This window comes from Arthrobacter sp. CAN_A6 (assembly GCF_015751715.1).
Taxonomy (GTDB): Bacteria; Actinomycetota; Actinomycetes; order Actinomycetales; family Micrococcaceae; genus Arthrobacter_D.
The window spans coordinates 1-53,766 of sequence record NZ_JADOUV010000008.1 but is presented as its reverse complement, the minus strand read 5'-3'; the positions used below and the strand labels follow the sequence as shown (position 1 = coordinate 53,766).

At 62.8% G+C, this 53,766-nt stretch carries 61 protein-coding genes and 1 pseudogene (1 of these 62 only partly in view); 27 read left to right on the top strand and 35 right to left on the bottom strand.

Going from position 1 to position 53,766, the window contains the following annotated elements:
* Together IWX75_RS13465 and IWX75_RS13460 are read right to left on the bottom strand one after the other, a co-directional pair.
* Positions 1-198 carry the 5' portion of an RNA polymerase-binding protein RbpA gene (locus IWX75_RS13465; protein ID WP_026533428.1) on the bottom strand. It extends 150 nt beyond the left edge of the window, so 198 of the gene's 348 nt are visible here — the first part of the coding sequence; it begins with the start codon at positions 196-198; its stop codon lies beyond the left edge, outside the window.
* Positions 199-425: 227 nt separating this feature from the next.
* Positions 426-1,262: a putative RNA methyltransferase gene (locus IWX75_RS13460; RefSeq protein ID WP_196822761.1), complete on the bottom strand. Its 837-nt coding sequence runs from the start codon at positions 1,260-1,262 to the stop codon at positions 426-428.
* Positions 1,263-1,363: 101 nt separating this feature from the next.
* Here IWX75_RS13460 and IWX75_RS13455 point away from each other — a divergent pair, with 101 nt between their 5' ends.
* Positions 1,364-3,544, top strand: coding sequence for a S9 family peptidase (locus IWX75_RS13455; protein WP_196822760.1), 2,181 nt, complete (start codon positions 1,364-1,366; stop codon positions 3,542-3,544).
* A 23-nt stretch (positions 3,545-3,567) separates the two neighbouring features.
* On the opposite strand, the gene IWX75_RS13450 is transcribed toward IWX75_RS13455, so the two are convergent.
* Entirely contained in the window at positions 3,568-4,218 is a 651-nt protein-coding gene (locus IWX75_RS13450; RefSeq protein WP_442858984.1) for a peptide deformylase, read from the bottom strand.
* Between the two features lie 395 nt (positions 4,219-4,613).
* On the opposite strand from IWX75_RS13450, the gene IWX75_RS13445 reads away from it, so the two are divergent.
* Together IWX75_RS13445 and IWX75_RS13440 are read left to right on the top strand one after the other, a co-directional pair.
* Positions 4,614-4,919 (top strand): hypothetical protein, encoded by a 306-nt coding sequence (locus tag IWX75_RS13445; protein WP_196822759.1) that lies wholly within the window; start codon positions 4,614-4,616, stop codon positions 4,917-4,919.
* 343 nt (positions 4,920-5,262) lie between these two features.
* On the top strand, positions 5,263-5,856 hold the full coding sequence (locus IWX75_RS13440; protein WP_196822758.1) for a hypothetical protein: 594 nt from the start codon (positions 5,263-5,265) through the stop codon (positions 5,854-5,856).
* Between the two features lie 187 nt (positions 5,857-6,043).
* On the opposite strand, the gene IWX75_RS13435 is transcribed toward IWX75_RS13440, so the two are convergent.
* Entirely contained in the window at positions 6,044-6,523 is a 480-nt protein-coding gene (locus IWX75_RS13435) for a class I SAM-dependent methyltransferase (RefSeq protein ID WP_334684347.1), read from the bottom strand.
* Positions 6,524-6,898: 375 nt separating this feature from the next.
* Between IWX75_RS13435 and IWX75_RS13430 the strand changes: the two genes are divergently transcribed.
* The gene (locus IWX75_RS13430) at positions 6,899-7,423 is read left to right on the top strand and encodes a tetratricopeptide repeat protein (RefSeq protein WP_334684346.1); all 525 of its coding nucleotides are present in this window, start codon (positions 6,899-6,901) and stop codon (positions 7,421-7,423) included.
* Positions 7,424-7,890: 467 nt separating this feature from the next.
* Here IWX75_RS13430 and IWX75_RS13425 read toward each other — a convergent pair whose 3' ends face one another.
* The 4 genes from IWX75_RS13425 to IWX75_RS13410 are packed head-to-tail and all read right to left on the bottom strand — an operon-like array spanning position 7,891 to position 12,108.
* The gene (locus IWX75_RS13425) at positions 7,891-8,994 is read right to left on the bottom strand and encodes a zinc-binding dehydrogenase (RefSeq protein ID WP_196822757.1); all 1,104 of its coding nucleotides are present in this window, start codon (positions 8,992-8,994) and stop codon (positions 7,891-7,893) included.
* Positions 8,991-10,010, bottom strand: coding sequence for a Gfo/Idh/MocA family protein (locus IWX75_RS13420; RefSeq protein WP_196822756.1), 1,020 nt, complete (start codon positions 10,008-10,010; stop codon positions 8,991-8,993). The genes IWX75_RS13425 and IWX75_RS13420 overlap by 4 nt, the downstream gene beginning before the upstream one ends.
* Entirely contained in the window at positions 10,007-11,134 is a 1,128-nt protein-coding gene (locus IWX75_RS13415) for a glycosyltransferase (protein ID WP_334684345.1), read from the bottom strand. Before IWX75_RS13415 ends, IWX75_RS13420 begins: the two co-directional genes overlap by 4 nt.
* A 2-nt stretch (positions 11,135-11,136) precedes the next feature.
* Positions 11,137-12,108, bottom strand: coding sequence for a glucosyl-3-phosphoglycerate synthase (locus IWX75_RS13410; protein ID WP_196822755.1), 972 nt, complete (start codon positions 12,106-12,108; stop codon positions 11,137-11,139).
* 202 nt (positions 12,109-12,310) lie between these two features.
* Here IWX75_RS13410 and IWX75_RS13405 point away from each other — a divergent pair, with 202 nt between their 5' ends.
* Complete coding sequence (locus IWX75_RS13405; RefSeq protein WP_196822754.1) at positions 12,311-12,994, top strand: histidine phosphatase family protein; 684 nt, start codon at positions 12,311-12,313, stop codon at positions 12,992-12,994.
* Between the two features lie 225 nt (positions 12,995-13,219).
* Here the strand turns inward: IWX75_RS13405 and IWX75_RS13400 are convergent, their stop codons facing one another.
* A complete protein-coding gene (locus IWX75_RS13400; protein ID WP_196822753.1) occupies positions 13,220-13,522 on the bottom strand; it encodes a helix-turn-helix domain-containing protein in 303 nt (100 codons plus the stop codon).
* Between the two features lie 65 nt (positions 13,523-13,587).
* On the opposite strand from IWX75_RS13400, the gene map reads away from it, so the two are divergent.
* Positions 13,588-14,370, top strand: coding sequence for a type I methionyl aminopeptidase (gene map / locus IWX75_RS13395; RefSeq protein WP_196822752.1), 783 nt, complete (start codon positions 13,588-13,590; stop codon positions 14,368-14,370).
* Positions 14,371-14,482: 112 nt separating this feature from the next.
* Here map and IWX75_RS13390 read toward each other — a convergent pair whose 3' ends face one another.
* On the bottom strand, positions 14,483-15,379 hold the full coding sequence (locus tag IWX75_RS13390; RefSeq protein WP_196822751.1) for a LysR family transcriptional regulator ArgP: 897 nt from the start codon (positions 15,377-15,379) through the stop codon (positions 14,483-14,485).
* 68 nt (positions 15,380-15,447) lie between these two features.
* On the opposite strand from IWX75_RS13390, the gene IWX75_RS13385 reads away from it, so the two are divergent.
* The 6 genes and pseudogenes from IWX75_RS13385 to IWX75_RS13360 all read left to right on the top strand — a co-directional run bounded on the left by IWX75_RS13385 (position 15,448) and on the right by IWX75_RS13360 (position 21,199).
* The gene (locus tag IWX75_RS13385; protein WP_196822750.1) at positions 15,448-16,077 is read left to right on the top strand and encodes a LysE/ArgO family amino acid transporter; all 630 of its coding nucleotides are present in this window, start codon (positions 15,448-15,450) and stop codon (positions 16,075-16,077) included.
* A 228-nt stretch (positions 16,078-16,305) separates the two neighbouring features.
* The gene (locus tag IWX75_RS13380; RefSeq protein WP_196822749.1) at positions 16,306-17,262 is read left to right on the top strand and encodes a manganese catalase family protein; all 957 of its coding nucleotides are present in this window, start codon (positions 16,306-16,308) and stop codon (positions 17,260-17,262) included.
* A gap of 274 nt (positions 17,263-17,536) precedes the next feature.
* Positions 17,537-17,811: pseudogene (locus IWX75_RS13375) on the top strand (L-serine ammonia-lyase, iron-sulfur-dependent, subunit beta); the annotation flags it as partial.
* 72 nt (positions 17,812-17,883) lie between these two features.
* The gene (locus IWX75_RS13370; RefSeq protein ID WP_196822748.1) at positions 17,884-19,083 is read left to right on the top strand and encodes a pyridoxal phosphate-dependent aminotransferase; all 1,200 of its coding nucleotides are present in this window, start codon (positions 17,884-17,886) and stop codon (positions 19,081-19,083) included.
* Positions 19,080-20,045, top strand: a complete 966-nt coding sequence (locus tag IWX75_RS13365; RefSeq protein WP_196822747.1) for a 2-hydroxyacid dehydrogenase — start codon at positions 19,080-19,082, stop codon at positions 20,043-20,045. Before IWX75_RS13370 ends, IWX75_RS13365 begins: the two co-directional genes overlap by 4 nt.
* Before the next feature lie 524 nt (positions 20,046-20,569).
* On the top strand, positions 20,570-21,199 hold the full coding sequence (locus tag IWX75_RS13360; RefSeq protein WP_196822746.1) for a polysaccharide deacetylase family protein: 630 nt from the start codon (positions 20,570-20,572) through the stop codon (positions 21,197-21,199).
* Between the two features lie 59 nt (positions 21,200-21,258).
* Here the strand turns inward: IWX75_RS13360 and IWX75_RS13355 are convergent, their stop codons facing one another.
* From IWX75_RS13355 to IWX75_RS13345, 3 genes are read right to left on the bottom strand one after another with little or no spacing between them, the layout of a single operon-like run.
* Positions 21,259-21,681: a hypothetical protein gene (locus tag IWX75_RS13355; RefSeq protein ID WP_196822745.1), complete on the bottom strand. Its 423-nt coding sequence runs from the start codon at positions 21,679-21,681 to the stop codon at positions 21,259-21,261.
* A complete protein-coding gene (locus tag IWX75_RS13350) occupies positions 21,674-22,282 on the bottom strand; it encodes an Asp23/Gls24 family envelope stress response protein (RefSeq protein ID WP_196822744.1) in 609 nt (202 codons plus the stop codon). The genes IWX75_RS13355 and IWX75_RS13350 overlap by 8 nt, the downstream gene beginning before the upstream one ends.
* A complete protein-coding gene (locus IWX75_RS13345; protein WP_334684344.1) occupies positions 22,273-22,887 on the bottom strand; it encodes an RNA polymerase sigma factor in 615 nt (204 codons plus the stop codon). The genes IWX75_RS13350 and IWX75_RS13345 overlap by 10 nt, the downstream gene beginning before the upstream one ends.
* A 693-nt stretch (positions 22,888-23,580) precedes the next feature.
* Here IWX75_RS13345 and IWX75_RS13340 point away from each other — a divergent pair.
* The 7 genes from IWX75_RS13340 to IWX75_RS13310 all read left to right on the top strand — a co-directional run bounded on the left by IWX75_RS13340 (position 23,581) and on the right by IWX75_RS13310 (position 27,166).
* Complete coding sequence (locus IWX75_RS13340; protein WP_196822742.1) at positions 23,581-24,102, top strand: Asp23/Gls24 family envelope stress response protein; 522 nt, start codon at positions 23,581-23,583, stop codon at positions 24,100-24,102.
* 238 nt (positions 24,103-24,340) lie between these two features.
* A complete protein-coding gene (locus tag IWX75_RS13335) occupies positions 24,341-24,523 on the top strand; it encodes a hypothetical protein (protein ID WP_196822741.1) in 183 nt (60 codons plus the stop codon).
* Positions 24,520-24,915, top strand: a complete 396-nt coding sequence (locus tag IWX75_RS13330; protein WP_196822740.1) for an Asp23/Gls24 family envelope stress response protein — start codon at positions 24,520-24,522, stop codon at positions 24,913-24,915. The genes IWX75_RS13335 and IWX75_RS13330 overlap by 4 nt, the downstream gene beginning before the upstream one ends.
* Positions 24,912-25,478, top strand: coding sequence for a DUF6286 domain-containing protein (locus tag IWX75_RS13325; protein WP_196822739.1), 567 nt, complete (start codon positions 24,912-24,914; stop codon positions 25,476-25,478). The genes IWX75_RS13330 and IWX75_RS13325 overlap by 4 nt, the downstream gene beginning before the upstream one ends.
* 127 nt (positions 25,479-25,605) lie before the next feature.
* Positions 25,606-26,226 (top strand): hypothetical protein, encoded by a 621-nt coding sequence (locus IWX75_RS13320; protein WP_196822738.1) that lies wholly within the window; start codon positions 25,606-25,608, stop codon positions 26,224-26,226.
* Positions 26,227-26,341: 115 nt separating this feature from the next.
* Complete coding sequence (locus IWX75_RS13315) at positions 26,342-26,515, top strand: CsbD family protein (RefSeq protein WP_196822737.1); 174 nt, start codon at positions 26,342-26,344, stop codon at positions 26,513-26,515.
* Positions 26,516-26,962: 447 nt separating this feature from the next.
* Complete coding sequence (locus IWX75_RS13310) at positions 26,963-27,166, top strand: hypothetical protein (protein WP_196822736.1); 204 nt, start codon at positions 26,963-26,965, stop codon at positions 27,164-27,166.
* 357 nt (positions 27,167-27,523) lie between these two features.
* Here the strand turns inward: IWX75_RS13310 and IWX75_RS13305 are convergent, their stop codons facing one another.
* The 5 genes from IWX75_RS13305 to IWX75_RS13285 form a co-directional block, all read right to left on the bottom strand.
* The gene (locus tag IWX75_RS13305; RefSeq protein ID WP_334684359.1) at positions 27,524-27,871 is read right to left on the bottom strand and encodes an organic hydroperoxide resistance protein; all 348 of its coding nucleotides are present in this window, start codon (positions 27,869-27,871) and stop codon (positions 27,524-27,526) included.
* A 62-nt stretch (positions 27,872-27,933) separates the two neighbouring features.
* Positions 27,934-28,248 carry a thioredoxin family protein gene (locus IWX75_RS13300; RefSeq protein WP_196822734.1) on the bottom strand — a complete coding sequence of 105 codons (315 nt, stop codon included), beginning with the start codon at positions 28,246-28,248 and terminating at the stop codon, positions 27,934-27,936.
* 115 nt (positions 28,249-28,363) lie between these two features.
* On the bottom strand, positions 28,364-28,906 hold the full coding sequence (locus IWX75_RS13295; RefSeq protein ID WP_196822733.1) for a carboxymuconolactone decarboxylase family protein: 543 nt from the start codon (positions 28,904-28,906) through the stop codon (positions 28,364-28,366).
* 115 nt (positions 28,907-29,021) lie between these two features.
* Positions 29,022-29,822 (bottom strand): Crp/Fnr family transcriptional regulator, encoded by an 801-nt coding sequence (locus IWX75_RS13290; RefSeq protein ID WP_196822732.1) that lies wholly within the window; start codon positions 29,820-29,822, stop codon positions 29,022-29,024.
* Entirely contained in the window at positions 29,819-30,289 is a 471-nt protein-coding gene (locus IWX75_RS13285; protein ID WP_334684343.1) for a hypothetical protein, read from the bottom strand. Before IWX75_RS13285 ends, IWX75_RS13290 begins: the two co-directional genes overlap by 4 nt.
* A gap of 121 nt (positions 30,290-30,410) precedes the next feature.
* Between IWX75_RS13285 and IWX75_RS13280 the strand changes: the two genes are divergently transcribed.
* Positions 30,411-30,905: a hypothetical protein gene (locus IWX75_RS13280; RefSeq protein ID WP_196822731.1), complete on the top strand. Its 495-nt coding sequence runs from the start codon at positions 30,411-30,413 to the stop codon at positions 30,903-30,905.
* Between the two features lie 3 nt (positions 30,906-30,908).
* Here IWX75_RS13280 and IWX75_RS13275 read toward each other — a convergent pair whose 3' ends face one another.
* Genes IWX75_RS13275 through IWX75_RS13260 form a run of 4 tightly spaced genes read right to left on the bottom strand, consistent with a single transcriptional unit; the run spans position 30,909 to position 34,880 of the window.
* The gene (locus IWX75_RS13275) at positions 30,909-31,952 is read right to left on the bottom strand and encodes an ABC transporter ATP-binding protein (protein WP_196822730.1); all 1,044 of its coding nucleotides are present in this window, start codon (positions 31,950-31,952) and stop codon (positions 30,909-30,911) included.
* Positions 31,949-32,776 (bottom strand): ABC transporter permease, encoded by an 828-nt coding sequence (locus tag IWX75_RS13270; protein ID WP_196822729.1) that lies wholly within the window; start codon positions 32,774-32,776, stop codon positions 31,949-31,951. Before IWX75_RS13270 ends, IWX75_RS13275 begins: the two co-directional genes overlap by 4 nt.
* Positions 32,773-33,630 carry an ABC transporter permease gene (locus tag IWX75_RS13265; protein ID WP_196822728.1) on the bottom strand — a complete coding sequence of 286 codons (858 nt, stop codon included), beginning with the start codon at positions 33,628-33,630 and terminating at the stop codon, positions 32,773-32,775. The genes IWX75_RS13270 and IWX75_RS13265 overlap by 4 nt, the downstream gene beginning before the upstream one ends.
* Positions 33,627-34,880 (bottom strand): ABC transporter substrate-binding protein, encoded by a 1,254-nt coding sequence (locus tag IWX75_RS13260; RefSeq protein WP_196822727.1) that lies wholly within the window; start codon positions 34,878-34,880, stop codon positions 33,627-33,629. The genes IWX75_RS13265 and IWX75_RS13260 overlap by 4 nt, the downstream gene beginning before the upstream one ends.
* Before the next feature lie 96 nt (positions 34,881-34,976).
* Between IWX75_RS13260 and IWX75_RS13255 the strand changes: the two genes are divergently transcribed.
* Entirely contained in the window at positions 34,977-35,657 is a 681-nt protein-coding gene (locus IWX75_RS13255) for a TVP38/TMEM64 family protein (RefSeq protein WP_196822726.1), read from the top strand.
* A complete protein-coding gene (locus IWX75_RS13250) occupies positions 35,650-36,279 on the top strand; it encodes a CDP-alcohol phosphatidyltransferase family protein (RefSeq protein WP_196822725.1) in 630 nt (209 codons plus the stop codon). Before IWX75_RS13255 ends, IWX75_RS13250 begins: the two co-directional genes overlap by 8 nt.
* A gap of 46 nt (positions 36,280-36,325) precedes the next feature.
* Here the strand turns inward: IWX75_RS13250 and IWX75_RS13245 are convergent, their stop codons facing one another.
* On the bottom strand, positions 36,326-37,759 hold the full coding sequence (locus IWX75_RS13245) for a dihydrolipoyl dehydrogenase family protein (RefSeq protein ID WP_196822724.1): 1,434 nt from the start codon (positions 37,757-37,759) through the stop codon (positions 36,326-36,328).
* Here IWX75_RS13245 and IWX75_RS13240 point away from each other — a divergent pair.
* Positions 37,749-38,507, top strand: a complete 759-nt coding sequence (locus tag IWX75_RS13240) for a class I SAM-dependent methyltransferase (RefSeq protein WP_196822723.1) — start codon at positions 37,749-37,751, stop codon at positions 38,505-38,507. The two genes, IWX75_RS13245 and IWX75_RS13240, sit on opposite strands and share 11 nt — an antisense overlap.
* 309 nt (positions 38,508-38,816) lie before the next feature.
* Here IWX75_RS13240 and tatA read toward each other — a convergent pair whose 3' ends face one another.
* The 3 genes from tatA to IWX75_RS13225 form a co-directional block, all read right to left on the bottom strand.
* Positions 38,817-39,131: a Sec-independent protein translocase subunit TatA gene (gene tatA / locus IWX75_RS13235; protein ID WP_196822722.1), complete on the bottom strand. Its 315-nt coding sequence runs from the start codon at positions 39,129-39,131 to the stop codon at positions 38,817-38,819.
* Positions 39,128-39,463 carry a twin-arginine translocase TatA/TatE family subunit gene (locus IWX75_RS13230; RefSeq protein ID WP_334684358.1) on the bottom strand — a complete coding sequence of 112 codons (336 nt, stop codon included), beginning with the start codon at positions 39,461-39,463 and terminating at the stop codon, positions 39,128-39,130. Before IWX75_RS13230 ends, tatA begins: the two co-directional genes overlap by 4 nt.
* A 276-nt stretch (positions 39,464-39,739) precedes the next feature.
* The gene (locus tag IWX75_RS13225) at positions 39,740-40,597 is read right to left on the bottom strand and encodes a phosphatidylinositol-specific phospholipase C/glycerophosphodiester phosphodiesterase family protein (protein WP_334684342.1); all 858 of its coding nucleotides are present in this window, start codon (positions 40,595-40,597) and stop codon (positions 39,740-39,742) included.
* Positions 40,598-40,852: 255 nt separating this feature from the next.
* On the opposite strand from IWX75_RS13225, the gene IWX75_RS13220 reads away from it, so the two are divergent.
* A complete protein-coding gene (locus IWX75_RS13220) occupies positions 40,853-42,271 on the top strand; it encodes an alkaline phosphatase PhoX (RefSeq protein WP_196822720.1) in 1,419 nt (472 codons plus the stop codon).
* A gap of 228 nt (positions 42,272-42,499) precedes the next feature.
* Here IWX75_RS13220 and IWX75_RS13215 read toward each other — a convergent pair whose 3' ends face one another.
* Positions 42,500-43,897, bottom strand: coding sequence for a putative Ig domain-containing protein (locus tag IWX75_RS13215; protein ID WP_196822719.1), 1,398 nt, complete (start codon positions 43,895-43,897; stop codon positions 42,500-42,502).
* Between the two features lie 459 nt (positions 43,898-44,356).
* Entirely contained in the window at positions 44,357-44,506 is a 150-nt protein-coding gene (locus IWX75_RS13210; RefSeq protein ID WP_196822718.1) for a hypothetical protein, read from the bottom strand.
* Positions 44,507-44,793: 287 nt separating this feature from the next.
* On the opposite strand from IWX75_RS13210, the gene IWX75_RS13205 reads away from it, so the two are divergent.
* Complete coding sequence (locus tag IWX75_RS13205; RefSeq protein ID WP_196822717.1) at positions 44,794-46,245, top strand: PQQ-dependent sugar dehydrogenase; 1,452 nt, start codon at positions 44,794-44,796, stop codon at positions 46,243-46,245.
* Positions 46,246-47,084: 839 nt separating this feature from the next.
* On the opposite strand, the gene IWX75_RS13200 is transcribed toward IWX75_RS13205, so the two are convergent.
* The 3 genes from IWX75_RS13200 to IWX75_RS13190 form a co-directional block, all read right to left on the bottom strand.
* A complete protein-coding gene (locus tag IWX75_RS13200) occupies positions 47,085-47,840 on the bottom strand; it encodes a class F sortase (RefSeq protein WP_196822716.1) in 756 nt (251 codons plus the stop codon).
* 96 nt (positions 47,841-47,936) lie between these two features.
* Positions 47,937-48,875: a hypothetical protein gene (locus IWX75_RS13195; RefSeq protein ID WP_196822715.1), complete on the bottom strand. Its 939-nt coding sequence runs from the start codon at positions 48,873-48,875 to the stop codon at positions 47,937-47,939.
* Between the two features lie 388 nt (positions 48,876-49,263).
* Entirely contained in the window at positions 49,264-49,713 is a 450-nt protein-coding gene (locus IWX75_RS13190) for a hypothetical protein (protein WP_196822714.1), read from the bottom strand.
* Positions 49,714-50,066: 353 nt separating this feature from the next.
* Here IWX75_RS13190 and IWX75_RS13185 point away from each other — a divergent pair, with 353 nt between their 5' ends.
* Positions 50,067-50,282, top strand: a complete 216-nt coding sequence (locus IWX75_RS13185) for a hypothetical protein (RefSeq protein WP_196822713.1) — start codon at positions 50,067-50,069, stop codon at positions 50,280-50,282.
* 199 nt (positions 50,283-50,481) lie between these two features.
* Entirely contained in the window at positions 50,482-50,940 is a 459-nt protein-coding gene (locus IWX75_RS13180) for a DUF4383 domain-containing protein (RefSeq protein WP_196822712.1), read from the top strand.
* A gap of 247 nt (positions 50,941-51,187) precedes the next feature.
* On the opposite strand, the gene IWX75_RS13175 is transcribed toward IWX75_RS13180, so the two are convergent.
* From IWX75_RS13175 to IWX75_RS13160, 4 genes are all read right to left on the bottom strand, one after another.
* The gene (locus tag IWX75_RS13175; protein ID WP_334684341.1) at positions 51,188-51,676 is read right to left on the bottom strand and encodes a hypothetical protein; all 489 of its coding nucleotides are present in this window, start codon (positions 51,674-51,676) and stop codon (positions 51,188-51,190) included.
* Positions 51,673-52,122, bottom strand: a complete 450-nt coding sequence (locus IWX75_RS13170) for a cupredoxin domain-containing protein (RefSeq protein WP_196822711.1) — start codon at positions 52,120-52,122, stop codon at positions 51,673-51,675. The genes IWX75_RS13175 and IWX75_RS13170 overlap by 4 nt, the downstream gene beginning before the upstream one ends.
* Before the next feature lie 69 nt (positions 52,123-52,191).
* Positions 52,192-52,833 (bottom strand): cupredoxin domain-containing protein, encoded by a 642-nt coding sequence (locus IWX75_RS13165; protein ID WP_196822710.1) that lies wholly within the window; start codon positions 52,831-52,833, stop codon positions 52,192-52,194.
* 361 nt (positions 52,834-53,194) lie between these two features.
* The gene (locus IWX75_RS13160) at positions 53,195-53,476 is read right to left on the bottom strand and encodes a hypothetical protein (RefSeq protein WP_196822709.1); all 282 of its coding nucleotides are present in this window, start codon (positions 53,474-53,476) and stop codon (positions 53,195-53,197) included.
* Between the last annotated feature and the right edge of the window lie 290 nt (positions 53,477-53,766).

Here is a 53,766-nt window from a genome sequence, read left to right as displayed (position 1 = left end):
GTCGACGAGGAGAGCTTCCTTGCCCGTCTTCGATACCCACACCGGCGGAATTTCCGCTTCGGAGGAGAACGTGACGAAGACACGTTCGCCGTCCTCGCAGCGGTACTCGACGCGCTGCCGGGGAGCCGGCTCGACACCGGATTCTGTTTCCATGCTCTGCGCACCAAGGCGCATACCGCGAAGGCTGCGATCGCTCATATTTTCTCCTACTCAGTGAGTGGCGTACGGCCGGGCCGGCACCGCCGTGCTGACCCCTGCGGAAAGACCCGCCTCGCGGCGATGCACTCCGGCTGAAGCTGCACTCTTTACAACACCGCCGTCAGCGGCAATGTTCCCACCGGGTAGTTCGATCCCGGCAAACACACAACTATACCCGATCGGCGCCACCATGTTCGGTGTGCGCCCTGTCCGGGACTTGAACCTGTTCAAGCATGGACGAATGCCTGCACCGTGAAGGCTGCGCTCACGCGCTGGTGACCCTCAAGGCGTTCCACGGCGGCGTCAAGCTGCCCTTGTTCGTAGTGCCGCGCGGCCGGGCCCATCAGAATTGCGGACTTAACGGCAGCGGGGGAGAGGTCCATATCGAACTCGAGGCTGTTCCGTTCGATCTCCTTCAGGGAACCGGCCAATGAATCCACCACGTCACCGGCCTTCCCGTCGGGAACCTGCAGCAGCAACGCCTGTTCCCTCAGCTCGGCGAGATGGCCGGGTTGGGGGGTGACCACCAGCAGAACCCCGTTCGGGCTCAGCACCCGGGAGAATTCAGCAGGATTCCTCGGAGCGAAGACATTGAGCAGCAGGTCCGCCGACCCGCTCTGCAGGGGCAACTGCTTCCAGACATCCCAGACCAGGCTCACGCCGTCGGGAAGCCGCCGTGCCGCTCGCCTCAGCGCGAATTTCGAGATGTCGAGGGCGACGGGAATGGCGCCCGGGAACCGGTCGGCGACAGCGCGGAGGTAATAACCGGTTCCGGCCCCGGCATCGACGACGGTGCTGGCGTGGGGCGCGAGCCTCGCCGCTGCCCCTGCGAGTGTATTCCGCAGGGGTTCGTAGTGCCCGCCGGACAGAAAGTTCTCCCGGGCCTCGACCATTCCCGCGCTGTCCGCTTCGAACCGGGTGCCACGTCCGGTAAGGAGATTGAAGTAGCCCTGCCGAGCGGCATCGAAACGGTGACCGCTGGAACATGCGAGCAAGTCGGGGTGTGCGTCCACGGCGGCTCCGCACACAGGGCACAGGAGGATCTCCCGGGTGGAAAGGGGCATGCTTCCATCCTATTCGTGCTCCGTGGCGTTCCCGTCTGCGGGGAACCGCCGGAGCTTCCTGGAGCGTTGCCGCAGGCGGAGCCGCAGTCTAGTCTCGAAGGGTGAATCCCGATCAGTTGAATCTCCTGTCTTCCGTAAGTACCCCGACCCTCCACCCCGAAGGATTGACAGCCGTTGTCGCGGTGACCCGGCCGGATTTCGACGCCGACAGTTATGTCGGCCAGCTGTGGGAGATCCGGCTTGCCGATTCGCGGCGCCGCAGGATCACGCGCGGTTTCCGGGATACAGCGCCCCAGTACTCGCCCGACGGCACCATGATCGCGTTTCTCCGCGCGCTGCCCGGCGGCAAGCCACAGCTCCAGGTCATGGCGAGCGCCGGCGGAGAGCCCATCGCCCTTACCGACCAACCGCTCGGTGTCGGTAGTTTCGCTTTCTCCCCGGATTCCCGACGGGTGGTGTTCGAAGCCCGCGTCCCTGAGGAGGGGCGTTACGGAACCGTCGACGGCGTGTCCGGCGGCCTCGAGGATCCCCGGCTCGTGACGATCAACAAATACCGGATGAACGGGCTCGGGTACACCGCAGACAAGCGGCTACAGCTCTTCCTCGTCGAGGTACCGGATCTCGACTATGAGCCTTTCGTTGAGCCGGTGGGTCGCGCCAAGGCCGCACTGGACCAGGCGAAGTCGGATGCAGGGCGCGCCGCGGGACCTGGCAATGCCGTCGCCCACCCTGCCGGCCCCGGCACCGACAGCTCCGACCCTGCCGGTTCCAACATCGGCGGCACGGGCTCCGGTGGACCGAACACCGCGGTGCCCGCCTCACGCCAGCTGACATCTGCTGATGCCGACCACTCGATGCCCCGGTTCACAGCGGACGGCGGACGGGTGCTCTTCACAGCGGCCCTTGCCGATGACGCCGACACCACCCTCGTCACCGATGTGTACTCGATCGCATTGGACGGCACGGACCGGCAGAAACTCTCGAATCTCGGCGAATCCCGGCTCAGCTGCGGAGCGGCTGGGGAAAGCCTGGACGGTGCCTGGCTCTACTACCTCGGGACCGACGTATCGTCCTCGGGACTCGACTTCGTGGCACGCAACACGGCACTTTACGTCGCGCCGACAGTAGACCCGGCCGACGTCCGGCGCCTCACCGATCCGGAGGGCTCCGATCTGTCGGCAACGGAGTCCGGCGTCGTGCCGCATTCCGACTCCTCCGTCCTGGTCCTCAATCAGACTCGTGGCACCGTTGAACTCCTGGAGGTGTTCCCGGACGGCCGCCACGAACTCCTGGCCGACGGTCCGCTCGTCGTCACCGGTGTCGCCTCCGCCGCAGGCACCGCCGTCGCCTCATATACCGATGCGGTGACCATGGGCGACGTCGGGCTCGTGCACCACCAGGCGCTCGTCACACTGACTGACTTCTCGGCACCGCTCCGGGATTCGGTTCCGGTGTTCGCTCCGCTGGAGGAGAGTTTCCCTGCGCCGGACGGCACCGCCGTCCACGGCTGGGTTGTGCTTCCGGAAGGAGAAGGACCCCATCCGGTCCTCCTGACCATCCACGGGGGACCGTTCGCGCAGTACGGCTGGGGCTACTTCGATGAAGCGCAGGTCTATGCGAGGGCCGGCTACGCCGTGCTCCTCTGCAATCCGCGCGGATCCGCCGGCTACGGACAGGCCCACGGCCGCGCGGTCAAGGAGGCCATGGGGACGGTGGACCTCCAGGATGTGCAGGCCTTCCTGGACGGCGCGCTCGAAAAGTACTCCTCGATGGACAAGGAGCGCCTCGGCATTCAGGGCGGTTCCTACGGCGGCTACCTGACGGCGTGGGCGATCGCCCACGACCACCGGTTCACCGCGGCCATCGTCGAACGCGGGTACCTGGATCCGCCGTCGTTCGTGGGCTCCTCCGACATCGGCTGGTTCTTCTCCGAGGAATACACGGGCAGTGATTCCGAGCGCGTCGCGGCGCAGAACCCCTTCGCCCATCTAGCCGCAGTACAGACGCCCACCCTGGTGATCCACTCGGAGGAGGACCTCCGGTGTCCCATCGAGCAGGCACAGCGCTACTACACGGCGCTGAAGAAGCAGGGAGTACCGACCGAGCTGTTGATCTTTCCCGGAGAAACCCATGAACTGTCACGCTCAGGTTCGCCCTGGCACCGACGGCAGCGTTTCGAACACATCCTGCGGTGGTGGGCTGCCTGGCTCCCCAGCAGGGTCAACAAGCCGTCCCCGCATTCCGACGCCGCCTCCGAAGGTGCGGCGCCGGAACGACGGTAGCGTCCGCCAGCAGGAACTACGCCCTAGAACTGCAGTTCCGCCCGGGCGCCGTCGATGCCCGGTTGGGACCATCGCCGTGCATGTTCGCCATTGTCGGTGAGGGACCTCAGCAGTGCCTTGTCGAGGTAGAGCGTGCCGTCGAGATGGTCGGTTTCGTGCTGGGCGATGCGTGCGGGCCAGCCCGAGAACCGCTCAGTCACCGGGCGGCCGTCCGGCCGGGTGTAGGTGAGGTCGACGTCGCGGTGCCGCTCGACCACGGCCTGGTAGCCGGGCACGGATAGGCAACCCTCGTAGAACGCCGCGGTGTCGGCCCCGGCGGCGGCATAGCTCGGGTTGATGATGGCGAGGAACGGCAGGGGAGTGCGCAGGCGGAGTGCTGCGACGTCGTCGTCCTCGACGCCCTTGTCCTCCAGCACCGCGATGCGGAGCGGAATGCCGATCTGGGGCGCTGCAAGGCCGACGCCCGGGGCGGCATGCATGACGCGGCGCATGGTGTCGAGGAGCAGTTGAAGGACGGCGTCGTCGAACTGTCCGTCGAACGGCAGGGCCGGTGTTCGAAGGAGCGGATGTCCCGCGTGGACGATCGGTGGCAGCTCGGAGGACAGAACGCTGTCGACGATGTGCCGGAGGTCGACCTGATGAACTGGCGAAGAGAAGGATTGAGAAATATCCACATAGTAAGCAGAAGGATCACTACTGCTGGTACTAGTTATGTCAGGTAGGTTCGCGGGGCGGGCCCCGATAGTGGCCGCCGATGATCCAAGCTACTCCGTCCCAACTCGATCCGCGTGCTGCCGTCGACGGCACGGGAACGTCCTTTGCCGATGTCGACAATGCTCGGGGTCGGCCGGCCCGGCAGGTCAACCGATGGTTCGGTGCAGGGAGCGAATCCGGTGCCGTGGGCACGAGGTAAGTGAGCAGGAACGGCTGTTTTGCCGGGACCACTTCCCGGCCTTCCGGTTTCGCCGATAATCCACATTATGTCAACTTGAAGTGATCCAATTGCAGAATCTGCAGATCAGGACATAGTGATACGTCCCCATACTGCGGAAATGGGCAGGCCACCGGCATGATACCGACCGAGGATCTAGTCGATCTCCTGGAAGAACTAGGTATTTCCACCGGGGTGAATCTGGATCTGCTGATCGAGGCGGTCGTTCTCGCTGAAAATATCGTAGGGCGTCGTCTCGACGGTCACCTTTCCAAAGCGGGTGCGCGTCCCCGAGGAAAAAAGCTCTATCCGATGGATCTGCCCTTCATCGAGACCCTCGAGCAGGCCCAACACTTCCGTCTCGGCAAAGATGTGTACCAAGGTGCCCTGTCACCGTGGGCGAAACCTATCCACTCTCCGGCCCGCGATGCCTTGGAGAATTGAGTAAAGCCAAGTAGGGACGCGGTGCACAGGCACTATCGGTGGGAGCGGCGCTCAGTGGCGTGAACAATTTGGAGAGCGGAATCCGAACGCGAGAGGCGATCTACCAGAAAGACTTGCTCGGTCAGGGCGTTCAACCGGTTCGAAGAGGCGCGCTTCATCGCGTGGACAGAGGCGGCCGGCAGCGTCGCCAACCTTTCCATATCTGCCGTTCCCGGCCCCCAATGCCGGCATCAAGGCACTGATCGTCCGGTGTGCGAAGCTCGTCCGCGTACTCCGCAGTGCGCACTTCAAGTGCCGATACCCTGAGGGATAGCGATACGACCACCTGACGGAGAGAACAACCATGGAAGCATTGCAACGCATCGAGCGCTTCGCCGTAGCGCAGAAGATCACGATGATGGTGAACCGCTATGAGATTCGGGCGGTCGATTCGCAGGGTCGACCCGGCGGCCTGCTCGCAGTCGCACAGCAGAAGCGGATGACCTTCAAGGAAGAGGTTACGTTCTACTCCGACGAGTCCAGGCACACCCCGGTCTTTTCCTTCAAGGCACGCCAGAGGCTGGATGTGGGCGCGACCTACGACGTGCTGGACGCGCAGGGAAATGTCCTCGCCGGTTTCCGCAAGGACTTCGGCAGGTCGTTAATGCGCTCCACCTGGCACCTGGACGCGCCGGGGGTGCACGCCGTCGGAAGGGAGCGCAGTGCCGGGGTGGCCGTCGCCCGCCGGGTCTGGGATCTCGTGCCATTCGCGGAAAGTTTCCCCGCACCGTTTCTTGTCCACTTCAACTTCGTCGACGAGTCAGGGCAGGTGGTCATGACGTCCCGGCGCGGCCGCTCACTACGGGACCGGTACGACGTTACGGTGCCGGGCTCCAGCCTGGACGGCCGGGTTGCTGCCGCCATGGCGGTCGCCCTAGACGCACTTCAGGCGCGGTGAGGTGCCGGACCTCAGCTATGAGTCCGAGCGTCATCAGTTCCATCACTGCACCTTCACTCCCTGTCGATGCAGACAGACCAGCCCGGTCTTCATTGACGACGAGATCCAAAGTACCGCAGCACGCGCCCGGATAACCGGGCTTTGCGCGCGCCGGTGGCCGCAAAAGCATCCATCGTACGAATTCGGTTCAGCCGATGCGGCGGGCAACTATCGCCGCGTGCGGCCGGTGGGCCCCGTCGACCCTTCGGTGACTTTCCAGCACTTCGAACCCAGCCGCAGCGATCACGAGGGACAGCTCATCGACGGGCCAGAGGTACGCGGGAGCAACGACATGGGGAAACATCTCGATGGCTGGACCGTCGAAGAATCCCAGCAGGAGTCCTCCGCCCGGCCTGACGCAGCGAGCGAACTCCTTGAAGGCCGAGGCCGTCTCCGCTGGGGCCAGATGAATAATCGAATACCACGCGAGGATCCCACTGATCGACTCATCCGCGGCTCCGAGGGCATCGAGGGACCCAACCCGGAACGCCACGTCAGGAAACCGCTCCTTGGCTTGATGGACAAACTCCTGTACGAGATCGATGCCCTCGACTGAAGCGCCGCAGTCCTTAAGGAAATTCGTCCACTGTCCCGGACCACACCCTGCGTCAATGATCAGACCGTCCATACCTTCCGCCCAGGACGCAATGAGCGACCTGTCCGCCTGATGCGTAGATTCGATATTCCCCAGGAGCTCCGTGTACTCCGCTGCACGATTACGATAAGCCGCGCGAATGTCGGCGTGGATCACGGGGTCAGCTTTTGCATCCACTATTTAGTGCCACCCATCTGCATGTTCGAGCCGCAACGCTGCGCGTTCGATGGCCGGCTCCAACCGTGGCCGGACCACCGCCGGGCTGATATACCTGTCCCCCGACTCCGAAGGCAACGGCAGACGGGCACTTGGAGCTCGGGGCCTTCCGGTCGGTGTCCTCTAGTCCCGTTATCATCTTCCGGGTGAAGTTATCATGGCACCGAAGCGACGAACGGGTTGGGGGTCTACATGCGTGAAGCGAATGCGGAAGAAGAGATGGCAGGCATGACGTGGCACCAGAGAATTGACCGCTTCTATGAGCAGGACTTCGACGACGACGATCCGCACGGCTCGATCACGAGGATGCGGGATCTCCTCTCCGATCGGCCAGAGGGCGACGCGGAGGCTCTGTTCGAGTTGGCTGGGGTGCACGATGCTTTGGGGCTCGAAGACGAAGCAATCCCGCTGTACAGGCGGGCCATCGGAGCGGGACTTGAGGGTACGAGCGGGTCACGTGCGTCCATTCAACTCGCGAGTAACTTACGCAACGTTGGTGAGTCGGCCGAGGCAGTGTCGCTTCTTGAATCGATGCGTGATGCCGGTATCGACGAAGGGGCACGCCAAGCCTTCCGTGCCTCGGCGCTGCATGACGAAGGCAGACACGGGGACGCGCTGAGGACAGCACTACTGGCACTCATCCCCACGCTCGAGGGCTACCAGCGGTCCCTCTCCGCCTACGCAGCAGAACTGCCGAGTACCGTCACGAAGCCCTGAACCGTCTCGTGCGGCGGACGGAGACGGATCCGCCGACGGGATGGCCCCCGACGACGTCGCTTCGACCTCAATGTGGTTGAACCCGAATGTTCGGTTCGGTGTTCGTCCGGAATGACGTACTCCCCCGAGACCTGGAACGACATTCCGAGACAACGAGCTCGAAGCGAATGGAACGGCCGCGCACTTGAGGCAATACTCCTCTGCGAGGTGATCCGCCGAGATGAAGGCTGGCCACCCCGACCCCCGTCGCGTCTTCAATTGATCCGAATTTCCCTGCCGGACACTCAGCAACTCTTCGGTACTCGATCCAGTGAAGTTCATCGACACATCTGATATTCAGCGGTACGGACCCGCGATCAACGGCAGCGTTGCCTCCATCCGCTCCCTTGAAGGAAGCTAAGCACCTACGGCGGATGATTTCCGCTGAGGGATCCCCTCGCAAAATCATTCGGGCTGGCAATACGTGCTTACAGGTATGCGGGGGCTACAGCGAAAACGGCGGTCAGAACATGCCTTTGGCGCTGGGAGACTTCATGAATCAGCAACGGTGCGTCGTCGTAGGGTACGACATCCGTAATCAGGTGCTTGCGAATCATATCGCCGTGGGAGCGGAGTAACTTGATGGTTTCGGAGGAGAGCCGGGCACGGTCCCAGTGCCCCGCCAGGCCGCGGGGAACCCTGCCGATCTGTGCGCAGCGCAGGCTCAATCCGTTGTGATGAAACTCTTCGCCGAGGCGCACGGCGTCCGCTCCGCTGGTGTAGAAGGCCAGATCGATGATGCTTCCTTGAGGGCGGGAGGCGCGGAGGGCGGCATGGAGCGCTTCGGGGCGTCCACGGCATTGGAAGACGACATCGGCCCCCCGGTCTGCTGGGCCATGGCGCCACCGTGCCTTCAGTAGCCTGCCGGGGTCATCCTCCAGGTCCAGGGCAAGGAAGCCCAGTTCTTCCGCTGTTCGGCGGCGGCGCGGGTCCGAGTCTGCGACGGCAACCTCGCGTGCGCCGAGGGACCGGGCGAACAGGGCGGTGAGAAGTCCGATGGGACCGGCACCAGTGACCAGCACCTGACGTCCGTCCACGCCGTCGGCAAGACCGCGAACCGTGCCTCCTGTTGCCTCCGCTGCCGCATGCAGCAGTCCGTTGGCGCAGATCGGCCCGAGATGCGCCACGAAGACGCCCAGTAGCGGATCAAGGTCCTCGCTCAGCAGCACCAGATGCTCGTTGAGCGGGTCCGCCACATGCACGGTGGCGTGCCCGTACGCACAGGCAAGGACATCTCCCTCAGAAAATGCGGCAGTTCGTGATTCCGCTACCCGGGCGACTTCCATATAGCCGAGCCGGCGGATTGGGTAGGCAGTGCCGGCGGAATGCGGCAGAAATAGGCCCAGATCGGCATCCAGGCTCGACCGCAGCCCCGGATGGTCCCCTTTCACGAAGGCAAGCTCGGTGCCCGCGGACAGGCCGGTGACAAGGGTTTCGAGCAGCAGTCCGCCCTCGGGAACTTCGGGCAACTGCTCCTCGATAATCTCCAGGGCTCCAGCTGCCGGGATGATGAGGTTGCGGCGGCGGTTCATGCTCTTGCTCCGTGGACTGCGGACCGCTCCTGGGGCAGCTTCACGGGCAGTCCGGTGCGGGCCGATTCGGCGATGGCGCAGCCGAGACGGTGACTGCGCAGGGCCTCGGCATAGGGGGTGCGTGTGGCTTCCCGCTCTCCGCGTACGGCTTGGATGAATTCCCGGTCCACCGTTACCCGTGGATCTTCCGCGCTTTCCAAATCCGTTCGGGAAGTGCCGTCGAAGCTGCTGAGGCCGGCCTCGGACAACTCCAGGTACAGGCCACGGCTCACGGTGTGCAAAGCAGCCCGGTGCTTGGCGGCCAGCACGGACGTCGCAGCCAGCGTGGCCACCGCTCCGGAGGCGAAGCGCATCGTGGCCGCCGTCGCGTCGTCGACGTCATCCGGCTCCTGGCCGGCCCTGCCGGCTGCCTCCGTCTTGGCTTCTGGAGTGCTCCGGACACCTGCGGCGTAAACCTCGACGACATCGCCGAGGAGGAAACGGGCAGCGTCCAGAACGTGGGTCAGCTGTTCCACCACCTGGCCCCCGGAGCGGTCCACCCGGCCCCACCACGGGACCGGCGGACGCTTGTCCAGCCAGTAACCGTTGGCCAACAGGGCAGGTGACTCTGCCAGCAGGTCCCGTGCGTGCTCCATGGCATCCATGCAGCGCCAGTGGTAACCGGTGCCGGTGACTACACCGGCAGCCTCGACGAGCACGCCAATTTCTTCCGCCGTTTCCCGGCCCAAGCCGACCGGCTTCTCCACGAACAGGGGCAGACCCCGGGAAAGTGCGGCGCGCTCCCCCGAACCGTGCGCGAAAGGAGGAACGCAGATATAGGCAGCATCCGCGTCCGTGAGGTCCAGCGCTGTATCGGGGTCTGTAAAGGCCTGTGCGTCCAGTTCGCGGGCCAGCTTTTCCGCCGCCGCCGGATGGGCATCGGTGACACTGGTGATCCGGACGCCCAGCTGCTGCAGGGTACGCACATGGCGTTGCCCAACGGAACCGGCTCCAATAAGAGCTACTTTCACGGTCACTGAGTCTCCTGGAGGATCTGGTCATATAAACGCAGGTAGCTGGCGGCCATTGCCTCTGGCGTCCAAACGGACGCCGCCTCAATGCAGTCCTCGGCACGGATACTGTCCAGTTTCTGCAAGAACCCTGCCAGTTCCGGTTCACCGGCGGCAAGAAACCCGGTACGGCCGTGCTGCACCAACGAGGGCAACACCCCCAACGGTGTGCCAACGACGGGAACGCCCCGTGAGAGGGCTTCCAGCACTCCGGTCGCCCCGGGCTCGGCCCATCGGTTGGGCGCCAGTAGTACCCGGGCGGAACGCAAAACGCGTTCCTTCGCTTCACCACCGACACCCCCGATCCACCGGTGCCGGTGTCCGTCAAGCAGCGGACGAACCTCGTCCTGGAAATAGATGACATCGGGGTGGGACGTCAGGTGGGCGTCACCGGCCGCAAGGCGGCGGTCCAGCTCAGCAGGATCATCAATGCCGGCGACCGGTCCGGCGAGCACCAGCGGCACCCCCGCCTGCCGGCAGATCCGCACGGCCGCATCCTGCCCCTTGTCCCTGGTGATGCGGGCCAGCACCAGGGCATGGTCTGCTTTATCCACCCGAACCTCTAGTGCCGGCGGGGCCGCAAGCGGGACGACACCAACGATCTGGCGGCGCAGTGCCTCCGGTGCACGGTCCAGCTGCGACTGCGAGACCGCGGCGAACCGGATACGACCACGACCGTCGAACGCCTCATAGAACGCGCCATGCTTAGCCAGGTCCCAATGCAGTGTCTGCAGCACCGGCGGGGCTGCCGTACCCATGGCGGCAAAGACTGCAGGCCCCACGACTTCGAGGTGATCATGGACAAGATCCCAGCTGCCGCCGTCGGAGATGGCCTGAACAATCCCCTGCATCTGGGCGTGGGCAATACCTGAAACCTGGTTGTAGGGCCGGGCGATCGAGGCGAACTGCGGCTCAGCCAAGGGATGCAGGTAGCTGTCGGCTTCGATCGTGCTGGTGCCGACGGTAGCCAGCGTGACATGAACGCCGGCGCGGCGCAGTTCGGGAATGAGCGTGGCGATGACAGTTTCGATGCCCCCGTAGCCGGAGGGTGGGACGGGTAGCCACGGGCCGGCATTCACGAGAATCCGCATACTCAAGCCCACTCACCGGTCATGGACCAGTGCTGTCCGACCTCAAGCATTGGCGGGCGTTCGGAAACCCCGATGACGGCGGTGTCACCGATGTAATCTTCGCCGTTCCGCAGGAACTGGGTCAGCTCCACGCTGCGGGGGGCAGCCGGGGCAAGCCCGCGCCGGTGCAGCCGCGATTGAACGGTGAGCTGAATCTGCATCGCCATCTTGGCCAACTCGCCATCGGTCGAGTTGCGGTGGCGGCGTTCTCCGAGGTCCACCTGGGCCATACCGCCCAGGCCCACTGTTTCCAGCACATCGATCAGCATGCCGATCTCGACTCCATAGCCGGAGACAAAAGGGATGCATTCGAGCAGGCTGCGGCGGCCGGCGTACTCTCCTGCCAACGGTTGGACGACCCCGGCCAATTGAGGCCAGAACAGGTTCAGCAGGGGACGCGCCACGAGTTCGGTCACACGGCCACCCCCGGCCGGCATAATCGTGACCCCATCATCAAGTGGGCGGTCGTAGTAGCTCTTGACGAAGTGAATCTGCGGATCGGTCAACAACGGGCCGAGCAGACCGACCGCGAACTGCGGGTTGAACCCCTGCAGATCCGCGTCGATGAACACGATGATCTCCCCCGAAGCGATCGCCAGGGACTTCCACAGCGCTTCGCCCTTGCCGGGGATGCATCCGGTGTCCGGCAGGATCTGGTCCTGGTGCGCGATCATGGCTCCGGCGGCCGCCGCTACCGCGGAGGTATCGTCAGTGGAGTTCGAATCGATCACGATAATTTCATCCAGCAGCGGCAGCTCTTCCATCAACTCGGTGCGCAACGCGGTGATGATCGCTCCGATGGTAACCGACTCATTCTTCGCCGGAAGCACCACGCTGACGCGTTGACCTTGCTTGCGCGCCGCGAGTTCCTGCCGGTCGAATACGCTGCCCTGGAAGCTTCGGGCCGAATACCAATTCTGAACCTCTGTCCGCATGCTGGTTGCCTCTCGCCAAGCGTGCCGGTGGATCCGGGCCCGGCTATGGATAGGATCAGATCGAAGCCTACGGTTCGGGCAGCCCCTTGGGAATAGACCAAAGCCGTAGCGATCCGGGACCGCAGACCTCCTCGACAGGGACGGCATAGGCTCGGATCAGGGGCGGAAGCTTTCGGGAGACCAGCGGCAGTGAGGAGAATCGATGCAGCAGATACGGGCCGGCGGGACACGTTCCCGCCTGGTGTTGTGGAGGCATGGCCAGACTGAATGGAACGTGCTGGAGAAAGCGCAGGGCCATGCAGACATTCCACTTGATGCAACCGGGCGCCGGCAGGCAAAGCAGGCCGCGAAACTGTTGGCTACCTTCAAGCCCCGATTCCTCTGGTCCAGCGATCTGGAACGCGCCCGGCATACCGCCGCCGAACTGGCCCAACTGACCGGTCTGGAACCTGTGTTGGACAAGCGGCTGCGCGAATACCACGTGGGCATCCGGCAAGGCACCACCTTCGGCGAGTTCCGGCAGCAGCACCCGGACGTTCACAGGAAGTTCTTCACTGAGGAGAACTACCGGGTTCCGGGTGCCGAACTGCCCTCGGAAGTGAACCAGCGGATGAAGGCCGTGATGGTGGAGGCGGCGCTAACTCTGCGCGGCGGCGGCACCGGTGTGCTGGTCGGGCACGGGGCGGCCCTGCGCAGCGGATTGATGGCCTTCTTCGACGCCCCTGCCCACCTGCGCGAGATGTTCGCCGGCATGGCCAACTGCGCCTGGACCGTACTGGAAGAACACCCCGACCGCGGCTGGCAGGTCACCGACTTCAACGTCCAGACCCTGCCCGATACGTCTTTGACGCTGGCCGACGACATGCCGGCCGAGCACGACACATAGGACCAGACCGGGACCGCTGCGCTTGCAAATCCGTGTTCACGATGAAGTAGTGCCGGTGCGTTGAGCGGATAACCACCCTCCACTGGTCCGCCCTCAGCAGCGGGACACAGCCGACAGCACAGCAACGGACCAGACCGCGCGTGCGTCTCCCTACAGTCCGGCAGTATCCGCCTGCGCGCGTCGGAGCGCAGCGATGGTGTGTCGTCGGCCGACCAGGAAGAGGCTTTACGAGGCCAACCTTTCACGCACTCCAGAACCAGGGATGGCCGAGTCGAAACCCGGTTCAGGGGAGTTGATCTCGGCCCACAGCGCATCGAGGGAGAGGCCAAGGACATCGGCGACAGCAGCAATGGTCGAAAGTGCCGGGGTTGCTACGCGGCCCGTCTCGATTTTGCGCAGCGTCTCCGGTGAGACACCTGCCTCCAATGCAGTGTGAAGAATAGAACTCTCTCCCCTGGCACGTCGCAGGAGAGCGCCAAGGCGCTCACCACGTTCGATGTCTGCGGGGGTGTGCGGCAGTCTGACCATGGAACCCATTCTAATACCGGGATACTCTTACCGGTATAGTAATTGGATACGAGGAAGAGGTACCCATGATTGAGATCCTGACTCCCGCCGAAGTCTCCCGCGCGAAGGACACCGGCGCACTCGTCGCCAACATTCTGCAAACGATGAGAACCCGCAGCACGGTCGGTACGAACCTCCTGGATATCGACCGGTGGACCCAAGCCATGATCATCGAGGCCGGAGCACAATCCTGCTACGTCGACTATGCGCCGTCCTTCGGCCGCGGGCCGTTCGGACACTTCATCTGCACTGCTGTGAATGACGCTGTGCTCCACGGACTGCCACATGACTACACCCTCGCTGATGGAGACCTGCTGACGCTCGACCTCGCCGTATCGTTCCGAGGAATCGCCGCAGACGCCGCCATCAGTTTCATCGTGGGAGACTCGAAACCGACGGAGAGCGTCGCGATGATCAGCGCCACCGAACGTGCGCTGAGTGCAGGAATAGCCGCCGCCCGGCCGGGAGCTCGCATCGGCGATATCTCCCATGCCATCGGCTCGGTCCTCAGCGCGGCGGGCTACCCGATCAACACGGAGTTCGGAGGCCACGGCATCGGCTCGACGATGCACCAGGACCCGCACATCACGAACACCGGACGACCCGGTCGTGGTTACGAACTGCGCCCCGGACTACTGCTGGCACTGGAGCCATGGGTCATGGTGGACACAGCCGAACTCGTCACCGATCCCGACGGGTGGACACTTCGAAGCGCGACAGGCTGCCGGACAGCACACAGTGAGCACACGATCGCCATCACCACCGACGGAGCAGAAATCCTCACCCTACCCACGGAGGAGCAACCCTGAGCAAGGAGTGGTTCAGTCCGCGGTGCGTTGACCGGTTGAGATGACCAGGGATATTCACGACGCCGATACTCCCCCAACTGCTGTTGGCGACGCTGTCGTCCCGTTGGTTTCCCTAGTGATGAAGGAATGCTGTAGCAGTGGTGCGGACAGCGTCTGTAATAGCGTCCAGCAATGGTGAGGCAAGTTTCCATCGCTGCCAATACAGGTCGACATCGACCGGTTCATCGGAAGCCAATTCCAGAAGTCGACCGGTCTCGATCGCCTGAAGGCATTGCTGTTCGGGTAGCAATCCCCAGCCGAAGCCTAGAAGCACAGCGCGGACGAAATCATCGGATGTTGGAATGAAGTGGCGCGATGATTGAAGATCCTGCCGGGTAGAGGTACGAAAGAACTGATCCTGAAGGATGTCTTTCCGGTCGAAATTCACCACCGGCGCGTCTCTGAGAAGGGTGAGATCTGTGCTGCCGGAAAGCCACCGGTCATGGAAGGAGGGACTGCACACCGCACGGTAACGCATCACCCCGATCTTCTCGGAGGTGCACCCCTGAACAGGCGCAGCAATCGAGGTCACCGCCGCCATCACCTCACCTGAGCGCAGGAGAGATGTGGTGTGCTCCTGATCATCACGACAAATATCAAACACCACCCCAGTACTCTCCAGAAGCATCACCAATGCTTCCAGGAACCACGTTGCGAGACTGTCAGCATTCACTGCAAGAGAGATCGATCTTTTGCCTTGGAGGTAGAGGTTCTCGTTGAGCTCGCGTGCTGTATCCGTTTCGAGCAGTTGCATCTGACGTGCGTAGCGCATAACGACGTCGCCGGCTCGGGTTGTCGTCACGGGAGCAATGCGCTGTACGAGGATCTGGCCAGCATTTTGTTCCATCGCTTTGATCCGTTGAGATATTGCCGAGGGAGTCACATGCAATCGTCTGGCAGCCGCGTCGAAAGACCCCTCCTCTATGACGGCGACAAGTGCGTGGAGTTGGTCTCGCTGAAACGCTGTCATTAGCTCAGCTTACTCAGCATCAGAAAGGTTAGCTGTTCGTACTCAAAACCGGGCTCTAGGTTCGGAGCATGACATCACTTGATCCCGTTCTGTCCGTCCTGTCAGGACTAGGTATAGGCCTCGGCCTGATCGTGGCTATTGGAGCCCAGAACGCCTACGTTCTACGGCTAGGAATTCAGGGTACGAACCGGACTATCGCACCCGTGGTGCTGATTTGCGCCGTGTCGGACGCGCTTCTCATTATGGCCGGGATCGTGGGCATCGGTGCCCTGATCGAACGGGCACCGAGTGTCATCGTCGCCGTGCGCATCCTCGGCGCGGGATTCCTCATCGCGTACGGACTATTTGCAGCACGGCGCGCTTTTCGACCGGCGATGCTCGTGGTGCAGGAACGGGCAGCACACATCCCGACGAAAACGGCGATGGCAACCATTGTGGCCCTGACCTGGCTCAATCCCCAGGTTTACCTCGACACCCTGATCTTCCTTGGATCCATCGCCAACCAGCAAGGAGATCAGGGACGGTGGTGGTGGGGTGGCGGCGCCGTCGCCGCCAGTTTCCTCTGGTTTTTCAGCCTGGGATTCGGCGCGCGGCTTCTTCGCCCATTGTTCGCCCGCCCCACCTCCTGGCGGGTCCTCGACATATTCATCGCCATCATCATGCTCGGCCTGGGCATCCATATGGCAACCGGCTTCTGAGAGACACGGCCTAGTTCGACGTCGACTGGTTGATGAGGACTTCACGGCAAGTCAGTCGCTTTGCTACCCCGTCCGCGCTTTCTCAAGAGCGGATTCTTCACTGGCACCGCGAGGGGGCCGCCGCGGTCAGCTTCGCTGCCCCAGCCGCCATTTTTTTCCTTGTGGTGTCAGGGTAAGCGGTAAAGGGTGGGAAAGGCGGTTCTTTGCCGCCCTCTATTAGGAGGTCGTATGTTCTTCCACGTTCAGCAACTGATCAATGAGATCGTCCCTGACGAGCCGGATCCAGCCGCAGCGAATGCCCTGCAGGAGGGCCTGGGCGGGCAGTTCGGTGAGATGCGCACCATGATGCAGTACCTGTTTCAAAGCATGAACTTCCGCGGCGCTGCGGCGAAACCGTACCGCGACCTGATCCAGGGCATCGGAACCGAGGAGATCAGTCACGTAGAGTTGATCGGCACCACGATTTCCCGCCTCCTTGATGGATCGCCACGCTATCAGGGCAAGCTCGACGACCCGCTGGACACCCCGGGGGCAGGCGGGTCTATCCCGCTGAATCTCGCCCTGTCCGAGGGAAACATCCACCATTACCTCGTTGGAGCGCAAGGGGCGCTGCCGGTGGACTCGGCGGGCAATCCTTGGAGCGGCAGCTATGTCTACAACTCGGGAAATCTGCCCCTAGACCTGCTCTACAACCTGATGCTCGAGGCCACCGGTCGGCTGCAGAAGTGCCGCATGTACGAGATGACCGATAACAAGACGGCGCGGTCCACGATCTCGTACCTGATCGTCCGTGACCAGGCACATGAGAACGGGTTCGCCAAGGCGCTCGAGAGCCTGGGGGTGAACTGGAAGTCGCTGCTGCCGATTCCAAAGACGAACGCCGAGCAGTTCCCGGAGGTGAAGAAGCTCCTCGATCTTGGACTGCAGAGCAAGCAGTACACCTTCGATCTCAAGGGCCAGTCCGAAGCCGGGAAGATCTACCAGGGGCTCTCGCCGTCGAAGGACGGTACGAACCTTGATGCCAGCGAGCAGGCTCCCGAGGGCGTGCCCTCTGTCATCGCCCCCGAGCGTTTGGAAGAGTTCGCCCCCGGACTCGACCCGGAACTGCTGGAACTGATTCAGGCCACCGCCGACATGGAAATGGCTGACATCGACGAGATGTTCGGACCAATAAGCAAAAAGTAGCCGTCCGAAATCCGGACGATAGGTCCCGCCTTGCTAGGAGATTGGACCTATCGTCCGTTCCAGCTAGAAACTCGCACACCGGCAGTTTTCCGTGGAAAGCTGCCCTCCTATCGACGGTGGCGCCGGCCTTCTTCGGGAACGAGAATGCCGATTACCCGACCGGCGTAACCCTCGTCGGGCGCAGCCTCGAGCTGGTAGCCAAAGTCGGAGACGAAGAGGACATGCCGGCACGCAAGGCGAAGCACCCGAAACGATCGATACGACCACCGCACCCTGCGACCCCGTCGGCGGCTTCGTCCAAGTACTTTGCATTCAACGCAATGCCGCTGTGCAATGGCCAGCAACAAAGCCGGCAACGCAGCTAGGATCTCCCTCCGAGGAGACGGCATTCATCACGTCTCACTCGATCACGCTATCCGAACGAAGCGCGAAACCGGGGCCGACATGAAAAGCAAATACGAGGAAACATCCCATGGCGGCCTCGCCCTGCATCATCCCCTTCAACGTTGTCGAGTGTTAGGAATCCCCTTCCCCCGCAACGACGGATGAGTATATTCAAAGGCACAGCACCAACAATTACCGCAAAAATCTGAGAGCACTATTGATGAGGAGTGGAACAGTATGCAGCAACTAGCCCACCGACTTGACCGGCTAGGCACCGAAACTGCCTTCAGCGTCGCCCAAGCCGCAGCCGCCTGGAAGGTGAAGGGGAACACTGTATATCCCTTCCATCTCGGTGATATCAACATCCCGACGGCCCCTCATATTGTGGAAGCGATGAACCGGGCTATCGCCGACGGCTACACGGGCTACTGCCCGGGTCCTGGCATCCCACAGCTGCGTGAGGCCCTCGCCGAGGATCTCGGTGGTCGGCGAGGTGTCGAGTTGTCCCCTGACAATGTCGTGGTGATGACTGGAGGTAAGCCTGTAATTACCAAGTTCCTGCAGGCCGTCATGAACCCGGGCCAGGAAGTGCTCTACCCCAATCCCGGGTTCCCGATTTATGAATCCCAGATCGAGTACCTGGGAGGTAAAGCCACGCCTTACCGTTACCTGCCCACGAGTGAGGGCTTCGCTATCGATCTCGACCAGGTGAGAGCGTCGATCACCCCGAATACTGTCGCCCTCATCTACAACGACCTGCAGAACCCCATTTCGGCTGAGTCCACAACTGCTGAGCGGGAGGCCATCGCGCAACTCGCTCAGGAGCACGACCTCTGGGTGCTTTCCGATGAGGCGTACTTCGAAACGCGCTACGAGGGCGTTTCGAGCTCGATCGCGTCGCTGCCCGGCATGCTGGAGCGCACCGTCATCCTCTATACGTTCAGCAAGAAGTTCGCCATGACCGGATCCCGGCTGGGCTGCGCCGTCGCTCCGTCCGAGATCGCCAGAATACTCAGCACCCTGAACACCAACGATGAATCGTGCACGACGCATTACGTTCAGTGGGCTGGCATCCAGGCGCTCCGTGGCACCCAGGAACCTGTACAGCAGATGCTCGACACCCTGCGCCAGCGACGGGACGCCGCCTGTGAACTCGTGAACGGGATTCCCGGCATGCACGTCGCCGTTCCACAGTCGACGTTCTACCTGTTCCCTGACGTCACCGAGGTCATGGAGCGTCTGGGGTACACGGCAGTGGGCGAGTTCGCCTCCGCAGCCTTGCATGAAACAGGGGTTTCCTTCTGTACACGGGAGCACTTCGGTCGCCGGCAACCCGGCGAGGAGCGGCAGTACATTCGACTCGCGTACTCCGGCATTGAGGTCGCTGATATCCGTGAAGGCCTCGGCCACCTGCGCACATGGATCGAGACGGCATGAGTCGGATCTTCGTCACGGGACGTGTACCCGAAGTTGCACTCGAAAAGCTTCGCGCCGCGCACGAAGTCGACGCATGGACGGGCCCTGAATCGATCAGCCGCGAGGAACTCCTGACACGAGTGGCCGGGGCCGATGCGGTGGTGAGCCTACTCACCGAACGCATCGATGCTGAGCTCCTTGACGTCGCCGGACCGCAGCTCAAGGTGATCGCGAACGTCGCCGTCGGCTACGACAACATCGACGTACCAGCCTGCACCGACCGCGGAGTAATCGCCACCAACACACCCGGCGTACTCACGGAAGCCACAGCCGACATCGCGCTCGGCCTGATCCTCTCGGTGACCCGTCGGCTCGGCGAGGGAGAACGACTCATCCGCTCCGGCCAGCCCTGGAAGTGGGGCATGTTCTTCCTGCTCGGCAGCAGCCTGCACGGCAAAACCCTCGGCATCATCGGCATGGGCAGTATCGGCCAGGCCACCGCACGCCGAGCCAAAGCCTTCGGTATGGAAATTGTTTACCAGTCACGCAGTGCACTTGCCGCCGAAGTCGTTGCCGAGCTCGGCGCCCGGCGAGTCGACCTCGACGAACTGCTCGCAACCTCCGATGTCATCTCCCTGCACTGCCCCTACGGGCCTGCCACCCACCACCTCATCGGCGCCGAACAACTCGCGGCCATGAAGAACTCGGCCTACCTCATCAACACCGCGCGTGGGCCGATCATCGACGAAGCAGCTGTTGCCACTGCCCTTCAGGAGGGACACATTGCAGGAGCCGGACTCGACGTCTTCGAGAACGAACCAGATGTCCACCTTAGGCTGCTCGAGCTCGACAACGTGGCGCTCGTGCCTCACCTCGGCTCCGCCACCATCGAAACGCGTACTGCAATGGCGACACTCGCCGCCGACAACGCCCTAGCCGTGCTGGGCAACGAACCACCTCTCACGCCCATCAACGCAAGGTGATCGGGAAGTCGCCGTGAAGATTCACGCCGATCCACGCGCCAAGGCGCACCATCCGGAGCCGAAACGGTGACGCCTGAATCGTCCGCCGCGCGGTTCGAGGTGATCCGTGAGCATTGGTTTGAGCACGGCTCGGGGATGTGGGCCAGTGGCTGGTTGAGACACAAGACCGCGCTATGGGCGAGGCGTTGTAAGCTGCGAATGCCGGTCCTGGTGATCGGGGTCTTCATCCTTGCCTGCAGAGCACCTCGGCGCCTGTTCACTCTTATTGGTGCGCCGTGGGTTTGGCGTGTTCCGGCGAGGCGTCACTTTGAGGGAAGGGTCCTGGCTTGGAGCGCCGAACATTCATCAGTGCGATAGTCGCGGGCGTAAGTCTTGGCCTGGCAGGTTGTGCTCAGCCCGCCCGCATCCCCACTGACGCTTCACGGACCGCATCGCCCACACGATCACCGGTTCCAAGGTCCGTTTCCGCTCCGACACCGCTAGCAACGACACCGACGCCGACCCCATCGCCGGTAGCACCTGTTGTGACCAAAGTACCGCTACCGGCTGGTGTGATCACAGGCCTGCCCACCTCGGAACAAATTCTCGCGTGGACAGTCGACGACGGATCCGACAGCGAAGTCATCCGGCTCTACACCGAATTCGCTCGCACGCGCGGTACCCGACTGACCTTCTTCCTCAACGGCTCGTACCCGGGATGGGCGGAACACGCTGGGCTGCTCAGACCACTGGTGGCCTCCGGTCAGGTCCAGCTCGGAAACCACACCTGGTCTCACGCCGACCTCACCAGCCTCAGCGACGCAGGGATCGTCGGCGAGCTGCAACGAAACCATGACTTCATTGTCACCACATTCGGCGTCGATCCCCGCCCGTATTACCGGCCCCCGTACGGATACCGTAACGAACGGACCGACGCGGCGGCAGCCTCGATCGGCTATACCTCCCCCATCATGTGGTACGGATCGCTGGCTGACTCGGGCCTGCGCACCGACCAGGAAATCCTCGACCTCGCCAATCAATGGTTCCTACCCGCCCACATCGTGATCGGACACCTGAACTACCTCCCCGTCACGCGGGTATTCCCCCAACTTCAACAACTCATCACCGACCGCGGGCTGACTACGGTCACGCTGAATGACATCTTCCACACCTGAACCCGTCGGAACTAGGGTCTGAAAAACGTTTTACAACCCATCCTTTGCCGAGACGTTGACTAAAGGTCTGGACGTTCGGCATCTGCGAATGCGGGGGCGCCTTCAATGGACAGGATCGTGAGGTCGATTCTCCCTACAGTGAGCCCACTGCGTTGGATGGTTTCGGCAGCTATCGCCTGAAGTTTCTCGGCTAGACCCAAGGCTTGGTGACTGATGTCGGTGGCGATATCGATCTGCAGGTTGAGGACCCCGTCGGCGAGAGTGAGGATCAGCCCGTCACTGCTTGAGACCGTAGGTTCGGCGCTGTCGGGCCTGAGCCGCTGATGGAATGCCTTGGACGAGGAGACTTTCAGGCGTGTGAGGGTGCTGCGGATGGTGGGTTCCAGGCGTAGTAGCCCGGGCTCGGCCAGAAGCGCGACTCGAAGAGCGTCAGCGACGAGGTCAAGATCAACGACTCGAGACTCTGTGGACTTCTCAGACATCGTAAAGGTCCTCCACAACAATGTTGATCTGTTTCATGGTGATCGAGGTCTGGGCCTGGACGACGGTGCCAACACGTTCCCTGAGGAGGACCATGGTGGCTGGAATTTTTATGGTAGACGCTAGCGCCACTTGAAGGGTGATTCGGACGTCGTCCACGTCCACGGGATCTGTTGAGGCCGCTTTGAAACCCTGGGGACTGACGGTGCCGACAGTGCAGCGGCGTGCATGGACTCCGGGCAGGGTTGAGGCTGCGAACCGGATCAGGGACGTGAGAGCCTGTTCGCTGATGTCGATCGTCCCCAGGGGTGTCGTGGTCAGCGGTGCGCGTCGACCCCGGCGTATTTCTGCCCGGGCGACCATCATGATCGCTTCCCTGACGCGTTGACCTGGTTGCAGGTCCGGGTCCTCACGGTCGCGTTCACGCATCGACTCGGTTACAGAGGCCAGATGATGTAGTGCGGACCGGGCGTTCCGGCAGTCCTTGCAGGTGAGCTCGTGTGCTGTCGGGACATTGTCGATTGAAGCCCACAACTCATCGAGGTCCCGGCCACAGCCAAGGCGCGGACGATCACCCTGCACACGCTCTTCGTTCAGCGCCATGGTTCCATCCCTTCTGCCAAGTATCGTTTCGCCCGGGCGATGCGCCCACGAATTGTGCTCTCGGGAAGTTGCACGATTGCAGCGATTTCACCATAGGAGAAGCCGTGGACTTCACGTAGCAACCAGCATGCCCTAAGCCCCGGCGACACGGACTGCAGAAGATCCGCCAGGGCTTGCATCTGCGCCCGGTTTTCAACCTCCTGTGCAGGATTCATTGGAGGACCCGCACCAACTAAGGGTCGTTCTCCCGAGGCGGCCCCTTGCCCTGCTTGTCCCGCCGATCGTGTGGCCTGCTCGACAGCGTCAAACTCCGCCGTCGGGTCCGAGGGCCGGCGCTGACGGCGTCGTAGATCATCCAGGCACTTGTTGGTAGCCGTGCGGTACAACCATGGAATGAACGCCTGAGGCACGGTGAGATTCGGCAGGCTTCGCCACGCCGTGATAAAGGTTTCCTGCACGATGTCCTCGGCGTCCGAGCGATCATTGAGCATTCTCAGACACAGCCGATACACGCCTCCCTGATAGGCGGTGATCAGCCAGTCGAATGCCTCCAGGTCTCCGTCCTGGGCGCGAGCAACGATCGTCAGCTCGTCCAGGTCATCCAAGGACACCCCCCGGCCCCCATGCCAACCACCGGCTGGGGCGGGCAGAGGATCTTCTGCCGTGAGCGGTGGGGCTGAGTGACCTCGAGGGTCGGACAGGGATGTTTCCCTCGTAGCAGGTGTGGAACCGATGAGGGATCCCGGTGTGTCGGTCCCGGGCACGGGCAGATCCTCCAGCCCGGGAGCCAACGGTTCCCCGTTTCCGCCCTCTCCTTCATCTTCAGTTCGAGCCTCGCCAGGATCTCGGGTGGACAGAGGATCCTGGGGGGAATGGGAGCGTGATGGGCGACCAACATCCGAACTGGCCCCGGCAGTTCCCGGTGGACTGTTACGCACGAACTCATCACCGTATTCCGAGACGCGAGATCGAGACCCGTCGTTAGGCTCTGCCTGATCCACTCGGTCCCTCTCCTTTGTCTGAGATCCCTCAAGCTGCTAGCTCCGGGAGAGAGCATCGAATTTCAAGGGCATTGCAACTGGAACCTCCGATCAGCCTAAACGACTCCTCGCCCATACCCGTCAAGACCCCTCCCTCAAGGGTCCCCGCCCTGCTTGCCGCGAGCGACGCTCGGTCAGCGCCTCTGTGCCGCATGAATCGGCATCATGAAAAAATTGCGGCGACGGCGTGACGATTTCGAATGCCCAGCGTCTTTATCTGTGTACGCAACCAGATTCTTACGAGGAGATAGCACTCACATGGCAGATTTGAACAGCACAGCTTCCCACGCGGCCGCCGTCCCAGCTACCGGTGAGGAGCAGAAGCGCCAGGCCGCCCGGCAGTCCAAGGATGTAGAGCAGACCCGCCCGGTTGGTCCCCTGCAAACCGAGCAGGGCAACACCACCATCGCTGAGACCGTGGTCCAGAAAATTGCCGGCATCGCTACCCGCGAAGTTCCTGGCGTGTATGCGATGGGCAGCTCGGGACGCCGCGCGTTCAGCAGCCTCTCCGAGCGCATCCCCGGATCCCAGACCAACGTCAGCGGCGGCGTCAGCGTCGAAAAGGGCGAACGCCAGGCCGCGATTGACCTCACGGTCGTCGTGGAGCACAACGCCTCGATCGTTGAGGTAAGCCAGATGATCCGCCGCAACGTCATCCAGTCCGTTGAGGATGCCACTGGGCTCGAGGTCCTCGAGGTCAACATTAACGTCACCGACGTCCACCTGCCCGAGGATGACCGGAAGGACAGCAACGACCCAGGTCGCAGCGAACTCCAGTAACACCCCCGCAGCGCTCTCTCCCGGCACACCGTCTGCCAGAACCTTCCGGATGCCGTGTAGACATCCGGAAGGGTCATTTGTGGGCAGGTGAAGTTTGGCGCATTTACTGAGGCTGGTTAGGAGTTTCCCGACCAGCCTCAGTCGCGGACCACCCTCATCGCCGCGCTCTCAGCACTCGTTTCCATCAGATTTCTCAGTACCCGTTGTTCCTACGTTTGTTCTATGAAAGGCACCGATTATGAGCACGACAGCTATGGGCCTGTTAGCCGGTCTCGTCCTGGGATGGGCCGCTGCATTCGGCGGATTCGGGGAGTTCCTGACCGTCGCCGTATTCGGCGCCCTCGGACTTCTCATCGCCCGCGTCATCGACGGCAAAATCGATCTGGGCGCCCTGACCGGACGTTCAAGTACCCGCCGATGACGGCATCACCTCAGTCATCCCCGTCAGTTGACGCAGCTGATCGAGGCCGGCTGACGATCTCGGAAAAAGCGATCGAGAAGATCGCCGGCCAGGTTGCTGTTGAAACTCCCGGCGTCCACGGAACAACTGGGGGTTTCCTTGGCATCGGCACCCGCGATAATGAAGACACCCGCCCCAAAGTGAAGGTCCAGCTCCACGGCCTGACTGCGTCCATCCACGTCCGGGTCGGCATCCGGTACCCGGTGCCTTTGCGGGCTACAACCGAGCGCCTGCGCGAGCAGATCCGCACCGAGGTCAGCGCCCGTTGCGGCGTCGATGTGCGGCAGGTCGATATCGACATCGACGCCCTGGTCAGCGATACGAACACCAATGGTCGAAGGGAACTCCTATGAGCCCGAGTGCACGTTCACAGCCGCTCCGCCGTCGCTCCAGCCGGACCGTCCCGGCGACGATCACATCCCTGATCCTTCTGGCTCTAGCGGTTACGGGTGCGTGGGTGGGCATCAGCCGCCTGATCACCGGGACATGGCCGAGCTTTCTGGCGCCCATCCGCCAGTCGCTCTCCGGGCTCACCTGGGCGAGCCCTGCAATATGGACGGCTGCGGTGATCCTCACCATCGTGGGTCTGGTCCTGTTCCTGGCCGCGATCCTGCCCGGTAAACACACGACCCTACGGTTGCGTGGTCCTGACGGAGCCGATTCCCGGTCCGCCGAAACGGTCATCAGTCGTCGGGGGCTGGCGAAAATTGCCAGCACGCACCTGGACCAGGCTGACGGAGTCGATTCCGCATCCGTGACAGCCACAGCCCGGAAAGTCACAGCCGATGTCCGTACTCCCCTGCACAATGCGCCCGAGCTCAGAGGGAAGCTGCAAAGCTCCCTCGAACGAAAATTCGACCAGATCGGTGTTGACCCCTCACCCCGCGTCACGGTACGGGTTAGGACAACCCCATGACCCACGCACCACAATTCGTCTCGGATCAGGCCTGCTTCCAGCACGGCGCATCAGGCCACGCGGGCGCACTGAGCATGCCGACCTCTGAGTTCGATGAATCGGTCGCACGTTACGAAAGGACTGTCCGATGAGGGAAACCGCAGGCAAGCTCAACCGGACATGGTTGGCTATCGTCGGGCTGGTGTCCTTGCTTCTCGGCGCCGCCGGCCTTCTTCTGGCCTCCGGGGCCGCATCCGGCCTCGCCGCGTCAACTGGCATCGGCGTGCAACCCGCTACCCCCAGCGATCAGGCCCTACCAGAAGGATTCGAGGACATCTTCGCGACGACACTTGCCGCAGTGATTGTCGCTGGTCTGGCCATTGTCGTTGGTCTGTTGGTGTTGGGGTGGTTGCTCGCACAGGTACCGAAACGCAACCAGGCCCGCACTTTCCGCCTGCACAGCGACGACGGCGTGGACGGGCAGACGAACTGCGAACCACGCGTCATCTCGGATGCTGTTGAGGTCGACGTCGAAAGGATTCCTGGCGTGAACGCCGCAACCGCCCTCCTGCGGGGAAGCGCATCCCAACCAGAACTGAACCTCGACATCAAGCTCGACCCGCGAGCTGATGTACGCAGCATTGTCGATCAAATCCACGCAACAGTCACCCCGAACCTCGAGACCGCCCTGGAAACACCTCTACGGAAAACGGCAGTCATCGTGAACGTGACGAACCGTCGAGGTAGCGACAAAACCGCAGTTCTGTAACGGCCACAGAGAAACCTACTTCCAGGGTGCGTATGTTCAGTTCAGGACCAGCCAGGAGCATTACTAGAATTCGGGCAACCAACCGGTTGCCCGATCACCAAAAAAGGAGATCGCCATGGGATTGGACGACAAGATCAAGAACGCCGCCGAGAAGGTAGCCGGCAAGGTCAAGGAAGGCCACGGCAACGCCACCAACGACGAGAGCCTGAAAGCTGAAGGACAAGCAGACCAGTCCAAGGCTGACTTCAAGGGAGCCGGCGAAAACATCAAGGACGCCTTCAAGAAGTAAAGCGCTCCCTCACGTCGGCGCCTCTGCCAGCCAGTGAGGATCAAAAAGCCCCGGCACTACCCACTCCTCGTTGGAGAACACGGTAGTGCCGGGGCTCGCTCTCTCATAGCCATCCACAGGTGGCTGAACCGCCAGGAACAAGCTCAGTGGTGCGGCAATCACTCGGGTCCGCCTCCGGCTCCGTAGGTGCGGTCGAAGCACCGGATCCTCTGAGCACAAAGGCCATGGCGGCAACCAACACACTCCGGAACTACCTGGAATCCCCACCGGGCTGCGAGGCACTGCCCTCGCCCGACCCGCGCTGGAGCAATACCAACCGCCGCCCAATCGTGACCGACACGAGCTTCAACCTGACCCATTCGTCACATCGGTCCAAGCACAATGAGTGCATCATCGGGGACTGGGCTGGGGAGCAACATGCAGCGGATCAAAGAAAACAAAAGGTTCATGCCATCGGCGTTCGCGCTCACCGCGGTGATCGTGTTCTGGATCGTCGGAGCCGCCGGCGGAATAGGATTCCTGCACGACGCGGAATCGGCGATGGCCATGCTGACCGGGCTTCACCTGATGCTCGCGGTGGTGGCCGTCTCGATCATCGTGACGGTGCTGGCGTTGATGGACCTGGTACACATCACCACTGCCCGGAAGTAGCGGACCGTCGCCTAGAAATGACTACTGAGGAAAGGAAACACGCTGCGAGTAGCCGTTGATATCTTCCAACCGACTCTTACCCAGCGATTGCTCCAACTGTTCCGCCCGCGGCACGGTCTCTAAAATGAACTGGTGCACCTACCGTGAAGCTCGCAGACGGCCGCGGTGCTGCCCAATTCGAAGATTTGAGATCGAGCGGCATCCCGTGATGGCTTACACCGGGTTCGCTCCGAACCGCGTTGTTCGATACGACGATCATGAAGCAGCTCGCAGTCTTGCTGCGCAAGGAGCGTCTGTTCCAATTCACCACGAGGGCCCCAGCTCATCCGGAGCCTCTCGTCGTCAAGGTGGTACGAATCAGCCGATGGTGGCGTCGATAGTGACCTCGATGTTGCCGCGGGTGGCGTTGGAGTACGGGCAGATCTGGTGTGCTTGCTCGGCGAGCCTGTCCGCCGTCATCTGGTCCACCCCTCCGATCTCGGCATGCAGGGCCACGGCGAGCTGGAATGCACCGCCATCGACTGCGTTGATACTCACCTCAGCGGTTACGGCCGAATCGCTGATCGCTGCTTTGCTGCGACTCGCGACGAGCTTCAGCGCGCTGTGGAAGCAGGCAGCGTAGCCGATCGCGAAAAGCTGCTCGGGATTCGTCGCGCCCCCTGAGCCGCCCATCTCCGGGGGAACGGCGAGGTCGACGACGAGCAGTCCCTCATGCGGAGTGTGAGACGCCGGTCAGTATCGGATTCTCCGGATCACTGACCGGACGGTCACTGGTTGAGGATCTGTTCCAACGCCGCATGTATCTGTCCCGCGGTGGGCAGCCTGGCGATGCCGTCCGAAGTTCGGTAGATGCGGCAGGCCAGGTCGGAAGTGGTTCCGCCTGTGGGGAAAATATCAACACCATCGAGAGCTATCGTCGGTGATCCGGCGAAAGCGGTACCTGCAATGTCACTGTTAGATGCCAGTTCCACTTGGTGCACCTTGAGGTCGGTCCTACCAAGGGCGTTCAACGCGCTTGTGAGCCTCAACGCGGCTTCTTCAGAGTTCGGGCACTCCGGGATGTGGAGCAGTTCGATATTCATTGCGCCTTCCTGGGTCGCTTGCCGTTCTGCCTCTTCATTCGTAGCCGTGGAGGCATTGGGTGGTAGGGCGCACGTGCCCGCGCCGGGATTGGTCGGCACGGGTACGCGCGGCTTTTCAGAGCCTCGCGGCGGCTGGGACGTCGAGGTCGGTGTCGACCAGGTGGTTGAAGTAGTTGGTGAAAAGGTTCAGGGCGATGTGGGCCGAGATTTCAGTGAGCTCGGTGTCGGTCCATCCCGCATCGAGTCCGGCTTGCCAAGCACTGTCCTTCACTGCTCCCTTGTTCGCTGTTGATTGCCGTGCCAGTTCCAGCAGGGCCGCGAGCTTGTCGTCGAAGTCGACGTCGCCCTTCCGGATCGAGATCGTCTGGTCCTCGGTAAGGCCGGCGGCTTTGGCTCCCATGGTGTGGGCGGACTGGCAGTAAGTGCATTCGTCGACGTTGCCGACTACAAGGGCGATGGCTTCCCGGGTACGGGCATCGAAGGTCCCGTAGTCGCCGATGACCTGCTGGAGTGCCACATAGGATTGCAGGACAACCGGCGAGTGGGCCATGGCGCCGTGGATGTTCAGGACCTTCCCGAATTTTTGGCCCAGGGCGCCGAGCTCGTCGCGGCTTTCTTCAGGAGCGGTTTCGCGGGTGTGAACGGTAATGCGTGACATCCGTGTTCCTTCTTTCATCGGGGTTTTTCGGGTATGGGAATCTTGTGGGAGAACCTGGCAGCCTGCGCGCCACAATCAGGGCGTGAACGTACTGCGAGTCGAGCAGGGAAATGGGTTAGAAGGTGGTGCGGGAGATCCGTCGGAGGCCTGCAGAGTTTTCGATGATGATGCGTCCCCTGCCCTGCCGGATCAGGTTGCGGGTTGCAAAGTCCGACATGGTCTTGCTGGTTGCTTCGCGTGTTGCCCCCAGTAGCCCCGCGAGTTGCTCGTGAGTCAGTTTCACTGCCTGAGATTGCGTGAACCTGTTGCGAGGGGCTGTCTCGGCGAGTTTCAGTAGTGTTGCGGCCGTGCGTGCGGAGAGGGGACGCAAGGCCATGTCCGTCAGGCGTTCCTCGAGCCTGGCGACCTGTTCGCCCAGAAGACGCGAGATTTTCACCGCCACCTTGGGGTTGGAGAGAAAATGCTCCTCGACGTCCGCGGCGCTGAGCTGGCACACGATCGAGTCTTCGATGGCTTCGGCGTAGTTGTCATACATCTGCTGGCCTATCAGGAGCATTTCGCCGAACACGGCGCCTGGTTCCAGGATGGCGATGGTGAGGGTTTTTCCGTCCTCCGCTACCCGGAAGATGCGGATCCTGCCTGCTTTGAGGATGAACAGGGCGCTAACGGGCTGGGCCTGGCTGAAGACGAGTTCCCCGCTGCGGAAAAGTCGCGGGGGCGACATCCGGTCAAGCGCGGCCATGTCCTGGGTGGTGAGGTCCGCGAAAAGCTCCACAGCGTTCAGGCAGCTGAAGGGCTCTCCTATTGCAGCCAATATCTCGACCTCCTGTTCGTGCGGTGCCCATACCTTCGCAGGTTTCGTCGCGGCGGACAGGATCGTGGTGGAGCATGCGGCGTTCAGCCCGGGAGCTGTCATCGGCGGCGACGGGTGATCATCGCTGCGACCAGTCCCAGAATAAGCCCGTAGATCACATGGCCCATCAACGAGGTGACGGAGGCCCCGTCAAGGGTGAACAGCGGCATCCCCATCATCCCCGGCATGATCAGCAGCGGTCCCAGCACCCACCACAACGCTCCATAGAGGGCGCCCACAAGGATGCTCTTCAGCAGGCTTCCCGACAGCAAGCCGGCCGCAGGTATCGTCAGGGCGAGTCCGATCAGGACCGAGATCACCAGGTGGACGGCCAATCCGACGCCGACCGACGTGGATCCGACCAAGGAAGCGATCATGGGTAGCATGCCCATCATCGCCATCAGGATCCCGAAGACGGCCCCACCGGCCAGTCCCCCGACAATGCCGGCCACCGCCCGCACGGACATCGGTGGAGCTTTACGGTCCCGGGAAACGGTCGTCTCCGATGCTGGCTTATGTTCTGCAGTCATGGGCTTGCCTTCCTCGTCGCTGTACTCCACCGCTGACATGAAGGATGCTAGGCCGGGGGTGGATGAGAGTTCTGCAATCCAGGACACACTTCGGCTGGCGGTGCCCCTTTAGGGTGAACCCATGTCACTCGAGTTTGTCCTGACCGTCGCCGGCGTCGCCGTTGCCTTGCTGGTCCTTCGGCTGGTGCTACCCGGTTTACCCGCTAAGCGCTTCGCACGACGATTGACCCCACTGGATGTTGGCCTGACCGTTGTGGGTGTGCTGGGGCTGATTCTGCACTGCGCTTCGATGTTCTTCCGCCCCCTTGTCGCCGCGATACCGGGCAGTAGCAACGTGATCAGTCAGATCAGTTCAATGGGATCGGCGAGCATAATCTGGTTCGCGGTTCCCGCCCTGCTGGTTGTGGTGGGACTGCGCCGCCAGCATTGGGTCGCGCTCATTCTTCTGGCAGGATCACTGCTGGCTGTGGGCATCACCATGTACAACGGCACCGCGTTGTCGACCCATCTGGACACCATTTTTGCCGCCGGGGTGACGATCGCCGCCACCGTCTTCCTCCTCAGCGCACCGCCCTGGCACCGCGAACCAACCCCGACTCCTACCGCTACCCGATGACCTCTACCGGGTGACGGCCCATCCGGTGTCGTTGACCGGTTGCAGGCCTACCACCTGCCCCATGGCCACCCCGGGGTCGCCTGCGACGTCGATGGTGAGTGTCTCGGATGGTCCGTGGTCTCCGGTGACCTCGGTGCGGACCAAGGCGTGAGCGCCCAGCGACTTCAGCCCGGTCACGGATCCGACCGCCGCCCCCTCCCCGGTCACCACGATCCGGATCGCTTCCTGCCGCATCACCAGGAAAGCAGGCCCGCTCGTCATGCCGGGTTGCACACGGATCCGGCCGAGCACGGAGTGGTGAACGCCGCCGGTTACGTGCCCGGGAAGGGCGTTGAGTCCGCCCAGGATACGGTTGACCGCCAGCGTGGCTGGTTGGTAGTGCAGTTGGGCGACGGGACCGTGCTGGAGGATCCGGCCCTCGTCCAGGACAGCGATGGAGTCTGCGAGGGCTGAGGCTTCCCGGCGGTCATGGGTCACCAGGACGATCGTGGGGGCGAGTTGGGCCCGGATATCCTCCATCAGCGAGTACATGTCGTCCCGCAGGCGTGAGTCCAGCGAGCTGAAGGGCTCATCGAGTAGGAGGATGCGAGGATTTCGTGCCAGCGCCCGGGCCAGGGCCACGCGCTGTTCCTGGCCGCCGGAGAGCCGTCCGGCGGAGCGGTGTGCGAAGTCCGCCAGATGCACCAGTTCAAGGTAGGCCATGGCGTGGCGGCGAGCATCCTTGCGCGATTGTCCGGTCATCCTGGCGGCGAACGCCACGTTGTCCACCACATTCAAGTGCGGGAAGAGCAGCGGTTTCTGGAACACCAGGGCGATACCCCGGTTCTCCGCTGGAACGCCGTCAAGATTCCCGCCATCCACCACCACCTGCCCAGACGAGGGGTCGTCGAGTCCGGCAGCGATGCGCAGCAACGTGGATTTTCCGCTCCCTGACGCCCCGAGCAGGGCGACGCAGCGGGAAGGTTCGACGATCAGCGACACTTCGTGGAGCACCTTGGTTTCCCCGAAGGAACGCGAGATGTCCTTGAATTCCAGGCTGGAACTCACTGCTTCCTCCAGATGCCGGTGGGCAGGGTAAGTGCTGCCAGCAGCACGAGCGGCGGCACGATGATTGCCAGGGACAGTGCTGCGGTGAGCTGTTCATTACCGGTGGCCGAGGCAGCGGACCCCAGCAGCATGGGCAGCGTGAGGAGCTGGCCTCCGCCGATGAGCAGCGTGGTGATGTAGTCGCCCCAGCCCACCAGGAACGCGAGGAAGAACGCACGGGCGGTGGCACCGGCGAGTAGCGGCAACCGGACATGGCGGACTGTCTGGCTGGTGGTTGCGCCGAGGGAGCGTGCGACCTCTTCGAAGCGATGGTCGTAGGTTGCCAGGGCGCTGCGGAACATGAACGCCGTGTAGGGCAGGGCTGTGACCGCGAGCACCAGGACGACGCCGGCGAACGGCGGCGTTGCCAGGCGCAGGAGCGCAACGTTGACGCCCATGACCAGCGCGAACGGTGGAATGGCCAGTGGCGCCAGGAGCACCAGCTCCACGGCTCGGCCGGGAAGAGCGGGTAATTCTCGAGCAGCGATTGCTCCCAGGTAGCCCAGCGGTGTTGCGGTCACGGCGACCCCAGCCCCCAGGTAGAGCGATGACGCGGCGGCGCGGGCAGCATCCGCGGTGGCCAGCGCGGAGAAGCCCTGCAGTGAGTACGACGACGGGAGGACAGCCGGCGCAAACCATGAACCGGCGACGGACCACAGGAGCACCGGAACCAGTGGCAGCAGGATCCATCCGACGATCAGGAGCCCCAGGACCATCCGTAGCGGTGTGCCGCCGGGGAGGGTCCGGCGCATCGATGCCGATGCGGGCTGCAGTGAGGGGATCATCGGAATCCCCTCACTCGCCGCAATACCAGGATCCCGGCAAGGATGGCGGCCACACCGACGGTCACGGACACCAGGGCCGTGGCCATGGCCTGTGGCCGGGCAGCCAGGTCCACGGACCCGAAAAGCCGCACGGCGCGCACCGGCAACGGTTCCGGGGAGGTGGGACCCAGCAGCCAGACGGCTTCGTAGGAGCCGAGAGTGTAGACGAAGACGATCACTGCCGAGACCGCCAGGGACGGCAGGGCCAGTGGCAGCACCACCCGGAGGATCCGTTGCCTCGCAGTCGCGCCGAGGGTCGCGGCGGCATCACACAGCTCCCCGACTGAGCGTGCGATGCTGCCGAGCACCACCAGCGCCACGAACGCCGATTCCTTCCAGGCGTATTCCGTGATCGCGGCGATCCACCAGTCCCCGGCGACCAGCACGGGAAATGCGTCGGGCATGCCGAGCAGCCGTTCCAGAAATCCGCTGTCGGAGAGCAGCAGCCCGATGGCACCGGCACCGATCAGGTGGGGGATGGGAATGGTCGCGGCGCTCAAGCCTGCTACGATCCGCCCCATTCGCGGAGCCGCGAGGACGTACGCGGCGATCAGGAAGCCGATGCACACGGAGAACACGGTAGCGGTAGTAGCGATGTAGAGGGAAAGCCCGGTGGCGCGCAACAGTTCACCGGTGTTGCCGGTCCACGCCTCGACGCTGAGGCTCGGTGGCCCGAAAAACGGCATCAACCCCAGGCTCTGCAGCACGGCCGCGGTCAATGAGACGCCGAGGACCACCAGAACCGGGAGCACCGCGGGCAGTGCGAAAAGTACCGCCTGCCCGGTGGTGGCGGGAGAACCTGGGCCTCTGCTCATCGGATGGAGGCGACGTCCTGCCGCCAGGCCTCATCCAGGGCCGGCACCCATTCCGCGGCGAGTTCACCGTGTGCGTTGCCGGAAAGTTCCTCATAGTCCGGCACGATCGGGGACTCGGACAACTGCTCGAACAGGTCCTGTTGTGCTGGTGGAAGGAGGCCGATGTCGAGCACCGGAAACTGTCCCCACACCTCGGGGTCGGCCTTTGCTGCCTGCTGTTCCGGCGACAGGGCAATATTGGACACGACCATCGCCCCAGCTGCATCAGCGGCGTTCGCCGGGATGGCAAGGAAACTCGCGTTGCCTACCGTACCCTCGTCCAGCGTGAGGACCTTCGTGGATTCCGGTAGGGCACCGGAGGCCACGAGGTCGGTGAGCGTAGCCGGTCCGTAGGTCATGGCGATGTCCACCTCATCATTGGCGAAGAGGGTGTTCAGGGCCTGCTCGTCGCGGGGGTAGGTGCGGCCTTCGCGCCAGAGCGACGGCGCCACCTCGCTCAGCGCTTCAAGCGCGGCGGGGGCGTGTTCGTCGAATGCTTCCTGGCTGTACTCCAGAGGTACCTGGTCGGCCCCGCCTGCCGCGCTAAGGAGAACCTCGCGGAGGAAAACGCTACCGGTGAAGTCCGGGGGTGCCGGATACGTGAAGCGGCCCGGGTTCGCTGTGGCCCAGTCCAGAATGCCCTGCAACGAGGTCGGCGGGTCGGTGATGGATTCCGAATCGTAGAAGAAAGTGAACTGCGCTTTGTGCCAGGGCGCTTCACACCCCTCCACCGGGGTTCCGAAGTCGTTGAGGAGCAGCGGGTCCGCCTGGTCGGTGTACTCCATGTTCGGCAGCAGGCCGGTCCACCCGCACCGCCATGCCTCGGACTGGTACCCGGTGCTGAAGTTGGCGCCGTTGACCCAGACCAGGTCCACCGAGCCGTCATCGCGCCCAGCCTGACGCTCACTGAGCACACGGTTCACCGCGTCCTGGGTATCCGTGATCGGCACGCGGCGGAGGGTGATTCCCTGCTCCATGGCTGCCGGGACGAGGCGCTGGTCCACGTAGGCGTTGCCTTGCTCATCTCCCCCGTACATCCACAGATCAACGGTCTGGCCCTCCGCCTCCGCCTGAACCTCGTCGAAGCTCGCGAAAGTTTCTGCCGCTCCGGCGGTAGCTCCCGAGCATGAGGTAAGCAGCAGTGTCAGCCCTGCTGCGGCCGCGGGCAGGGCTGCAAGGCGTCGTCGTACTAGAGCGGAAGAGCGGGTCATGGGCGTCCTTGGACTGTTGGGGATGCTGTTTCCAGTATCCTCGAAGCGAGTCCGGCGACCGAACGGGCCAGGCCGGGCAGCCGATGGTAGGAGAGCATGCAGGAAGACCACGCGCGTCGCCGCGCGCCGTTCCTTACCCCGCTCCGGCGGGTCCTGCTGCTGGTGGTGATCGTCGTGGCGGCGACAGTGGTGGTCCTCACCGTGCCCATCCCGGACACGGAGGAACTGCGCGCGCTGGTGGAGCAGGCCGGCTGGTGGGGTCCGGTGGGCTTCGTTGCCGGGTACGCCGCCCTGACCCTCGCGCCTGTTCCCAAGAACGTGCTCTCCATCGCCGCCGGGGTTTTGTTCGGTTTCGGCCCCGGGCTGGCGATCGTCTATTGTGCGGCGTTGCTGGGCGCGTCCGCGGCGTTCTGGCTGGGACGCGCCCTGGGCCGCGACGCTGTCGAGAAATTCACCGGAACCCGGGTGGAAAAAGTCGACGCCGTGCTCAGCAAGCGCGGGTTTCCCGCCGTTGTGGGGGTCCGGCTCGTCCCGGTGCTGCCGTTTACCGCGATCAACTACTCCGCCGGACTTACCGCCCTGGGTTGGTGGCCCTACTTCTGGGGTACGATGCTCGGAATTCTTCCTGGGACTGTGAGTTTCCTCGCGCTCGGTGCTTTCGGCCTTGAGTTCGGTTGGCCGGCGCAGGCGGCCGCGGCGGCCCTCGGTCTGCTCACCCTTGCGGGGCTGATCGTCGCCGTGCGGTCGAGGCGCAAGAACAAGGCACCCCGTGTTTGATACGCGCCTTCGGTTTCTCCTCGCACCCGCGCTCGACAACGCTGCGGCCCGTCTGGACGTACCGTGGATCACCCCGAACCGCCTGACCGGGCTCAACCTTGTCCTCGGGCTTGCCAGTGCCGGCCTCGCAGCCGGACAGTTATGGTTCCCCGCCCTTGCCGCCTGGCTGCTCTGCCGGGTCGCGGACGGACTCGACGGGCCACTTTCACGGCGGAGGGCGCAATTAGAGACTGCGAGAGCGGATGCGGGGCAGGGTGGGTTCTGGGATATCTCCGCCGATTTCGTGGTCTACGGCGCGACAGTGGTCGGGGTAGCCATTGGAGCTACCGCAAGTTTTGGCGCCCCATGGCTTCCCTTCCTGCTGGTGTTGTTCGCCTACTACATCAACGGCAGCGTGTTCCTGGCCTACTCCTCTCTCGCGGAGAAAAGCGGCCGACAGATCGATGACGGTCGCTCGTTGTCCTTCTTGGGCGGCCTGGCCGAGGGCGCGGAGACCGTCCTGATTCACAGTGTCTGGCTACTCTTTCCAGCTGCGGCCTGGCAGATCGCTTCCGTGTGGGCGTTCCTGGTCCTGGTCAGCGCCACGCAGCGGATCGTGGCCGGTTACCGGCTGCTGCGCTGACATCCCCTCCCCGACTCTGCCTCCGCCCCCGAGCGTCGAGTCGGGTTCAGGACCGCCGGTTGCGCCAGCGGTTGAATTTCACCAGGCCGGTCATCGCGGTGCGGACCAGAGGCGATTCGAGCGCCGTCCGGGCATCGGCGATGGCCGCGTTCCACAGGGCGTCGTTGAACGTGGGGTATGGGTGGGTGACACCGGCGAGGTCCCGGGTGGTGAGCTTCTGGTGCACGGCAAGCGTCAGTTCGCCCAGGGATTCCCCGGCCCGGGGTCCCACGATCGTTCCCCCGAGAATCCGCCCGCCCTTGCCGATCACCAGGCGGGTGAAGCCCGAAGTCTGCCCCTCGGTGATAGCCCGATCCGAATGGGCGTGCAGAACGGTCGAGATGGTTTGACCCTTGCCCTCAGCCGTGGTTGCGCCGACGGCGGCAACCTCGGGAGAGGTGAAGGTGACCCGGGGAACGATGGTGCTGACCGACCGGTGTACGCCCAGGACGGCATTGGACGCTGCGGTGCTCGCATACACCCCTGCCAGGTGGGTGAAGTCGGGGTGCGGAGTCACATCTCCCGCCGCCCAGATCCTTGGGTTGGACGTGCGCATTCCTGAATCCACCACCACGTGACCGGCGGAGTCGCACTCCACGCCTACATGCTCGAGCCCCAGTCCTTCGGTGCGGGCCTTCCGACCTGCAGCGATCAGGATGACGTCAGCATCGAATACGCGTCCACCACTGGTGTGGACGACGCTTCGCGGATCGCCACCGCTGCTGTTGCCGTCCTCGGGAACCGTGCTGATGCATTCGGTCTCCACGCCTTCGACGATTTCCACGCCGTCCTTCTGCAGGCTGTCCCGCACGATCGCCGCGGCGTCGCGGTCCTCTTTCGGTAGGATCTCCGAACGCACCAGCATCACCACGGCCGAGCCGAGCCGGGCGAAAGCCTGCCCCAGCTCGCAGGCGATCGGGCCTCCCCCGATGATTACCAGGCGCTGCGGAAGTTCCTCTAGATCCCATACGGTTTCCGATGTCACCACGTGTGCCTTCGCCGAGCCGGGAATCGGGGGCACCAGGGGTGCGCTGCCGGTCGCAATCAGCGCCTGCCGAAAGCGGACCGTTCTCCCGTCGACGTCGGCTTCACCGGGAGCCGTGAACCGGACTGTACCGGTCAGAACTGACGCACCGACGGAATCCAGCGACGCCGGAGAATCGTCGGGCTCGATGGCAGCGATGGCCTGCGCGATGCGTGCCCGCACCTCTGCGAAAGCCGCTCCACGGCCACCGAGGGCACGCTCAGCCGCCGAGCTCCTCGCGGCGGAGAGCAGAGTCTTGGACGGAACACACCCCGTCCACAGACAATCCCCACCCGTGCGGGCGTATTCGACCAGGACCGTGTTCGCACCGAGCCGGGCCGCGGTCTTTGCTCCCACGATCCCGGCCGTACCACCACCGACCACCAGCAAATCGATGATCCCATCCGTGCGTTCCATCAATTCCTACCTCGTCAGTCGAGTCCTGCTGATTTCTCTTCACCATAAGCTAAAGGCACCGCGGCCTACCCCGCCGTTGTCCATTCCCATTCTGGAAGTGATTCTGATCGCCGAGAAATACCGCAGCTTCGCACCCTTGTACGACCTGTTCTCCGCCGAATGGCCCGTGTATCGGGCGGGCAGGAAACTCGGCATCGACTCCCTGGGGCTGCAACCTGGAAACCAGGTCCTCGACATCGGGTGCGGGACCGGACTGAATTTCGGGCTCCTCCACCGACGGATCGGACCCGAAGGCAGGATCGTGGGCATCGACCGCAGCCCGGATATGCTTGCCCAGGCCCGCCGAAAAGCCACCCGCAATCGCTGGACCAACATTATCCTCATCGAAGCGGACGCCACCACGCTCACACCGGCTGACATATGCGCCAGCATCGCCGTTCAGGGAGGGCGCGAGCATTCGGAGGCTGCACTGGCGACCTATGCCCTGTCCCTCATGGCGGACTGGGAAACCGCCTGGACCAACATGATCCTTCTGAGCTCTCCCGGCGCTTCCATGTCCGTGGTGGACATGCAGGCCCCCACCGGTGTCTATTCCCTCGCAACCCCACTCGCCCGGGTTGCATGCCGCCTCGGCGGAGCCGACATCACCGCACACCCCTGGACCGGAGTCGAACGCGACTGCGACGACATACAAGCCGCATCCGCACGCGGCGGGCACCTCCAAATCCGCACAGGCACCCGCCGGTAACCCTCCCGATTGCCTACCTGTCCGCTCCGTTGAGCTTCCCTGCGAGTGCTACCTGGTCTTCGGCTTCGATATCCGGTGCGGTCAAATCAGGACGGGCAGGAAGTCCCGGTGTGGTTGATCGGTGCGGTGTGGAGGCCGGCGGCGCTAGTGCGGCGGATGTCCTAGGGGTGCACAGCGACAAGCAGCAAACGGTCGACGGCCTGCCCGGCCTGCTTCGCCGCGTAATCGTAAGCCTCCGGTTTCGAGTTTCCTTGAGGGCCATCCGCCCTTCAGGATTGGCGTTTCGCCCCTTCGCGCTGGCCACCTGCGTTACTGGGTGTGCGTCGGGGAGTTGCCCTGGTTCGGTGGGACCGGGGATCCGGTGGCACTCGGCGCGTTATACGGCTGGTTCGAAGCCGTCCCGGGAGACGTTCCGGAAGAGGGCGTGTGGTCCACGATCCTGCCCTCGACGGTCGGCTCGGCGCCGTCGTCGGACTTGTTCTCATCCTTCATCTGCTTCACCTCGGACTTGAAGATCCGCAGCGATTGGCCGACGCTGCGGGCCAGGCTCGGAAGCTTCGGTGCACCGAACAACAGGATGGCTAGAACGATAATGATGACAATGTGCCAGCCTTCGAGCCTCATGAGGAAACGCCTTTCGTGGGATTGGTTGTCTGCATCGGTGGTTTCCCCTGAGCCGCAAGCGGGATGTCGGTCAGTTCGGGGAAGTCCTCGAGGAGCGCTTCCCGAATGATCAAGCGGGGGTCGTACTGTCGAGGGTCGAGCCTGCGCCAGTCCACATCGGTCAGGTCGTCGCCCAGCTCTTCCCTGAACTGGTCTTGAGCTCCCCTGGCGAGCTGCCGCAATGACTTAACCATGCGGGCGAGACCTGCGGCGTACTCCGGGAGCTTCTCGGGTCCCAGAATGAGAACTGCCAGCAGGCCGAGCACAATCGCTTCAAGGCCGTTGATTCCCATCACGTGAGAAAGCTTTCGTAGGAGAGCCGACAGAGGCTGCCCTCGGCGAGTTGCCGTGAGGTAACGGTTGGTCCCGGTGGAATTGCTGGTTCTTTCACGAACCAGGTCTCCCCGTGCGAGTTCACGCGAGGGATGCGCTGCTGGGGACACTGCCAAACCCCGTCCCCGCGCAGATGGGATGGGTCAACGACATCATCGCGCATCGACAGTCCTTACTCCGAGGGAGACGGCTTCTAATCAGAGGGCCACGCTGCGGGCCGGCTGGGTGCTGGGGGGTCACTTGCGCGTGGCGAGGAACTGTTCGAGGGTTTCGAGGTCATCGGTGTTGATGTGGTCGACGCCCGCATCAGCAAGTTCCGACCAGAGGGCTTCTCGCGCCGCACCGGGTAGGTCCGGAGTCGCCCAGAACCGGACCCGTGCATCCTGCTCGTGGGCGGTGGCGAGGTAGGCCCGGAGCTTTCCGCGCTCAGGGGGCGGCATCTCGCCCACGCCCTGCCAGGTGAAGAGCTGGTTCCAGTTGCTGCTGATCAGCGGCATGAGGCTCGATGGCAGGGCCGATCCCAGGTCGCTCGCGCGTCCGTCGTAGAAGCTGGAGCGCTGCTGGTCGGCGGTCATCGTTGCCAGGGGGCGGTTGCCGCTGACGACGACACTCACCGCACCCGGCTTCACCTTGCCGTTGCTGAAACGCGTGAGCAGGGAGCGGTGCTCGTCGAGTTCGGTTTCAAGGGCGGCGTAGGTCTGCTCGGCGTCACCCTTGATGTCGACCAGCAGCTGGAACTCACCGTCCCACCCCGGGTAGACGCTGCCGGCCCTGCCATCCACCAGGTCGTCGAGCGGATCAAGGTAGAGGCTCTCAAGCGTCACACCGGCAGTGACATCTTCCAGATCATGGGCCACGAGGAGTTCACCATCCACGAGCCACACATCGGCCTCAACACTGGTGAAACCGTGTTCAAGAGCATCGGACAATGGGCGGTCGTGCTCATAGTCATTATGGGCGTGCGCTGCCGCGCGCGGCGTGCCGAGGACGACGTCACCCGTTGCCTGGGATGCATTCGCCGGAACGGCAACGGAGACAGCAACAGACGAGCAGACAAACAACAGGACGAAGGGCCGGGCGAAGGACATGATCATCAACTTCTCTCAGGGGGCTTGTGGCCCTTCAACGCTAGAAAGTCGAGGTGAGCAGCAGGGTGACCTCCGCTGGCGCCCGGGTGAACATCGGACGACGTCGACTGAGCGCGCGTCGCCGGGTAACCACACGCGCGAACAGTCCCGTGTTCGCTGATTGTTCACCAAAGCAATGAGTGAGCGTCTAGAAGGAGACGTTTACGACTGCGACGGTGTCGGTAGACCATCTGGTCAATCGCACCCCATCTGGAGACATTCATGAATCCATCCTTTTCGCGCCGTAACTTCCTTGGCGGCTCTGCCGCAACCGGTCTCGGTTTCGTTTTCGCGGGATCGGGCAGTCTCGATGCCTTCATCCGCCCAGCCGCAGCCGCCACTACCCGGACAGCGACAGGTTACGGCGCCCTGATCGCGGACCCGCAGGGCATTCTCGCCCTGCCTGACGGTTTTTCCTACAAGCTCATCGCGCGCTCGGGACAAACACCAACGACGGATGGCGTTCATCCCTCGGACCCTGATGGTATGGGCGTCTTCGCCACCAACAACGGCGGTTCCGTCTTGGTGACCAACCACGAGAACAGCGGTAACGAACCTTTCCCCGTTCCCGTCATCGAGGGTGTGACCTACGATTCCGGCGCTATCGGCGGTACCTCCACCATCACGGTGGATCGGACCGGCAACCGCCTCGACCAATACACCAGCCTGGCAGGCACCGACAACAACTGCGCCGGGGGAATCACGCCATGGGGAACATGGCTCACCTGCGAGGAAACGGAAAGCCGGGCAGGGCAGGGCCGACGCACCAAGAACCACGGCTATGTGTTCGAGGTGGATCCCACCAGCAGGGAAGCCAACATCGGCAAGAGTCCCGTCCCACTGAAGTTCATGGGCCGCTACTCCCACGAAGCCGTAGCAGTGGACCCGGCCACCAGCATCATTTATCTCACCGAAGACGCCGGAAACCCCAACGGCCTGTACTTCCGCTGGGTACCGCCTGCCGGCTTCGTTCCCGGCAAGAACGCGCTGCGTGAACTTTCCCTGTCCCCCGGAGGTGACACTGCAGGCCAGCTCCAGGCCATGAGCTGTTACCGCGGCAGCCAGCACATCGCGGATCTCTCGGAAGCAACAACCGTCGGCACCCGGCTGAAGGTGGAATGGATCGACGTGCCCGAACGTGATGCCGCCGCGGTGTCGGTGCGCAAGCAATTCACCAACAACCAGATCACCCGCTCCCGTAAGCTCGAAGGCCAGTGGTGGGGGGACAACGGGGTGTTCTTCGTAGCCAGTTTCGCCCGCCTCGGCGATGGCAGCGTCAACGAACACGACGGCCAGGTGTGGTTCTACGACCCCTCCAGCCAGACCATCACCCTCAAAACCATCTTCGGCGTCAACCAGAACCCTGACCAGGACAACGGCAACTTCGACGGACCAGACAACATCACCGTCTCGACACACGGTGGGCTGATCCTGGCGGAAGACGGCAACGGTGTATCCCATCTCGTCGGCGTGACCTCTGAAGGCAAGGCCTACCCCCTGGCACGCAACGACTTCAACGACAGTGAGTTCTGCGGACCCGCCTTCAGCTCCAACGGCGAAACGCTCTTCGTGAACATCCAGTCCCCCGGCTTCACCCTCGCAGTCACCGGGCCATGGGGCCGGCCCAGCAACGCCGCCTGACACCGTTCCCCGACTACGTACCCGCCGGTCGCCCCTGAACCAGGTGGGGCCCACGGCCCCGCCTTCTGGTTCACATCCCGAACTGCGGCATAGGCAGCTTTCGGCCCCCGTCGTACGTCTGCGAAGGATCGACCATCGGACGCCGGCAGCGACGGAGGGATCCTCGTGATGAGGGACTCTCGGTCCGTGCGTCAGCGATCCGCCAAGCGTGTCTCCGGTTAACGCCGGCTATGCGCGCAGGACCCTTATCGTGAAGGTCCTGCGCGCCGTCGCGCCGGTGTTGTCCCTGACCTCCACGGTGAAGGTGAACGTCCCGGCCCTCGTCGGTGTGCCAGTGACTCTGGCCTCGGGCCTGTTCTCAAGGGTGTTTCTGACGAAGCGGGTTCCGTTCGGAACGCTGCCGGAGGCCAGTTTGAACTGGAACGTCGAGGGGCCCGGCGGATCGCTGCATACGATATAACCCAGATAGGCCTGTCCAACCGTGGCATCGGGCATCTGTAACGGAGTGAGGAAGGCCAGTTGTTCCGAGGCTGTCACCGTGGCTGAAGCGCTGCCGGATACGGCGGACGTGTTCCCGGCGGCGTCGAAGGCGGCCACGGTGTACGTATAAGTGCCGGCGGCAATGCCGAAGTGGGTGAAACTTGCCGAATCCGCAGTGCCCAGGAGGACCCCGTCACGGTTGACCCGGTAACCGGTCACCCGGGTGTCATCCGTGCTGACTTCCCAACTGAGGCTGACCGTAGAGCCGACAACAGTGGTTACCAGATTTGTCGGTACCGAAGGGGCGGTGGTATCCGTGGCCGGCGGTTCTGGCACCGTCACCGACGCGCTGTTGCTGGCCGACGAAACATTGCCCGCACCGTCGACTGCAGCCACCGTGTAGGTGTAGGTTCCGGGGCTGCGGTTGCTGTCGTTATAGAAGGTGTTGAGCACAGTGGTGATCATGACGCCGTTACGGGTCACCCGGTACTCGGTAACGCCGACGTTGTCCGTACTGGCGGTCCAGCCAACGTCCGCGGTGGTGCCGGAAAGTGTCGCTGTCAGGTTAGCGGGCGCACTGGGAGCGGTGGTATCCGATGTTGGTGTAAGAACTGTCACTGATGCACTGTTGCTTGCAATCGAGTAGTTTCCGGCGGCGTCGAAGGCTGCCACGGTGTAGGTGTAGGTTCCAGCCGCCAGGCCTGAGTTGGAAAAGGACGTACCGGTGACAGTGCCCGCAAGCAGGGTTCCGTTTCGTGTTACGCGATACCCGGCTACGCCGACGTTGTCGCTGCTGGTTGTCCACACGAGATTCGCCGTAGCACCTGAGACCGTTGAGGTGAGGCCAGTAGGTGTGCTCGGAGCGGTGGTGTCGGACGTCGGCGGTTGCGTCACGGTGCACCCGGACAGTGTCCTGGTGGTCACTGTCGTTGAGCCGTCCCGTAGATCAACAGTGCAATCAGCGGGTGCTGTGTACGGACTACGCTCGATGCGGAATTTTCCCGAGCTGTCGCTGCGGCCCATCACCACGTTATCCACACTGATGTCGCGGGAAGCGATAGCGGTCCCCTCGATCCGCAGAGCTGAACTGCTGACCTCCGCCCTGGAAACGGAAACAGCAGCTACTGCAGGGGTTATGAGGATCATGCCAGGCAGCAGGGAGCCCAGCAAAATGGCCGTGATAGCAACACACCTTTTATTTCTGAACATGTCAATGTCCTCACCCTAGGGTCCTGGTGACCCGACGGAGAACGCCGCTCCCTGTGCCGTCTTCTTCAGCGAGGGCATCCTGATGCGTGAGACCATCCATCCGTGACCGGTATCGAACCTATGACGGGGTTCCCGGTTTGGACAACGAGGCTCAAAACTTGTGGAACACGCACTAAACAGAACCCGTATTGGGCAATGTACTCCAGTCCTCCCGGGTTGCACAGGGATTGGTCATCATGGATGGTCGTCCTTCCGCGGGCCTGCCGAATCACGTCGTTCACGGCGACTCCGGTCATGATCTTGCTGGTAAGTAACCGGAGCACCAGAACGGGCCCCAACGGGATGAGGGCGAACTATCTCGTCTGCGGCCTGGCGCAGCTTCAACTGTTGGCCCGGCTAATTGGCATGGTTGTGGAAGCGGACGGCGTAGGTTCCACTCCCTGCGGCCAAAAAGACCAGTCCTTTTCCGAGGGCGATGAGTGATCCGTCGCTGGATCCTTCATTCCTCGCTCCGGTGTCGGCGCCGCCGGTGGCAATAGGGCCCATTGGTCCATGCCTCCCGTCGTTGCGGGGTTGGTTCCTCAAGTACCCAACTTCCCGGCCCACAGGGAACCCGCCGGGTCCCTCCCCCCTGTCAAATACCTCTACATAACGGTTCCCTTTCGGCGTAAGGTTTTACGCCTAACGTGGTTCGTATGCAACCCCGGGTTCGTATCGATATCGAAACAATATCGATGTCAGGACGGGGTCATGTCTGGAGCGGTTCCGACCGCCCTCATCACCCATCAAACTTGTGGGGGGAGTTTCAGATTCGCCAAAGGAAGGCGATCGAAATGCACGCCAGCGAGAAATCCCGACACCGTTTCACCGCGGTCATGTTCAGCACCCTCTGCGCCTTGGCTATCACCATCTCGCTGGGCGGCGCCAGCGCCAGCGATGCACCGAATGCAAATGAAGCAATCGACGATCCCATTGCCGGCCACATCGACAACGGCGACATCCAGCTTGAGCTGCAGACACTCACCGAGGAAGACGGCCTCACCGCACCGAACTGGGGAACTTACGCCCCAGGCCTGCCCGGCTTCCTGTTTGTTGTCGATCAGGTCGGTCCCCTCTGGGCAATCGATACGCAAAACGGAAACAAGCATCAGGTACTCGATACCGGGCCACTCCTCGTCCCGCTGATCCCCGAAGGAGACGAGCGCGGCTTCCTCGGCGTCGCGTTCCACCCCGACTACGAAAGCAACGGTTTGCTCTACACCATGACGTCCGAACCCATCCCAGGTACGGCATCGACCCCCGACCAGCAGCCCAACCATCTGGCCACACTCAGAAAATGGACCATGCCGACCCCACTCGCCGACCCCCTGGTGCGGCCGCAGCTGACAGCAGCAAGCTCCGAAGTCCTTCTCACCATCGAAGAGCCGCAGTTCAATCACAATGGAGGTGCTCTGTTCTTCGGAACCAGCCCCGACGACAGCAACCTGCTCTACATCACCACTGGGGATGGTGGCTGCGCCGACGACCAGAACGCCCAAACGGGCCTGGCAGGTGAAGGGCCCTGCATCAGTCATGAAGGTCCAGGTAACGCGCAACGAACCGACAACCTGCTGGGTAAGATCCTGCGGATGGATCCACTGGTATCCGCCGACCCGGAAATCTACGCGTACGGATTCCGCAACCCGTTCCGGGCCTCCTCAGACCGGACGGACCTGGGTGGTACCGGAGAAATCTGGACCGCCGACGTGGGTCAGAACCACATTGAAGAGGTTGATGCCCGTATCCAGCAGGGTGGGAACTACGGCTGGCGCGTCAAAGAAGGCACCTTCCAATTCAACCCCAACGGCACGGAGTTGGAAGGCTTTGCCTCGGACGGATTTGTGTTCGCCAACACACCGGGACAGCCTGCCGATCTGATTGATCCGGTGGCCCAGTACGACCACGACGAAGGTGTAGCCTCCATCGGTGGCTTCGTCTACCGGGGGGATGAACTACCCGAACTTTACGGAACCTATGTCTTCGGGGACTATTCCGACGGATTCAACTCGGGCAACGGACGGGTGATGTACGTAGTTGAGGACGACCGCGCGGATCCCGAGGACCGGACCCCGAACGTTTTCAATCTGGTGAATGGACACATCAACCTGTTCGTCCTCGGCATTGGCGAGGACATGGCCGGAGAGCTCTACATACTGGCCAACAAGTCCGGCGGGGCAGAGATGAGCGAAGGCGTGGTGATGAAGCTGGTGCGCGAATGCACCGGAGACGCCGACTGCCGCAAGTAGACAACCCAATGGACCGTGGCGGTGCAACAGGCATCGCCGCGGTCCGGCTCGATCAACCGAAGGCGACGGCGACGGCGACGGCATCAAGATCCAGGAAAGTCAGAGCAACCCGGCATCGAAGTACTCCTAGGGCGTGCCTACCGTAAGCCCAATAGGTAACTCCCAACCCGGAAATGCCTGTGTGAATACCCAACGAGAACGGACAGCGAACACCAGGCCAGGGACTGCGCACGCGTCCGCGCGATTCGGATACATCCCGGTCGTCAGCACGCTTGAGCAGATGAGGACACCCGTCGACCTGGGAATACCGCCTCATGTTTCCGCGGCCATTGCAGCGAGGTAGGCGGGTGAAGTCCTGGACACAGGGGTGTGGCTCGGGTGGCCATCATCTGGGCACGGTAGAAGCCCCCCCACGCTCCGCTGCTTTTCCCGCGAACACCTGGACAGCAGGAACCGCGGGCCCACCTGCACACACCCACCGACGCGGAAATTTCATCACGAGGAAGCGGTGGACGCGCGCAGCCTCCTCTACGCCGCATGACGGTAAGCCGTGCACGCTTGGATATCGTAGGACTAATAGTGGCGATGGGCACGGACTCGGTTGCACCAAAGTGAGGGAGCCGGCGATTGGTGGGTCCACCTGTGGTCGGGTGGAGCCCGAAGGACAGAGCTCAAGACCGTCCACAGGTGGACCTCGCCGGCCTGGGTCCGTTCCACTTCGACCGATATGCGTACGAGCGTGCGCTCCGCCATCCCATCGTTGCAACCAACGCCTGAACCCGCTGATCGGCTTGCCGGCTGTGAGTTTGTGGCGCGACCGGCGAGAGCCTTGGTTGCTGTCAAGCGGCTTTGGGCATGGCCGTGACGACGACGTTCTTTCCCCACGGATCTTCGGTGTAGCAGCTGATCAGGACCACGCGGTTGGGGACGATATTCCAGATTTCGCTGTCCTTCAGCGTGTCCTTGTCGTGGGTGATGACCTGATCGACGATGTAGGTGATGGTTCCTGTCTCCGTGGTGAGGGCGAACTCCGTTCCAAGGAGTGCCTCATTGCTGAGCCTGTTGAAGGGCGCCTCCCTGCCGTCCCAGCTGTGCCCGGCGATGTAAGTGGTGTTCTGCGACCCGGCCCCGGGGCTTCCGTAGGGCGTGAGCCAGTACGCATCGAGTGTCAGGGGCGGCACCAGGGACTGCGATTCGAGGTCCGCTTCGCTCGGCGTCAGGGGAAGGACCGCCATGTCGATCCCGGCGGCAGCGAAGGAGAGCCCGACTGGCTGGGATGCGGCCGGCCCCGGATCCGCCGTGGGGGCAGCTGGCGCGGAAGGCTTGGCCGCCGTCATTCCGGGTGTGACCGTGGGTGTGCCGGAGGTCACGGCGGCCGGCGGGGTCGCGACGGCGGAAAGCGTGCTCGATGACGGTGCCGCGGATGGTGCTCCAGTGGAGTCCGGAGGCAAAACCGACACCGCGATCGCGAGCAGGGCGGCCGCGATACATGGAAGTGCGATCCAGCGCTTGCCCGGCCGCTTGCGCTTGGACTCCTGCGACGGCCCATCCGGCTGCTGATCGACGGGCTCGTCGGAGATACGGGGCTGATCCATGGGCAACGCTGTCCTGAGTTCGGAGTTGAGGGAACTGTCCCGGCTCGGAAACCCACGGTCGGAAACCACGAGCCCTAAGCCGGGACGGCCGGCGTACTAGCTCTGTGCGCGCTCCAGGCGGCGCATCCGGGCAGCCGTAGCGGCGGGAACTGCGACGCCGACGGCCAGCAGCGCAGCGATGAGTGCAACGGCTGCTCCGTTGTTATCCTCACCGACTACGGCGGTCTGCACGTTCAGGCCCTTGTTGGTAGCAACGGGCGCGACCGGGGCGCCCTTGGCAACCGGAGCGACCCGGGTGACCGGGGCGGCCGGGGTGATAACCGGAGCGACCGGGGCGGGGACCGTGACCGGTGTGACGGGATCGACGCCGATCGCGCTGGCGTCACATGCTGCGAGAAATGCCTTGAAGAGCGCGAGGATTTCAGCCGCAGCGGCATCGTCACCACCGAGTAAGGCGACAAATGCTCCGGCCTCCTCAGAGGCCTCGATGAAAGCTGCTTCCGCAGCCTGTACTTCGGGCGTGTACACAGCCGCCTCGTACGCCGCAAAAACTACCTCGGCGTCCGCAACGGCGATTTCAAGATCGGCCTGAGCACCGAGGAGACCTTGCTGGGCTGCGATAACTGCTTCATTCTGATTCGGGTCTGCTTCGGGATCCGCCACGAGCGCGTCTGCCTCAGTTTGAACCAACACAGCCTCAGCTCCGAGCACGACCTCCTCCGCAGCAATCACGGCTCCTTCGGCTATGGGAAGCTGCGCTTCAGCAGTAACTGCTGCTTCGGAGGTCAGAGCCGCCTGACTGACGACTTCGAGGTTCTCGGCGGTGGCGACGACAGCCGCGGTGGCCAGTTCGAGCTGGTTCACGAAGACGACGTCGATCCCCGCAGCACCAAGTGCCGCGTTGAACTTAGTCGAGGCCTGCAAGCAGGCAGCGTCGCCCGGTGCAGCGGAAGCCATCGGAGCGCCGAGGAACAGTCCACCGGCGAGGAGGGTTGCGGTCGAACCGGCAGCAACCCATTTTTTTGTAACGGTCATGTCTGTGCGTCTCCTGAAACACGTAGTATCCCCCGGGCTATCCCCGACGGCTCAGCTCGCGACCCCACACGCAAGCGGCGTCCTCTGAAGGAGGGCGCCGCGAACAGAACACTATGAACCGCTGATCACAACCGGGTACTAGCTCAAATTTTCTGAGGACGCCCTGAGTAATCGCTGTGTCCTCAATGTAAGTGGGCCCGAGGGCACTTGCAATAGTTAGTGAACGTTAATTGGTTTTGAATTCGGATTAGTGGAAGCTGCGGCGGACGAACCTAAAAATGATTGTTCTACGACCGCCATGGCCAGGCACGAAAGGAGAGCGGCATAGCTCGGTGGGAAGCCGCGCGACGGGCCTCCTTGGTTGACTTCCGAGGATCGTTTTTCAAGTTTAAAAGGTCTTGGTCGGCCGGAAAACGTTGTCGTAGAGCACGCCGGTTGCTGCTGCTTGAACGAATTTGTTGATGAGGTCCACAGTCCAGTCCTCCGCGGTCCAGGTCCCGGGTTTGTACAGGCCAAGTGCTGTGTTGAGCAGAACATCACCGGTGTAAACGACGGGGAAAACGACGGCGATCGCTTTGGCACCATGCAGGCCAGTATGGGCTGTGACGCCGTAGGCCGCACCCCACATGGTTCCCAGCGCATGGTGGGTGACCAAGTTCAGCTGCTCGCGTCCCTGTTGAGACCTCGGATGAATAGGCAGAATCCGTTCGGCGAAATCCGCCGGTGCGTAACTGGTTTCACGCCCGGTCAAAGGCATTTCGACGAACTTTTGGAAGGCCGTCATCACTACGGTTCCGGCAACACCTGCCACCATGCCCCGGACGATCGAGCCCACCATGGGGTACTGCTTCTTGATAAGCATGCGGCTAATTATTGTCTTGCCCGGTAGCGTCCGCAATCGCCGCAAAGCTCGTTCGTTCGTTGAGGCGACCGATGGTCTGCTCGCGGATTCTTTTTTCCGGAGCCTCGATACCAGATCGCTGGCGAGGTCTGATGAGTTACCGCTCGTTCCGACATCCGAACTGACACCGCCCCCGCCCTGCACCCTCGACTGGGGAGTCGGCTCAGACCTGTGTCCGAGCCAGACCTGTCCCCTATCATTGGGGCCATCCGGCCCGGTCAGCGTCGGATCATGAAGTTCTTCTAGTTCGAAGCCTTTTCTGACCGTGGGTTCGGATGGAGGAAACACTGATGAGTGAGCGTGCTTCCCAAAATCTGATTGCCGCTCTGGCGCGTGCGACGAGGGATATCCGGCCGGCTGCGGCGGGAACGGAGCTGCCCGCCCTCGCGGCGAAACTTGAGGAATCAGTAACTATTCACTGGGGCAAAGACCATGGAATTACGTGGGCGGAAATGCTGTCAATTGCGCGCGATGTGAAAAACGACGTAGCTTCGCCCCCAGCCTGACCAGTGCAACCTCATCAATGCCGTGTGGCATAACGTCTCACCTCACCACCACCAGTAAGCACACTGGAGAGGACAGGCACACCTGACGCCCCATCTATAGGCTCATTAATCGACGACATCAATGTCTTGATTCCCTGATAGTGCGCGGGAGGCAGTTACGATCAGATTTCACTCGATTACCATCTGTTACAGGAGCATCATGACGAATACGCACTCATCCCGTTCGGGAGAGAAAACAAATGTTCAAAAAGCGGCACTGGCCGTGGGGGCGGTTTTTCTCCTCGTCGGCGTCCTTGGATTCATTCCCGGCATCACAGCCCCGTATGACGAACTAGGCCTTGCAGGCCATGAATCCGGTGCGTTGCTTCTAGGCCTGTTCCAGGTATCGATCCTGCACAACATCGTCCACCTGCTCTTCGGCGTCGCCGGCGTCGCCTTGGCGCGCACGATCGGCGGAGCCCGCTCCTACCTGCTTTACGGCGGGATCATCTATCTGGTGCTTTGGGTGTACGGACTGCTCATCGACATGGACTCCGCACTGAACTTCGTGCCACTCAACGACGCCGACAACTGGCTGCACTTATTCCTGGGCATCGGCATGATCGCCCTGGCGCTTCTGCTGACCCGCACCAAGGACCGGAGCCACACGGACCACTAGGCCGCCTCCATCCGCGAATCGAGACCTACGGAACCAACCTGCGGAAGGTCTCGGTTTTGCCGAAGTCCGCCCACCCAACTAGTACGGGACTTCACCGCAGGTGATTCACTACCTGCTGTGTCCTGAATTGCCGTGCGGAAACGTCCGCGTTGGGAACGAGTTGCAGGGCACATTCGCGCTAATGTGCCCTGCAACTTCCAAGTTGCAGTGGAGCGGGCGCACTTCGGGAGTGGCGCGGTAGTGCGAGCTACCGGTTCTTTTGACGCCGGTGCAGGAGTGCGTAGCCGATGATGGCGAGGCTCCCGGCTATGGCTTCTGCTACTGCGGTGAGGGTTTTTTTGGCGTACCAGATGGGTTCATACATGGAGGGGATCGGTCCGATGGCCGGGATCTGGACGTAGCGGTACAGCACCACGGCTGCCAGCGCTGAAAGCGCCACTACCGCAGCGACCGCATAGGAGGGGCGGTCTCCCCGAATCAGGATGTATAAAGCAGCGAGGACGGCGACCACGGCCTGGATCCGGAAGAGGTTACCGCCACCAATGCCGCCTGGATAGGCTTGCTGGAAGCCGGGGGCGAGCTGGAAATGGATGACCGCGCTGACGATCAGTCCTGCGGCGATGAGCACCCGCAGGGCAATCATTCCCGATCGATGACGACGCTGCCCCTTCGTTGAGCCGTGTTCGGCGGCGGGTCCAGCCCTGTTGTTGTCGACCGCGCGGCCTGCCTTACTCATCCGATGACCAGGGTGGCGGACATCTCGGGGTGATAGGTGCAGATCACGGCGTACTCGCCGGCTTCCTCCGGCGCGGTGAAGGTCACGGTTTCACCGGCGGGAACATCGACGTCGAACCCGCCGTCGTCTTCGGCGGTGACCGTGTGCGGGGCGTCGTCTTCGTTGATGACCGTCACCGTGGCGCCGGGTGTAATGGTTTCGGGCATCATGTACTCGAAGTCCGTGATGGTGATTACGGCCTCCTCCGCCGGTGCTGCTTCCGCTGAGGCCGACCCCGATGAGGAGGTGCCGGCGCCGGTGGTGGCCGCCGCTGATTCCGGTGCCGCGGCCTCGCTTGCCATACTGGTCGCCTCCGAGCCGCTGGGCTCAGCGCCGGACCCGCACGCGGTGGTAGCGGTGAGGACCGCGGCGAGCATCAAAGCTGATATTCCGTGACGTGATTTCATGGTTTCTCCCCAAAAATAGTGAGCCCGTTGAACATGGATGGTGGACTGTTGAGCCGGTTAGTGACCTGGTTAGTTGGTGTGGTTGTGGCGACGGACGGCGTAGGTTCCACCGGCTGCGGCCAGGAGGGCCAGTCCCCCACCCAGAGCAAGAACGACTGATCCCTCGCTGGTGCTTTCGTTCATCACTCCGGTGTCGGCGCCGCCCTTGGGAACAGCACCCATCTGGTCCATTCCACTGTGTCCCGCGCTGCCGGAATCCGGAACTTTGGACTCTGCGACCTCGGGAGCTGGTGCCGCCGGGGCGGGGGTTGCGGGGGCTGGGGCCATGGCTTCGGCGCCTACGGTCAGGGTACCGGTCATGTTGCCGTGGAATTTGCAGAAGAAACCGTAACTCCCGGCACCGCTGGGGGCAGTGAAGGTCGCGCTTTGCCCGCCGGGAATGCTGATATCAAACGACCCATCATCAGCGGTGACCGAGTGGATCTCGGTGTCGTTGTTGGTGACCGTGATCTCGCCGCCCGGGTTGACCGTGCCCGGCCCGGAGAACACGAAGTTATCGATGCTGATGGACATCTGCCCGGTAGTCATGGCCGGTACTGCCTGGGAAACCTGGCCGGGGGCGGCGACCGCTACCCCGGCGGATCCGATTCCTGCTCCCCCGACCAGGGCTGCGGTGAAAGCGACGCTGAGAACTTTTCTGCTTGAGATCATGATAAAACCCTCCGGCGAGGCGCTTAGGGGGACAACGTCCGGTGCCTCAGTCAAGTCGACGCACCATTGCCAGAAAACCTCCGCCACATGACATTCGTCACGTACCCCTTTAAGGATTGGCCCTCTCATAAGACTGGTGGCAAGCGGAGCGGAGGACGATGTCTCATTCTTTGAGGCTTCCCTGCCAGTCCCGAACGCCTCGGGGTGGTTGCATGACAAAAGCGCCGGAGAACACCCGGTGGAGGCCGCTTGTGTTCTCCGACGCTTTCGACCGGGAAAAAATCCGGCCATCAGTCACTCGCACGTGAGGATAGCTAAGACCCTACGCCCACCGGCTGGGCTTCACCTGATGGTAAGTGATCTATTTCTCTTCTCGTGCTTGCTGGAGCAGGACGTCGACGTCCTCGATGTCCTTCACCGCCGCGCACAGCACCCACTGGGCGTGTTCCTGATCGGGGTGCACCCTCTGGACCTGACCGGGTCCGCTACCGGCGTACAGGGCATCAACGTCTTCACACGCTCGGCGGGTATCGAACATCTGCTGCATAAGGCGATCGCGGAGTGCTTCAAGATCACTCTGCTTCTGCTTGCGCGCTGCAACCAATAGGAACCCGACATGGCGGTCCGCTTCAGAAATGGTCATACCCCAAACCTCTCTTGCCAGTGGTGGCCGGTCACTTCTGCACCACACCTTGGACGCCAGTTACCCCGTCTGCCCGAACCGCCTTTTGGCAGTTCAAACCTACCTATGAGTATCACGTGTCTCATTTGTCACATGAGAAGGCTATCCAGCGGAGCGGTTTCCTGCTTACAGTGAGGATAAGCGCCCCGAAACTGTGGGTGCTGGCGTTCCGGGGTGATGGTGGGGGGAACCAATCCGCCCCGGGTTGTGCTCCGAATCACTATCAAGCGTGTGTCCGGCTCGGACACACG

Bases quoted from the DNA above. Each gene is read 5' to 3' on its own strand.
- IWX75_RS13300 (WP_196822734.1), bottom strand. From the start codon at position 28,248: ATGAATATCGAACTGCTCCACATCCCGGAGTGCCCGAACTCTGAAGAA.
- IWX75_RS13190 (WP_196822714.1), bottom strand. From the start codon at position 49,713: ATGGTGGGCTCGATCGTCCGGGGCATGGTGGCAGGTGTTGCCGGAACC.
- IWX75_RS13320 (WP_196822738.1), top strand. From the start codon at position 25,606: ATGAGGGAAACCGCAGGCAAGCTCAACCGGACATGGTTGGCTATCGTC.
- IWX75_RS13270 (WP_196822729.1), bottom strand. From the start codon at position 32,776: ATGATCCCCTCACTGCAGCCCGCATCGGCATCGATGCGCCGGACCCTC.
- IWX75_RS13195 (WP_196822715.1), bottom strand. From the start codon at position 48,875: ATGACCGTTACAAAAAAATGGGTTGCTGCCGGTTCGACCGCAACCCTC.
- IWX75_RS13215 (WP_196822719.1), bottom strand. From the start codon at position 43,897: ATGATCCTCATAACCCCTGCAGTAGCTGCTGTTTCCGTTTCCAGGGCG.
- IWX75_RS13380 (WP_196822749.1), top strand. From the start codon at position 16,306: ATGTTCTTCCACGTTCAGCAACTGATCAATGAGATCGTCCCTGACGAG.
- map (WP_196822752.1), top strand. From the start codon at position 13,588: ATGATTGAGATCCTGACTCCCGCCGAAGTCTCCCGCGCGAAGGACACC.
- IWX75_RS13210 (WP_196822718.1), bottom strand. From the start codon at position 44,506: ATGGGCCCTATTGCCACCGGCGGCGCCGACACCGGAGCGAGGAATGAA.
- IWX75_RS13170 (WP_196822711.1), bottom strand. From the start codon at position 52,122: ATGAAATCACGTCACGGAATATCAGCTTTGATGCTCGCCGCGGTCCTC.
- IWX75_RS13220 (WP_196822720.1), top strand. From the start codon at position 40,853: ATGAATCCATCCTTTTCGCGCCGTAACTTCCTTGGCGGCTCTGCCGCA.
- IWX75_RS13390 (WP_196822751.1), bottom strand. From the start codon at position 15,379: ATGACAGCGTTTCAGCGAGACCAACTCCACGCACTTGTCGCCGTCATA.
- IWX75_RS13205 (WP_196822717.1), top strand. From the start codon at position 44,794: ATGCACGCCAGCGAGAAATCCCGACACCGTTTCACCGCGGTCATGTTC.
- IWX75_RS13230 (WP_334684358.1), bottom strand. From the start codon at position 39,463: ATGGGAATCAACGGCCTTGAAGCGATTGTGCTCGGCCTGCTGGCAGTT.
- IWX75_RS13405 (WP_196822754.1), top strand. From the start codon at position 12,311: ATGCAGCAGATACGGGCCGGCGGGACACGTTCCCGCCTGGTGTTGTGG.
- IWX75_RS13315 (WP_196822737.1), top strand. From the start codon at position 26,342: ATGGGATTGGACGACAAGATCAAGAACGCCGCCGAGAAGGTAGCCGGC.
- IWX75_RS13200 (WP_196822716.1), bottom strand. From the start codon at position 47,840: ATGGATCAGCCCCGTATCTCCGACGAGCCCGTCGATCAGCAGCCGGAT.
- IWX75_RS13260 (WP_196822727.1), bottom strand. From the start codon at position 34,880: ATGACCCGCTCTTCCGCTCTAGTACGACGACGCCTTGCAGCCCTGCCC.
- IWX75_RS13355 (WP_196822745.1), bottom strand. From the start codon at position 21,681: ATGTCTGAGAAGTCCACAGAGTCTCGAGTCGTTGATCTTGACCTCGTC.
- IWX75_RS13350 (WP_196822744.1), bottom strand. From the start codon at position 22,282: ATGGCGCTGAACGAAGAGCGTGTGCAGGGTGATCGTCCGCGCCTTGGC.
- IWX75_RS13255 (WP_196822726.1), top strand. From the start codon at position 34,977: ATGCAGGAAGACCACGCGCGTCGCCGCGCGCCGTTCCTTACCCCGCTC.
- IWX75_RS13295 (WP_196822733.1), bottom strand. From the start codon at position 28,906: ATGTCACGCATTACCGTTCACACCCGCGAAACCGCTCCTGAAGAAAGC.
- IWX75_RS13385 (WP_196822750.1), top strand. From the start codon at position 15,448: ATGACATCACTTGATCCCGTTCTGTCCGTCCTGTCAGGACTAGGTATA.
- IWX75_RS13280 (WP_196822731.1), top strand. From the start codon at position 30,411: ATGTCACTCGAGTTTGTCCTGACCGTCGCCGGCGTCGCCGTTGCCTTG.
- IWX75_RS13245 (WP_196822724.1), bottom strand. From the start codon at position 37,759: ATGGAACGCACGGATGGGATCATCGATTTGCTGGTGGTCGGTGGTGGT.
- IWX75_RS13340 (WP_196822742.1), top strand. From the start codon at position 23,581: ATGGCAGATTTGAACAGCACAGCTTCCCACGCGGCCGCCGTCCCAGCT.
- IWX75_RS13425 (WP_196822757.1), bottom strand. From the start codon at position 8,994: ATGAACCGCCGCCGCAACCTCATCATCCCGGCAGCTGGAGCCCTGGAG.
- IWX75_RS13265 (WP_196822728.1), bottom strand. From the start codon at position 33,630: ATGAGCAGAGGCCCAGGTTCTCCCGCCACCACCGGGCAGGCGGTACTT.
- IWX75_RS13460 (WP_196822761.1), bottom strand. From the start codon at position 1,262: ATGCCCCTTTCCACCCGGGAGATCCTCCTGTGCCCTGTGTGCGGAGCC.
- tatA (WP_196822722.1), bottom strand. From the start codon at position 39,131: ATGAGGCTCGAAGGCTGGCACATTGTCATCATTATCGTTCTAGCCATC.
- IWX75_RS13415 (WP_334684345.1), bottom strand. From the start codon at position 11,134: ATGCGGATTCTCGTGAATGCCGGCCCGTGGCTACCCGTCCCACCCTCC.
- IWX75_RS13160 (WP_196822709.1), bottom strand. From the start codon at position 53,476: ATGACCATTTCTGAAGCGGACCGCCATGTCGGGTTCCTATTGGTTGCA.
- IWX75_RS13440 (WP_196822758.1), top strand. From the start codon at position 5,263: ATGGAAGCATTGCAACGCATCGAGCGCTTCGCCGTAGCGCAGAAGATC.
- IWX75_RS13225 (WP_334684342.1), bottom strand. From the start codon at position 40,597: ATGATCATGTCCTTCGCCCGGCCCTTCGTCCTGTTGTTTGTCTGCTCG.
- IWX75_RS13325 (WP_196822739.1), top strand. From the start codon at position 24,912: ATGAGCCCGAGTGCACGTTCACAGCCGCTCCGCCGTCGCTCCAGCCGG.
- IWX75_RS13365 (WP_196822747.1), top strand. From the start codon at position 19,080: ATGAGTCGGATCTTCGTCACGGGACGTGTACCCGAAGTTGCACTCGAA.
- IWX75_RS13435 (WP_334684347.1), bottom strand. From the start codon at position 6,523: ATGGACGGTCTGATCATTGACGCAGGGTGTGGTCCGGGACAGTGGACG.
- IWX75_RS13285 (WP_334684343.1), bottom strand. From the start codon at position 30,289: ATGACTGCAGAACATAAGCCAGCATCGGAGACGACCGTTTCCCGGGAC.
- IWX75_RS13335 (WP_196822741.1), top strand. From the start codon at position 24,341: ATGAGCACGACAGCTATGGGCCTGTTAGCCGGTCTCGTCCTGGGATGG.
- IWX75_RS13290 (WP_196822732.1), bottom strand. From the start codon at position 29,822: ATGACAGCTCCCGGGCTGAACGCCGCATGCTCCACCACGATCCTGTCC.
- IWX75_RS13410 (WP_196822755.1), bottom strand. From the start codon at position 12,108: ATGCGGACAGAGGTTCAGAATTGGTATTCGGCCCGAAGCTTCCAGGGC.
- IWX75_RS13430 (WP_334684346.1), top strand. From the start codon at position 6,899: ATGCGTGAAGCGAATGCGGAAGAAGAGATGGCAGGCATGACGTGGCAC.
- IWX75_RS13310 (WP_196822736.1), top strand. From the start codon at position 26,963: ATGCCATCGGCGTTCGCGCTCACCGCGGTGATCGTGTTCTGGATCGTC.
- IWX75_RS13445 (WP_196822759.1), top strand. From the start codon at position 4,614: ATGATACCGACCGAGGATCTAGTCGATCTCCTGGAAGAACTAGGTATT.
- IWX75_RS13370 (WP_196822748.1), top strand. From the start codon at position 17,884: ATGCAGCAACTAGCCCACCGACTTGACCGGCTAGGCACCGAAACTGCC.
- IWX75_RS13400 (WP_196822753.1), bottom strand. From the start codon at position 13,522: ATGGTCAGACTGCCGCACACCCCCGCAGACATCGAACGTGGTGAGCGC.
- IWX75_RS13330 (WP_196822740.1), top strand. From the start codon at position 24,520: ATGACGGCATCACCTCAGTCATCCCCGTCAGTTGACGCAGCTGATCGA.
- IWX75_RS13185 (WP_196822713.1), top strand. From the start codon at position 50,067: ATGAGTGAGCGTGCTTCCCAAAATCTGATTGCCGCTCTGGCGCGTGCG.
- IWX75_RS13180 (WP_196822712.1), top strand. From the start codon at position 50,482: ATGACGAATACGCACTCATCCCGTTCGGGAGAGAAAACAAATGTTCAA.
- IWX75_RS13165 (WP_196822710.1), bottom strand. From the start codon at position 52,833: ATGATCTCAAGCAGAAAAGTTCTCAGCGTCGCTTTCACCGCAGCCCTG.
- IWX75_RS13175 (WP_334684341.1), bottom strand. From the start codon at position 51,676: ATGAGTAAGGCAGGCCGCGCGGTCGACAACAACAGGGCTGGACCCGCC.